Annotated in this window: 45 protein-coding genes (1 of these 45 running past the window's edge); 16 read left to right on the top strand and 29 right to left on the bottom strand. The window is 57.4% G+C overall.

Going from position 1 to position 57,671, the window contains the following annotated elements; genetic code table 11:
* From cpsB to ACOTYH_RS05695, 14 genes are all read right to left on the bottom strand, one after another.
* A protein-coding gene (cpsB, locus tag ACOTYH_RS05760; protein ID WP_045338361.1) for a mannose-1-phosphate guanyltransferase crosses the window boundary here: on the bottom strand, positions 1 to 1,199 show its 5' portion. 238 nt of this gene lie to the left of the window's left edge; the window shows 1,199 of its 1,437 coding nt (coding positions 1–1,199); its start codon is at positions 1,197 to 1,199; its stop codon lies off the left edge, out of view.
* A gap of 3 nt (positions 1,200 to 1,202) precedes the next feature.
* A complete protein-coding gene (gene wcaI, locus ACOTYH_RS05755) occupies positions 1,203 to 2,426 on the bottom strand; it encodes a colanic acid biosynthesis fucosyltransferase WcaI (RefSeq protein WP_022651482.1) in 1,224 nt (407 codons plus the stop codon).
* Positions 2,423 to 2,902 (bottom strand): GDP-mannose mannosyl hydrolase, encoded by a 480-nt coding sequence (locus ACOTYH_RS05750; protein WP_065186924.1) that lies wholly within the window; start codon positions 2,900 to 2,902, stop codon positions 2,423 to 2,425. The genes wcaI and ACOTYH_RS05750 overlap by 4 nt, the downstream gene beginning before the upstream one ends.
* A 2-nt stretch (positions 2,903 to 2,904) precedes the next feature.
* Positions 2,905 to 3,870, bottom strand: coding sequence for a GDP-L-fucose synthase (gene fcl, locus ACOTYH_RS05745; protein ID WP_421637606.1), 966 nt, complete (start codon positions 3,868 to 3,870; stop codon positions 2,905 to 2,907).
* A gap of 2 nt (positions 3,871 to 3,872) precedes the next feature.
* Complete coding sequence (gmd, locus tag ACOTYH_RS05740) at positions 3,873 to 4,994, bottom strand: GDP-mannose 4,6-dehydratase (protein WP_003863514.1); 1,122 nt, start codon at positions 4,992 to 4,994, stop codon at positions 3,873 to 3,875.
* Positions 4,995 to 5,015: 21 nt separating this feature from the next.
* Positions 5,016 to 5,570, bottom strand: coding sequence for a colanic acid biosynthesis acetyltransferase WcaF (gene wcaF, locus ACOTYH_RS05735; RefSeq protein WP_015572376.1), 555 nt, complete (start codon positions 5,568 to 5,570; stop codon positions 5,016 to 5,018).
* A gap of 16 nt (positions 5,571 to 5,586) precedes the next feature.
* Positions 5,587 to 6,333, bottom strand: a complete 747-nt coding sequence (gene wcaE / locus ACOTYH_RS05730; RefSeq protein WP_003863510.1) for a colanic acid biosynthesis glycosyltransferase WcaE — start codon at positions 6,331 to 6,333, stop codon at positions 5,587 to 5,589.
* Between the two features lie 16 nt (positions 6,334 to 6,349).
* Entirely contained in the window at positions 6,350 to 7,570 is a 1,221-nt protein-coding gene (wcaD, locus tag ACOTYH_RS05725; protein ID WP_015572375.1) for a colanic acid polymerase WcaD, read from the bottom strand.
* A complete protein-coding gene (wcaC, locus tag ACOTYH_RS05720) occupies positions 7,545 to 8,762 on the bottom strand; it encodes a colanic acid biosynthesis glycosyltransferase WcaC (RefSeq protein WP_017383273.1) in 1,218 nt (405 codons plus the stop codon). The genes wcaD and wcaC overlap by 26 nt, the downstream gene beginning before the upstream one ends.
* The gene (gene wcaB / locus ACOTYH_RS05715; RefSeq protein ID WP_003863505.1) at positions 8,759 to 9,250 is read right to left on the bottom strand and encodes a colanic acid biosynthesis acetyltransferase WcaB; all 492 of its coding nucleotides are present in this window, start codon (positions 9,248 to 9,250) and stop codon (positions 8,759 to 8,761) included. The genes wcaC and wcaB overlap by 4 nt, the downstream gene beginning before the upstream one ends.
* Complete coding sequence (gene wcaA, locus ACOTYH_RS05710) at positions 9,250 to 10,092, bottom strand: colanic acid biosynthesis glycosyltransferase WcaA (protein ID WP_017383272.1); 843 nt, start codon at positions 10,090 to 10,092, stop codon at positions 9,250 to 9,252. The genes wcaB and wcaA overlap by 1 nt, the downstream gene beginning before the upstream one ends.
* Before the next feature lie 110 nt (positions 10,093 to 10,202).
* Positions 10,203 to 12,365 carry a tyrosine-protein kinase Wzc gene (gene wzc, locus ACOTYH_RS05705; protein ID WP_015572374.1) on the bottom strand — a complete coding sequence of 721 codons (2,163 nt, stop codon included), beginning with the start codon at positions 12,363 to 12,365 and terminating at the stop codon, positions 10,203 to 10,205.
* Between the two features lie 2 nt (positions 12,366 to 12,367).
* Complete coding sequence (wzb, locus tag ACOTYH_RS05700; RefSeq protein ID WP_003862078.1) at positions 12,368 to 12,811, bottom strand: low molecular weight protein-tyrosine-phosphatase Wzb; 444 nt, start codon at positions 12,809 to 12,811, stop codon at positions 12,368 to 12,370.
* Positions 12,812 to 12,817: 6 nt separating this feature from the next.
* On the bottom strand, positions 12,818 to 13,954 hold the full coding sequence (locus ACOTYH_RS05695; protein ID WP_003862079.1) for a polysaccharide export protein: 1,137 nt from the start codon (positions 13,952 to 13,954) through the stop codon (positions 12,818 to 12,820).
* Positions 13,955 to 14,647: 693 nt separating this feature from the next.
* On the opposite strand from ACOTYH_RS05695, the gene ACOTYH_RS05690 reads away from it, so the two are divergent.
* Complete coding sequence (locus ACOTYH_RS05690; RefSeq protein WP_015572372.1) at positions 14,648 to 16,231, top strand: TerC family protein; 1,584 nt, start codon at positions 14,648 to 14,650, stop codon at positions 16,229 to 16,231.
* Between the two features lie 89 nt (positions 16,232 to 16,320).
* Here ACOTYH_RS05690 and asmA read toward each other — a convergent pair whose 3' ends face one another.
* From asmA to udk, 3 genes are all read right to left on the bottom strand, one after another.
* Positions 16,321 to 18,171, bottom strand: a complete 1,851-nt coding sequence (asmA, locus tag ACOTYH_RS05685) for an outer membrane assembly protein AsmA (protein ID WP_032669513.1) — start codon at positions 18,169 to 18,171, stop codon at positions 16,321 to 16,323.
* A gap of 23 nt (positions 18,172 to 18,194) precedes the next feature.
* Complete coding sequence (gene dcd / locus ACOTYH_RS05680) at positions 18,195 to 18,776, bottom strand: dCTP deaminase (protein ID WP_017383269.1); 582 nt, start codon at positions 18,774 to 18,776, stop codon at positions 18,195 to 18,197.
* Positions 18,777 to 18,867: 91 nt separating this feature from the next.
* Positions 18,868 to 19,509: a uridine kinase gene (gene udk, locus ACOTYH_RS05675; RefSeq protein ID WP_000130320.1), complete on the bottom strand. Its 642-nt coding sequence runs from the start codon at positions 19,507 to 19,509 to the stop codon at positions 18,868 to 18,870.
* A 342-nt stretch (positions 19,510 to 19,851) separates the two neighbouring features.
* On the opposite strand from udk, the gene ACOTYH_RS05670 reads away from it, so the two are divergent.
* A complete protein-coding gene (locus ACOTYH_RS05670; RefSeq protein ID WP_032669512.1) occupies positions 19,852 to 23,181 on the top strand; it encodes a diguanylate cyclase in 3,330 nt (1,109 codons plus the stop codon).
* Here the strand turns inward: ACOTYH_RS05670 and alkA are convergent.
* Positions 23,146 to 24,018 carry a DNA-3-methyladenine glycosylase 2 gene (alkA, locus tag ACOTYH_RS05665; protein WP_063136652.1) on the bottom strand — a complete coding sequence of 291 codons (873 nt, stop codon included), beginning with the start codon at positions 24,016 to 24,018 and terminating at the stop codon, positions 23,146 to 23,148. The two genes, ACOTYH_RS05670 and alkA, sit on opposite strands and share 36 nt — an antisense overlap.
* A gap of 130 nt (positions 24,019 to 24,148) precedes the next feature.
* Between alkA and yegD the strand changes: the two genes are divergently transcribed.
* From yegD to yegS, 10 genes are all read left to right on the top strand, one after another.
* Positions 24,149 to 25,501 carry a molecular chaperone gene (gene yegD / locus ACOTYH_RS05660; RefSeq protein WP_017383266.1) on the top strand — a complete coding sequence of 451 codons (1,353 nt, stop codon included), beginning with the start codon at positions 24,149 to 24,151 and terminating at the stop codon, positions 25,499 to 25,501.
* Positions 25,502 to 25,716: 215 nt separating this feature from the next.
* Positions 25,717 to 26,919 carry an MdtA/MuxA family multidrug efflux RND transporter periplasmic adaptor subunit gene (locus ACOTYH_RS05655; RefSeq protein ID WP_017693081.1) on the top strand — a complete coding sequence of 401 codons (1,203 nt, stop codon included), beginning with the start codon at positions 25,717 to 25,719 and terminating at the stop codon, positions 26,917 to 26,919.
* Positions 26,919 to 30,041: an MdtB/MuxB family multidrug efflux RND transporter permease subunit gene (locus ACOTYH_RS05650; RefSeq protein WP_421637605.1), complete on the top strand. Its 3,123-nt coding sequence runs from the start codon at positions 26,919 to 26,921 to the stop codon at positions 30,039 to 30,041. The genes ACOTYH_RS05655 and ACOTYH_RS05650 overlap by 1 nt, the downstream gene beginning before the upstream one ends.
* Positions 30,042 to 33,119 carry a multidrug efflux RND transporter permease subunit MdtC gene (gene mdtC / locus ACOTYH_RS05645; protein ID WP_017693079.1) on the top strand — a complete coding sequence of 1,026 codons (3,078 nt, stop codon included), beginning with the start codon at positions 30,042 to 30,044 and terminating at the stop codon, positions 33,117 to 33,119.
* Positions 33,120 to 34,535, top strand: a complete 1,416-nt coding sequence (locus tag ACOTYH_RS05640) for an MFS transporter (protein WP_047745373.1) — start codon at positions 33,120 to 33,122, stop codon at positions 34,533 to 34,535.
* Positions 34,532 to 35,935, top strand: coding sequence for a two-component system sensor histidine kinase BaeS (gene baeS / locus ACOTYH_RS05635; protein ID WP_058689073.1), 1,404 nt, complete (start codon positions 34,532 to 34,534; stop codon positions 35,933 to 35,935). Before ACOTYH_RS05640 ends, baeS begins: the two co-directional genes overlap by 4 nt.
* Positions 35,932 to 36,654: a two-component system response regulator BaeR gene (gene baeR, locus ACOTYH_RS05630; protein WP_015572364.1), complete on the top strand. Its 723-nt coding sequence runs from the start codon at positions 35,932 to 35,934 to the stop codon at positions 36,652 to 36,654. Before baeS ends, baeR begins: the two co-directional genes overlap by 4 nt.
* A gap of 149 nt (positions 36,655 to 36,803) precedes the next feature.
* Entirely contained in the window at positions 36,804 to 37,742 is a 939-nt protein-coding gene (locus ACOTYH_RS05625) for a hypothetical protein (RefSeq protein ID WP_015572363.1), read from the top strand.
* A 151-nt stretch (positions 37,743 to 37,893) separates the two neighbouring features.
* Positions 37,894 to 39,255: a tRNA 5-hydroxyuridine modification protein YegQ gene (gene yegQ / locus ACOTYH_RS05620; protein ID WP_017383261.1), complete on the top strand. Its 1,362-nt coding sequence runs from the start codon at positions 37,894 to 37,896 to the stop codon at positions 39,253 to 39,255.
* A 248-nt stretch (positions 39,256 to 39,503) separates the two neighbouring features.
* The gene (yegS, locus tag ACOTYH_RS05615; protein WP_015572360.1) at positions 39,504 to 40,403 is read left to right on the top strand and encodes a lipid kinase YegS; all 900 of its coding nucleotides are present in this window, start codon (positions 39,504 to 39,506) and stop codon (positions 40,401 to 40,403) included.
* A gap of 69 nt (positions 40,404 to 40,472) precedes the next feature.
* Here the strand turns inward: yegS and ACOTYH_RS05610 are convergent, their stop codons facing one another.
* The 10 genes from ACOTYH_RS05610 to dalD form a co-directional block, all read right to left on the bottom strand.
* Positions 40,473 to 41,246 (bottom strand): ABC transporter ATP-binding protein, encoded by a 774-nt coding sequence (locus tag ACOTYH_RS05610; protein ID WP_023295028.1) that lies wholly within the window; start codon positions 41,244 to 41,246, stop codon positions 40,473 to 40,475.
* 9 nt (positions 41,247 to 41,255) lie between these two features.
* Positions 41,256 to 42,116 (bottom strand): ABC transporter ATP-binding protein, encoded by an 861-nt coding sequence (locus ACOTYH_RS05605; protein ID WP_032104614.1) that lies wholly within the window; start codon positions 42,114 to 42,116, stop codon positions 41,256 to 41,258.
* The gene (locus ACOTYH_RS05600; protein ID WP_045142415.1) at positions 42,088 to 42,993 is read right to left on the bottom strand and encodes an ABC transporter permease; all 906 of its coding nucleotides are present in this window, start codon (positions 42,991 to 42,993) and stop codon (positions 42,088 to 42,090) included. The genes ACOTYH_RS05605 and ACOTYH_RS05600 overlap by 29 nt, the downstream gene beginning before the upstream one ends.
* Positions 42,990 to 44,027 carry an ABC transporter permease gene (locus ACOTYH_RS05595; protein ID WP_017693076.1) on the bottom strand — a complete coding sequence of 346 codons (1,038 nt, stop codon included), beginning with the start codon at positions 44,025 to 44,027 and terminating at the stop codon, positions 42,990 to 42,992. Before ACOTYH_RS05595 ends, ACOTYH_RS05600 begins: the two co-directional genes overlap by 4 nt.
* Positions 44,024 to 45,640 (bottom strand): ABC transporter substrate-binding protein, encoded by a 1,617-nt coding sequence (locus ACOTYH_RS05590; protein ID WP_203453000.1) that lies wholly within the window; start codon positions 45,638 to 45,640, stop codon positions 44,024 to 44,026. Before ACOTYH_RS05590 ends, ACOTYH_RS05595 begins: the two co-directional genes overlap by 4 nt.
* A gap of 33 nt (positions 45,641 to 45,673) precedes the next feature.
* Positions 45,674 to 46,828 carry a mandelate racemase family protein gene (locus tag ACOTYH_RS05585; protein ID WP_015572356.1) on the bottom strand — a complete coding sequence of 385 codons (1,155 nt, stop codon included), beginning with the start codon at positions 46,826 to 46,828 and terminating at the stop codon, positions 45,674 to 45,676.
* A gap of 297 nt (positions 46,829 to 47,125) precedes the next feature.
* Positions 47,126 to 47,791: an HAD family hydrolase gene (locus ACOTYH_RS05580; protein ID WP_080296615.1), complete on the bottom strand. Its 666-nt coding sequence runs from the start codon at positions 47,789 to 47,791 to the stop codon at positions 47,126 to 47,128.
* 44 nt (positions 47,792 to 47,835) lie between these two features.
* On the bottom strand, positions 47,836 to 49,113 hold the full coding sequence (locus tag ACOTYH_RS05575; protein ID WP_017693074.1) for an RbtT/DalT/CsbX family MFS transporter: 1,278 nt from the start codon (positions 49,111 to 49,113) through the stop codon (positions 47,836 to 47,838).
* A 67-nt stretch (positions 49,114 to 49,180) separates the two neighbouring features.
* Positions 49,181 to 50,644 carry a xylulokinase gene (xylB, locus tag ACOTYH_RS05570; RefSeq protein ID WP_015572354.1) on the bottom strand — a complete coding sequence of 488 codons (1,464 nt, stop codon included), beginning with the start codon at positions 50,642 to 50,644 and terminating at the stop codon, positions 49,181 to 49,183.
* A 9-nt stretch (positions 50,645 to 50,653) separates the two neighbouring features.
* On the bottom strand, positions 50,654 to 52,021 hold the full coding sequence (gene dalD / locus ACOTYH_RS05565; RefSeq protein WP_032104897.1) for a D-arabinitol 4-dehydrogenase: 1,368 nt from the start codon (positions 52,019 to 52,021) through the stop codon (positions 50,654 to 50,656).
* A 211-nt stretch (positions 52,022 to 52,232) separates the two neighbouring features.
* Here dalD and ACOTYH_RS05560 point away from each other — a divergent pair, with 211 nt between their 5' ends.
* Entirely contained in the window at positions 52,233 to 53,180 is a 948-nt protein-coding gene (locus tag ACOTYH_RS05560) for a sugar-binding transcriptional regulator (protein ID WP_023295033.1), read from the top strand.
* Here ACOTYH_RS05560 and ACOTYH_RS05555 read toward each other — a convergent pair.
* The gene (locus tag ACOTYH_RS05555) at positions 53,177 to 54,208 is read right to left on the bottom strand and encodes a substrate-binding domain-containing protein (RefSeq protein WP_017383562.1); all 1,032 of its coding nucleotides are present in this window, start codon (positions 54,206 to 54,208) and stop codon (positions 53,177 to 53,179) included. The genes ACOTYH_RS05560 and ACOTYH_RS05555 overlap by 4 nt on opposite strands.
* A 162-nt stretch (positions 54,209 to 54,370) precedes the next feature.
* Between ACOTYH_RS05555 and ACOTYH_RS05550 the strand changes: the two genes are divergently transcribed.
* From ACOTYH_RS05550 to ACOTYH_RS05540, 3 genes are all read left to right on the top strand, one after another.
* Positions 54,371 to 55,120 (top strand): SDR family oxidoreductase, encoded by a 750-nt coding sequence (locus tag ACOTYH_RS05550; RefSeq protein WP_162230620.1) that lies wholly within the window; start codon positions 54,371 to 54,373, stop codon positions 55,118 to 55,120.
* Positions 55,121 to 55,131: 11 nt separating this feature from the next.
* Complete coding sequence (locus tag ACOTYH_RS05545; protein ID WP_058689075.1) at positions 55,132 to 56,739, top strand: FGGY-family carbohydrate kinase; 1,608 nt, start codon at positions 55,132 to 55,134, stop codon at positions 56,737 to 56,739.
* Between the two features lie 96 nt (positions 56,740 to 56,835).
* The coding region (locus ACOTYH_RS05540) for an MFS transporter (protein WP_154815619.1) at positions 56,836 to 57,671 on the top strand (836 nt) is incomplete at its 3' end.

Raw genomic sequence — 57,671 nt, 5'->3', positions numbered from 1 at the left:
ACCGACAGCCCTTCTCCCGGCTTCACGGTGATGCGTTTCACCTGGTAACGCTCGCCGGCGTCGATGGAGTCATATTTGCCCCACGGGCGGTAGACTTCGCGGTGAATATGGTGTTCGTGGCGGCCATCGGCCTTGATCTGCTCCACCACTTTTTTAACGTCCTGCACGGCATTACGGTCGGCAATCAGCACCGCGTCTTTGGTCTGCACGACCACCAGATCCTTCACCCCTACCGTGGTGACGAGGCCAGATTCGGCGTAGACGTAACTGTTTTCCGTTTTGTGGCTGATCACATCCCCGTGATGGACGTTACCCTCCGGGGTATGCGCGCTGATCTCCCACAGTGACGACCAGGAGCCGACGTCGCTCCAGCCCGCATCCATCGGTACCACTACCGCATCTGCCGTACGTTCCATTACCGCATAGTCAATGGACTCTTCCGGACAGGCGAGGAAGGCTTCTTCGTCCACGCGGATAAAATCGAGATCCGGATCCACCACCGCCATCGCTTTTTCGCAGGCGCGTAAGATATCCGGGCGATATTTTTCCAGCTCTTCCAGGTAGCGACCGGCGCGGAACAGGAACATACCGCTGTTCCAGTAGTATTCCCCGCTGGCCACGTACGCCTGCGCGGTTTCCAGATTCGGTTTTTCGACAAACTGCGCCACGTCAAAGGCCACGCTGTCGCCTTCACCAGGCGTAACGCTGCCGCGGCGAATGTAGCCATAGCCGGTTTCCGGGAGATCCGGCACGATGCCGAAGGTCACCAGCTTGCCGTTCTCAGCGTAAGGAATCGCGGCGCGTACCGCGGCGCGGAAGGCCTCTTCCTGCTGGATGACGTGGTCAGCCGCCAGCACCAGCATCAGCGGGTCGCAGTCCGGGCTGCTGCGTTTTGCCGCCAGCGCCGCGAGGGCAATGGCAGGCGCCGTGTTGCGTCCGGCAGGTTCCAGAATGATATTTTCGGTCAGTTTGTTCAGCTGGCGCAGCTGCTCGGCAACGATAAAGCGGTGCTGTTCGTTACAGATCACCACCGGGCTTTCACACTCCACGCCGTGCAGACGGTTAACCGTCGTTTGCAGCATGGTGAGGTCGCCTTTCAGGCACAGAAATTGTTTTGGATAAAGCACGCGGGACAGTGGCCACAACCGGCTCCCGGATCCACCCGCCATTACGACCGGATACAAAGTGGTTTGACTCATGATTTATCCCCGTATATCTGCAATAAATTGGCTCAGCACGTTCTCTTTCTCGAGCGTGCGTTCGGCATATTCACGTGCCACCGTGTTCTCTTTTGGCATGGCGAGTGCCTGCTCAATTCCGGTCACCAGCGCAGGAACCGATTCCGGCTCCACGCAAACGGCAATGCCCGGGTAGCTGTTGCACAGCTGGCCTAATTCTGTTGCGGCTTCTGCCGTAATCACCGCGTTTCCGCCCACTGCCAGAATGTTGGTCAGCTTGGACGGCAGCACCGCATCCGCCGCGCCGCGTTTTTGCACCACCAGATGGCAATCAGCCATTTTCAGCAGCGCGGGCAGCGCGTCATAAGACTGAAGCGGGAAGAAGCGGATGTTGGTCAGTCCGCGCTCGCTGGCCATTTTTTCCAGCCGCGCTTTACCGCCGCCCTGCCCGACTATCACGAACATCCACGGGTGTTCGCTCAGCTGAAGCGCGGCGTCAATCACGCTCTCCAGCCCCTGTTTTTCGCCGATGTTGCCTGAGTAAAGAATGATTTTTTGCTCAGCAGGCAACCCGAGCTGCGCGCGTAACGCCTGCGCATCCTGGTCTGTCACATCGCGGAAGCGCGCCACTTCGGACCAGTTCGGAAAGAAGATCACTTTTTCCGCCGGGACGCCCTTCTCCTGCGCCTTGTTCATCATCGAGCGCGAAATGGTCGAGACGTAATCCACGTTGTGCAGGCCGCTGCGCTCAAAGGCGCTGGCGAGCTTCGCCACCTTGCCGCCCTTGCCTTTCCCGGCCATCCCCAGCCCGAGCATGGCGTCCACTTCATAATCCTGAATGTGCAGCAGGGTGCGCGCGCCGGAGAGTTTGCCCAGCAGGCGCATGCCTGGCGTGCAGAACAGCGTCGGCACCACGCCGATGATGCGATCCGGCTTCCAGCGACGCTGCGCCATCAGCGGGAAGAAACTGCTCAGGGCAAAGCTGCCCAGATGAATTAAACGTTTCAGCGTCGAGGGCTGTTTCGGCACGTAGAGCGGGCAGCGCCAGACGGTCGCGGCACCCTCTTCGCGGCGGTAGCGCCAGCTGGAATAGCGTTCGCCTACCTTCCACTCCGGGTAATACGGCGGGGCAGTAATCACCCGCACGTCATGTCCCTGGCTCGCCATCCACTCGACCATCTCGCCGGTGTATTTCCCGATACCGGTAAGCTCCGGCGAGTAGTTAATTCCGTAGACGAGGATTTTCATAGACCTGGCACCTCGGCCTGACGTTCCGCAAGGAAGTACGCCCGACTGTTGTCATGGACGTTGTCGCTTGCCAGCAGCGCCTCTGGCGTTAACCAGCGGTAATCGTCATGCTGAGAATCAGGCAGACGCAGGTCTGCCTCACTCACCTTCAGGCGGAACCCCAGCACGATGTAGTGCGTGGTGAACCCGGTGCCTGAAAAGTTATCGTCATAGAAGTGCTGCCAGACCCCGTAAAACTGGCCCGCTGCCATCGGCAGTTGCAGGCCCAGTTCCGCCAGAGTGAGACGCTCAAACGCATCGGTAAGCGTCTCATCCTTCTGCACGCGCCCGCCGGGCACGAACCAGAAGCCCTGTGCAGGACGATTGGTTCGTTTCCCCAGCAAGAACTCGCCGCGTTCATTCTCCACGATCAAATCGATTGAGATCAGCGGAGTGGAACGCACTACCGTGGCAAAATCTTCCTGACTTAAAAACATCATTACCCCCGGAAGCGGTGCTGGTTTTCCAGGAACCACTGGTAGGTGCTGGCCAGCCCCTGCTCCAGTGAGACCTCGTGATACCAGCCCAGCTGATGCAGACGGGTCACGTCCAGCAGCTTGCGCGGCGTGCCGTCCGGTTTGGTGGCGTCAAACACCACGCGTCCTTTGTAGCCCACCACCTGCGCGATGGTCTGTGCCAGCTCGCGAATGGTGCAGTCCACGCCGGTCCCGACGTTAATGTGCGACAGCATCGGCTCGGTGTTTTCCTGCCACACCTCGCGATCCAGCTCCATGACGTGAATGCTGGCCGCCGCCATGTCGTCCACGTGCAGGAACTCGCGCATTGGCGTACCGCTACCCCACACCACCACATCCGGGGCGTTTTCGGCAGTCGCCTCGTGGAAACGACGCAGCAGCGCCGGGATCACGTGCGAATTGCTCGGGTGGAAGTTGTCGTGCGGTCCGTACAGGTTGGTCGGCATCACCGAGCGATAGTCGCGGTTATACTGACGGTTGTAGGATTCACACAGCTTGATCCCGGCAATTTTGGCAATCGCATACGGCTCGTTGGTGGCTTCAAGCGTGCCCTGCAACAGTTCGCTCTCGGCGATCGGCTGCTTCGCCATTTTCGGGTAGATACAGGATGAGCCGAGGAACAGCAGTTTATTCACGTTTTGCAGATGCGCCGCGTGAATGATGTTGCTCTCAATCATCATGTTCTCGTAGATGAAATCCGCCGGGTAGGTGTTGTTAGCGACAATGCCGCCCACCTTCGCCGCCGCCAGATACACCTGGTCGATACGTTCGCTGGCGAAGAAGTCCTGCACCGCTTTGCTGTCAAGCAGGTTCAGCTCGTCGCGGGTGCGAACAATCACCTCAACGTCGCCGCGCTGTTCCAGCTGGCGAATAATCGCGGAACCCACCATTCCGCGATGACCGGCGACAAAAATACGTTGTTTTGTCATTCTCAGGACTCCAGCGCGATGGCAACCTCGTAGCCATGAGACTTGAGCAGGGAGTGTTTTTTCGCTGCTTCAAGATCTTTGGCCACCATCTCGGATACCATTTCTTGCAGGGTGGTTTCTGGTTTCCAGCCCAGCTTCTCGTGCGCTTTGGTTGGGTCGCCCAGCAGGGTTTCCACTTCAGCAGGACGGAAGTAACGCGGATCAACCTGGACAATCACGTCGCCTGGCTTCACGCCCGGTGCGTCGTGGCCGGTCACGGAAACAACGATACCCTTCTCTTCCACGCCGGTGCCTTCGAAGCGCAGCTTGATGCCCAGCTGTGCCGCAGCCATCTCAACGAACTGACGCACGGAGTACTGCACGCCGGTCGCGATCACAAAGTCTTCTGGCTGTTCCTGCTGCAACATCATCCACTGCATTTTCACGTAGTCTTTCGCATGGCCCCAGTCACGCAGGGAATCCATGTTGCCGAGGTGCAGGCAAGACTCCAGGCCCTGAGCGATGTTGGCGATCGCGCGGGTGATTTTGCGGGTCACGAAGGTTTCGCCGCGACGCGGAGATTCGTGGTTGAACAGAATGCCGTTACAGGCGTACATGCCGTAGGATTCACGGTAGTTCACGGTGATCCAGTAAGCGTACAGTTTCGCCACAGCGTACGGAGAACGTGGGTAGAACGGCGTGGTCTCTTTCTGCGGAATTTCCTGCACCAGACCGTACAGCTCAGAGGTAGATGCCTGGTAGAAGCGGGTTTTCTTCTCAAGACCAAGGAAGCGAATCGCTTCCAGCAGACGCAGCGTACCCATCGCATCCACGTCAGCGGTGTACTCCGGGGACTCGAAGGAAACCGCAACGTGGCTCATTGCCCCCAGGTTGTACACTTCATCCGGCTGTACTTCTTGCAGGATGCGGGTCAGGTTGGAGGTATCGGTCAGGTCGCCGTAGTGCAGATGGAATTTCGGGTTTGCCGCATGCGGATCCTGGTAAATGTGATCGACACGCTCGGTGTTGAATGAAGAGGCACGACGCTTAATACCGTGAACTTCATACCCTTTTTCCAGTAACAATTCTGCCAGGTAAGAACCATCTTGTCCGGTAACGCCGGTGATGAGAGCGACTTTAGACATGTTTATATTCCTCTGTACTTATCAAAGTTTTTCAGTTTCAACGCGTTCGCGTATCACCACTGCGGGGTTGCCACGGCAAATTTTATTTGCCGGAAGCGATTTAAAAACGCTGCTGCGGGCACCGACTACCGTGCCATCGCCAACAGAAACACCGGGTGCAACAAAGACGTCTGTTGCCAGCCAGCATTTTTCACCGATCACAACAGGCGAAGCGGTAATATCAAAATGCGGGCTCATAAAATCGTGGCTGCCGGTGCACAAATAACACTTCTGTGAAACCACCGAATTTGCGCCAATCGTAATCTCGCCAAGGGTATATAACACCGCGTCATCCCCAACCCAGGCGTAATCCCCAAGCGTTAATTTCCAGGGATAAGTAATTTTCACCGAAGGTCGAATGACTACGTTTTTTCCTATTTTTGCGCCAAACAGACGCAGTAAAAATGCGCGCCAGCGGTACAGTATTTGCGGCGACCAGGCAAATAACGTTGCCTGTACAGCCCACCACAGTTGAACTTTAATACCGCTCCCGCCCCGAAAACCTTTCGGCACGGAGAATCCATTTAATTCCTGCATTACGTTTCCTTATATCTCAGGCTTTGTTATATAAGGCTTTCGCTTTACCCGTCGTTTTCAGACGTAAGAAATAAGATAATTCCGCCCAGAACCCCGGCACGCGTAATATTTTACGCTGCACGTTTTTGGCATCCTGGCACAGTTCCAGATTATTCGAGGTTGACACGCCACCCATTGAAAATTCAGATACCAGTCCTTTAATTCGACGGAACGGGTAGCCAGATTTGTACAGGCTGGCCGCCAGGGCATAATCTGATGACACTTTATAGCGCAAATCGTAAGGCTGTTTTTTCAGGCCGCTCATTGGGAAGAAAATAGCCTGATGGCTGGCCGGCAGGCTGTGGTAGATATACCAGCCTGGTTTCGCGCCGCGCAGCACTTTTTTCCCCTCGCCGAAATCAAGCAGCGCATCACCGATAAACATGGCATCTTCTTTCTGGCGCGCCAGCTGACGGGCAAACAGCGCCACATCTTCATGGAACACATCGCCGGAATTGAGGAAGATCGCGTAACGCCCCTGCGCCATGTTGATGCCTTTATTCATGGCATCGTAAATACCTTTATCTTTCTCGCTGATGTAACGTAAGTTGAACTCACCGTTGAGTTTTTCCAGGAACTCCGCCGTGCCGTCGTTCGAGCCGCCATCGACCACGATCCACTCAAAAGTGAGGCTCGGATCGCGCGCCAGGTTGCGCAGCGAGCGCCAGGTTTTTACCACCCCTTCGTAGTTACGAAAGGCGACAGTAATGACGCTAAGAAACATAAATCACCTCATTTCGTCATACGCTCGTAATATTCAGCGCTTTGCGCAAAATAAACGGACATACAATTAAGAATGCATATTCCGGGCTAAATATTGACCCGGTAAAAAACAACGACACCGGTGTGAACAGATAAAGTTGCACGCGAAAGTTCTGGTTATCACCAAACGCGTTAATCATCATTTTGAAAACTTTAAACAGATACCACAGTGTCAACAGTACGGCGAACCAGGAAAAATAGATAATTAACAGATACAGACCATTGTCTATGGTTTTACCGACATCCGCACCGTTAAAGATTCCGAATGATGCAACATATTCGTAAAGTGAGCCGAATCTTACTACGCCATCAATATGGGTTAAGGAATAACCCACCATCACCAGTGGACCAATGATGCGATAATAGGACGACGAACCTTCCGTTCCCAAATCACCCAGACGTTCAGAAATGTACGGAAACGCAAATATTACGCCCACTAAAAATACCGTCAGAGAGATTATCGCCAGCGGCAGTTTTTTCTTAATCGCCTCTTTGTTCAGGTACTGGAACGCCCACTCCAGCAGGTAAAACAGAATAAACGTCATTACCCCGGAGAACGACCCTGACAGAACGATTCCTGCAAGAATCATAGCATCGGTCTTGGGGGTTTTGATACCGAACTGTTTGATGCTGAGCCAAATTGAGATTAATGCCAGAGCAAAAAACGCCGGTTCAAAATAGAGCGCGGTTGTACGCTTGCCACCAAACTTAATGAAGTTCAGTACATAGCTGTTACTGTATATAAGATATTTCGAAATTATTTCCATCAGGCTACTGCCGCCTGTGAGAATAATTTGCGCCATCTCCATTGCCGCAAGCACAACAATCAGCCCGACGACAATATAAAAGAACCTGAGGATTTTCCTATAATTGTGCGGAGAAATAGTTTTAAAGCGAATACTCCACACCATGCCAATAATGATAACGATATAAACAAACAGCATGGTGGAGGTGACATATTTGCTGGCGTCCAGCGACTGACCAAAGATGTAGTTAAACGCCGTCAGACCAAACCCGATGCCCAGTGAAATCATCAGCTTTTTGAGGTTAAGCTTGTCAACGTAAAGCAACAGCAGAACCGGCAGGAAGGTGACGATAGTGATCGGGAAGCTTTCACCGAGCTGGGCAATCTTAACGTTGACCAGCAGGTAGATCAGCGGCAGCAGCAGATAACTACAGATTCTGATAGAACGAGACATACTCCTCCAGCATCTGTTGTCCACTGTACGCTTTGCGGCTACGGTTGCGGAACGATTCCAGGTCCGTGCCAAAAACAGCCTGCGCGATATCGGCCTTCGACAACTGCACCAGCGGCAGCACCTCATTTTCACTGAAGGTTTTACCGCCGGATTTCTCCAGCACTTCCCGCGCGGCGTCGCTGTGGGTGGCAATCACCGGTACGCCGATGGAGAGCGCTTCGCACAGGATCAGCGGGTAGTTGTCCACGCGGGAGCTGAACACCAGCGCGTCCATACCGTTCAGCGCGCTCATCAGTTTGCGCTTGTCGGTTTCAAACCCGTGGTTCACCACGTTAGCGCCATCAAACGGCGAGAATTTGCCAAAGGTATGCAGCTCAATTTTGTCGCCGAGCGCCATCATGTCGCGCACCAGCTGCTGGTTGGTTTTGCCGTCGTAGCGCAGGTCATGGGCGACGACCGCAATTTTCGGCCTACCGGGGGTAACGGCTACGGGCGTCAGTTCGGCCAGGATCGCTTCCGTTGCCACATCAATACCGTTGTTGATGATCTGGCAGCGCCCTGCTCCGTACAGGCTATTAAAAGCGTCCGCCACGTGCTGGCTTGGGGAGATAAAGGTGCAGCCGAGCGAGAGCATATCGCGGAACAGCTGACGCTTACCCTCAACCAGCTGATGCGCGCGATCGACCTTCACAGGCGGGTAGTTGCTGAGCGTAGGGCATTTCTGGCAGTTATCTTTCCAGCCTTCGCAGCCGTCGGTAAAGGCGCAACGTCCGGTCACGCTCCAGTGGTCGTGCAGCGTCCAGACAAATCGGGTATCCGGCTTGTGCGCCTTCACCTTGCCACAAAACGCCACTACCTCTTCCAGATTCAGCCAGTAGCTGTGCAGCACGTGGAAGTGCAGCACAACCGGGCCGCGAGTGCGGGTGACGGTGCGGTAGAGATTATTCAGGTTGCCGAACAGGTCGCGGTTAAACAGGCGGAACAGCGCAATATTGGCGATGGAGGTCAGACGTGGCGTCTGCTTCAGCACCTGCGGATAGTTATCATGGCTAACGCTTTTCTTGCCGCCTTTACCGTAACCGTAAACAAAGCGCGACTGGAGTCCTTTTTGCAGCGCGCGCTGGTGCAGATCCAGCGCTACGCCTGCCGCCCCGCCCTCTGCGAGGCGTACGTTAAATTGCAGAATGTTCATTTAATCACCTTCACGCGGGCTTTCTCGCCCACCACCAGCGCGTTGTCCGGAATGCTGTCCAGCACCACGCTGCCTGCGCCAATCGTCACGTTATTACCCACGGTAATGTCCCCGATCATCACCACGTTGGCGCCCAACTCGACGTTATTGCCAATCACCGGGCAAGCCAGGCTGTCTGGCCCGCGGTTGCCGATTGTCACCCCGTGACGAATGGTGAAATCATCACCCGCGACGACGAACTTGTTGATGACCACCGCATAGCCGTGATGAATGGTAAAGCGGCGGCCAATGGTGGCAGCGGCCTGAATTTCATAGCCAAAAAAGCATTCGGTGATGATGCGGTACAGCACCAGCACTGGCGCGGCCCAGATATTGTTCAGCACATTTTTTTTGCGCCACACCGAGCAAAAGTGCGCAATACGGTAGGCCAGAACCATGCAGCACGGGCGCAGGCTCCAGCTGTTAGCGCGGCAATCTTCCAGAAACATTATTTCCCCCGAAGCCCGTCAGCCAGACGCTTGCCGTTACGTACCGACAGCAGCGTCAGCAGCGTGCGCCAGTTCATGCGCTTATTACGGATCTGATACAGGGTGAAGAGCTGATACTTCCGGCTGGCACGGTCAAACTTGTCCTTGTGCTTGCGGTAAAAATGGAAGTAGCCCGAGAATTTCTTCGGTGACGAGGTGATTTGCATCTCCCCGTGATTGATGTGCAGGATCTGCGTGGCCTCTTCCACCTTCCACGGCTCGCCGTACTCCACAACCATCCGCAGGAAGATGTCGTAATCCTGCGCGGCCTTCAGCTCGGTATCGAACAGGCACTCCTTAAAGCGCCATGCCCAGGTAAACACCTGATTGCCGATAATGTTGCGCTTGTAGAACAGGCGGCGGGAATACGGTGATTTCGGATACAACGGCAGGCTGGCTGGCTGCGAATAGACCTCGCCCTGGCAAACATAGTCATTGGCATACAGAAACGCGTGGGTCACCAGCTGCGCTTTGTGCGACAGGAAGATGGACAGACGGTTTGGCGTCCATTCGTCATCGTCGTCGATACCGGTCAGATACTGCCCTTTCGCCTGCATAATCGCCTGGTTGCGCACCGCACACGCCCCGGAGTTGATGGCGTTGTGAGTGTACACCACGCGCGGGTCGTTCAGGTCTTCAACAAACTTTTGCAGTTGTTCGTAAGAGGAGGAACAGTCATCCACGATAATCAGTTCCCAGTTATCGTAATCCTGACGCAGGACCGATTTAATCGCGCGGATCGCCAGCTGCTGACGATTCCATGTCGGCATATAGATAGAAATCAAAGGGCGTTGTGTGGTCATGGTCTTCCCCTTATCCCTCACCCCGACCCTCTCCCGGAGGGAGAGGGAGAAAAGCTGCACCATGCAGTCCTCTCTCCCCCCTGGGGAGAGGGTTAGGATGAGGGGGATTATTATTTACTGTCAGACTTGTATTCGTACTCGTAGTAGCCGTAATCCTGATACCCGGTCGCGCGGCGGAAGATGGAGTTCAGAATGACCCCCTTCACCTCAATACCGTTCTGCTCAAAGCGGCTCAGGCTGGTTTCCACTTCCTTCAGGGTGTTCACCGCATAGCGTGCGACCATCAGCGTGGTGCCCGCATGACGCCCTACCACGGCAGCGTCGGTGACCGCCAGAATTGGTGGGGTATCGATCAGCACCAGGTCATAGTTTTTGCTCGCCCACTCAATCAGCTGCGTGAAGCGCTCGCTCATCAGCAGTTCAGACGGGTTCGGCGGCACCTGGCCACGCGGGATCAGGTCAAATTTCGGAATCGACGTCGGCTTGGCGCTCTCGCTGATTTCCCCTTTACCGAGCAGGATTTCCGACAGACCGTTAACGTTGTTGGTCCCCAGCAGCTCATGGGTGTAGCCCTTACGCATATCGCAGTCGATCAACAGCACGCGCTTGTTGGTCTGGCTCACCACCGCCGCCAGGTTGGCGCAGACGAAGGTTTTACCGATTGACGGGCTGACACCGGTCATCATCAGGACGTTGTTTTTGGCCTGCATCATGGCGAAATGGAGGCTGGTACGCAGGCTGCGCACCGCTTCAATCGCCAGGTCGGTCGGGTTACCCACGGCCAGCAGCTGGCTCTGCTTGTAGCGCTTGACGCCCTTAACGGTTTTGACGCTATCCCGGGACTTCTGCCACTCGGAGAGCGGGATGCTGGCATACACGCTGATCCCGTTCTCTTCCAGCACCTGCGGGCTTTCGATACCGCGGTTAAACAGCGAGCGCAGCAGCACGCCGACGATGGAAAGCATCAGGCCGAGAATAATACTGCCGAGAATAATCAGCGCTTTCTTCGGCTTCAGCACGCCCGGCTGGGTAATCGCCGGGTCAACGATACGCACGTCGCCGACGGTGCTGGCTTCGGTGATTTTCAGCTCCTGCTGTTTGTTCAGCAGTTGCATGTAAACCTGCTGGCCGGATTCCACATCACGCGTCAGGCGTACAATTTCCTGCTGCGTCTTCGGCATCGCGGTCACGCGGTCATTCAGCTTCGCCTTCTCTTCTTCCAGGGTACGACGTTTCTCCAGCAGCGTGCGGTACGCCGGGTGACGTTTGGTATAGAGCTTGGAAATCTCCGCCTCTTTGAAGGTCAGCTCGTTCAGCTGCGCATCAATATTCACCATGGAGTCGAGAACCGATTTCGCCTCCAGCGGCAGATCGACGGAATCCTTGTCCTGACGGTACGCGTTCAGCTTGTTCTCAGCGTCATCCAGACGGGCGCGCACCTCCGGCAGCTGTTTACTGAGAAACGCCAGGCTTTTTGCAGCTTCCGCTGACTTACGCTCAACGTTCTGCTCCAGATAGTTGCGGGTGATGCTATTGAGGATGTCGCGGATTTGATCCTTGTCTTCACCGGTGAAGGTCATGCTCAGGACGCCGGTGTCCTTGCCGTTTTCGGTGACGGTCAGGTTGTTTTGCAGGTTGTTGATCATCCCGAGCGTCGAGAATTTGGTGACCGTAAACTCCCCGCCCTCATGCGCCTGAATTGCGCTGACCTTGATGCTGACGCCCTCTTTGGTCAGCATCTGCCCCACCTCGCCGCGTGCGCTGAAGCCCGCGTCGCTGGTCAGTTGATACTGTTTTGGTCCCAGCACTGTCAGGGTAAAGGTTTGGTCCCCTGCCCCTTTTGGGATCACGAAGTCGGTCACTTTTACCGTATCGTTACTGCGCCCCATCAGGCGATCCCAGCCTGCGCCAAATACCGGGAAGGTGTTTTTGGTGACCGCGATATCCAGCCCCAGATCGTGAACCGTTTTGCCCAGTACCAGGCGCGACTGGATCAGCTGAATTTCGGCTTCCGATGCCGGCGGCTTGTTGGCCAGCGCCGAGCCGATATCCTGAACCAGCGAGTTTCCGGTATTTTGTTCGATCTGCACCAGCGCGTCGGCGCTGTAAATAGGCGTCGCGAACAGCGTATAAACGATCGCCGCCACGGCAAAGATGGCGGTAATACCCAGCACCCACCATTTCGCTTCAATAACGGTCCCGACCAGGCGACCGATATCGATTTCATCACTGCCCGACGTCGGGGCGGCAGAAGGTCTTGTTTTTTCTGTCATTGTTATCCCTGCTGAGCTTTCAGTGCCTGCGCCCACTGACGGGCAGACTGGTCTAGTAAGGTGTATACCGCCTCAAAGGCCTCGCGGCTCTTGCGATACGGATCGGGAATTTCGCGCTCACCATCCCAGTGACCAAACAGCATCACCTTGCCGCGCATCTCCGGTGCGATATCGCACAGCGCGTGAATGTGGCGTTTTTCCATCGCGAGGATCAGGTCATATTCCCGGCACATCCGGCCAGAGACCTGACGGGCAACGTGCCCGTCGAGTGAGAGGTTATGCTCAAGGGCAACGCTTGCGGCACGTTCGTCGGCACCTTTTCCGACCAGCGCGCCCAGCCCTGCGGAGTCGACCGTTAACGCAGGCTGGTAATTTTTCAACAGCCTTTCAGCCGTGGGGGAACGGCAAATGTTCCCCACGCACACCACCAGAATTTTGTTAAACATCGCGGCTTACCAGTTATGAACGTCGCTCGCCGTATCCGTCATGTAGCGAACGCCACTGATGGTAGGCAGCAACTGGTTGATCAGACGGTTCCAGCGGGCAACCGGCGCGGTGGTGACATAGACCACATCGTACGGCTGGAGACGGAACGACGTTGCCATGACCAGGGACGTCGCGTCGGACATATCCAGCTGGTAGATGTTGGCAATCTTGCCCTTCGCGTTCTCGCCTTTGATAGGACGGATCACGAAGATACCGCTGGCGTTGGAGGCGGTCAGATCGATGCCTTCCGCATTGCCCAGCGCTTCGGTCAGGGTCATACCGCTGAAGTCCATCTTGAGGGTGCTCTGTTTCTTCACTTCACCCATCACGAACACTTTCAGATCGTCGTTGCGCGGCACGTACAGAATATCGCCCGGATAAAGGAGGCGGTTCTGGGTCAGGTCACCGTTTTGCATCAGCGCCTGAAGCGAAATGCGCTGCTCTTTGCCGTTGTGGGTCAGCACCACGTTGCGCCAGTCAGCGCCGTCGGTTAAGCCGCCTGCGGCATTGATCGCATCGAGAACGGTGAGCGGGACGTTGGTGATCGCCTGCTGGCCGGATTTATTGACCTGGCCAGAGATATAGGCTTTCTGGGATCGGAACGCGGCGATATTAACGTCCACCTGCGGGTCAGCAATGTACTGCGCCAGGCGGCCGGTAATATCACTACGGATCTCAGCAAGCGTTTTGCCCGCGACGTGCACTTTGCCAATGTAGGGATAGAACATGGTGCCATCGGACTGTACCCAGTTACCGGTGTCGCTTGAGCTGCGGTACTGGCCCGCAGGCGTGGTCAGTTCAGGGTGATCCCAGACTGTCACATTAATGACGTCACCCGGACCCACGCGATACTGGTAAGAGGCAATTTCCTGGTCCAGAGACATATTTGGCTGAGCAACATTTGGACGTGGGCGTAATTGTTCCACCAGACGTGGGGTTAATGGATACACATTCACCATTTTGTCGAGATCAAAATCAGCATCCTGCTGTTTAATCACATCCTTGCCCATTGTCGACATATTGCTGCCGGGAAAGACCGTGCAACCACTCATCAAGGTCACAGACACCAATAATGGCATCAATTTCATTTTGGATTTCATCATTGATTATTTATCACTTTGGCAGAGTAATTATCCTGTGCAATTAAAATAAGCGCGGGTCGTGGTGACAATCAGAATGCAGTTAATCATTTAGCAATATAACTGGCATCAGTCCTAAAAAAAGCTTATTCATCCATTGGCTATTGACAGAATAATTGAGGCTGATTCACACGCTTTCAGGCACGCTACCGCCCTTGGCTTTCAGTTACCAATCCACTGACTAAACAATGCGTTATGGTTAGACACCCTCTTGGATAAGGCCTTTTGCGAAATATATCAAACGCCTCACAGGGGCGATTGATAATGTATAACCTTCACCAAAGACCGAAACAAAAATAGCAACAAGGAGATTTAACATTTGATGCTGGAAGAATTGTTGCAGCTAACCTAATAGCAGGCAAGGAGACAACCGTCCTAATATTCGTTTTTAAGATTAATATTAAGAGCAAAGTTTTAAGGTTTTCGGATTTTCTTTATATTGACAAAATAGATCGCCGGACCATTTATTGCGATATATCCTAAATATCGTCTTATGTAATTAAATCTTCGCAATTAACTTATTTACACCGCCCGGCAAATGGGGTTTACCTGAGTGTAGCATTAAGAGAAATCTCACCCCGGCATTGCAATTTCCGTCGGCTTTATCCATGATCGAAGTGTGACATTAGTCATATAACAGAAGGTATTGCATTTACTATGGAATGGATTGCCGATCCATCAATCTGGGCCGGGCTGGTGACGCTGGTCGTCATCGAATTAGTGCTCGGCATTGATAACCTGGTGTTTATCGCTATCCTTGCCGATAAATTACCCCCTTCACAACGCGACCGCGCCCGCGTGACGGGTCTTCTGCTCGCCATGGTGATGCGTCTGCTGTTACTGGCCTCAATCTCCTGGCTGGTGACGCTGACCAAACCCTTATTCAGCGTGCAGGGTCTGAGCTTTAGCGCCCGCGACCTGATCATGCTTTTCGGCGGATTGTTCCTGCTGTTCAAAGCCACGGTTGAGCTTAATGAGCGGCTGGAAGGAAAAGACAGTGAAAACCCCACCCAGCGACGCGGTGCAAAATTCTGGCCGGTGGTCGCGCAGATAGTGGTGCTGGATGCCGTCTTTTCTCTCGACTCCGTGATCACGGCCGTCGGCATGGTTGACCATCTGGCGGTGATGATGGCCGCGGTGATCATCGCCATCACCCTGATGGTGCTCGCCAGTAAAGCCCTGACGCGCTTCGTGAACAGTCACCCGACTATCGTCATCCTCTGTCTGAGCTTCCTGCTGATGATTGGCTTTAGCCTGGTCGCGGATGGTTTTGGCTTCCATATCCCGAAAGGGTATCTGTACGCCGCCATTGGTTTCTCGGTGCTGATTGAGTTTCTCAACCAGCTGGCCATTTTCAACCGTCGCCGTTTTCTCTCCGCGAACCAGACATTACGACAGCGCACCGCAGATACGGTGATGCGCCTGCTGAGCGGCAAAAAAGAGGATGCCGAGCTGGATGCTGAATCCGCGGCGATGCTTGCCGACCACAGCGACGGGCAGATCTTCAACCCGCAGGAACGCCGGATGATAGAGCGCGTGCTTAACCTCAACCAGCGCTCGGTGAGCAGTATCATGACCTCCCGCCATGACATTGAGCATATTGACCTGACGGCGCCGGAAGAGCAGATCCGTGCCCTGCTGGATAAAAACCAGCACACCCGGGTGGTTGTCACCGGCGGTGAAGAGGAAGAAGAGCTGCTGGGCGTGGTACACGTGATTGACCTCCTGCAACAGCAGCTCCACGGCGAGCCGCTCAACCTGCGGGCGCTGGTGCGCCAGCCGCTGGTCTTCCCGGAAGCGCTACCGCTGCTCTCCGCGCTGGAGCAGTTCCGCAACGCGCGTACCCACTTCGCGTTTGTCGTTGATGAGTTTGGTTCTGTGGAAGGGCTGGTAACGCTCAGCGACGTGATGGAAACCATCGCCGGTAATCTGCCTAATGAGGTGGATGAGATCGATGCGCGTCACGATATTCAGAAAAACGCCGACGGCAGCTGGACCGCCAACGGCCATATGCCGCTCGAAGATCTGGTGCAGTTCGTTCCGCTTCCGCTGGATGAGAAGCGCGAATACCACACCATCGCCGGTTTGCTGATGGAATATCTGCAACGTATTCCGCAGCCGGGCGAAGAGGTCCAGGTGGGGGATTACATGATCAAAACCTTGCAGGTAGAGAGCCATCGCGTGCAGAAGGTGCAGCTGATACCGCTGCGCGGTGAAGATGAGATGGATTTTGAGGTGTAAAAAGCCGGGTGGCGCTTCGCTTACCCGGCCTACGGTGTCTGGCTTTTGTAGGCCGGGTAAGGCAAAGCCGCCACCCGGCACAACAGGCATCACAGCTTATCGAGCAGCTTTTTCACATCCTTACCTGACTGAGACTCTTTATTGCGGTCCGCCCAGTCATTCAGCCGACGTTTCGCTTCATCCTGAAGGTGCTTACGCAGGATCTGATCGACCTGCAAACTGTAATTCAACTCCTGCCATTTTCCGTACACGCGCAGCGGTATCGGCGTCTCTTTCAGGAACTCCACAAGCTGGCCTTCGCCTTCCCAGCCAGCCTTCACGCGGACGTTGAAGCGGGTGTCTGCCGTCTCTTTCACCAGATCCAGCGCGCCGGTTCCGGTCAGCGCCAGCAGTGACGAAGTCCCCTGCATGTCGTCCAACGAGAGCTGACCGTTGTCGAGGGCAAGCTCGCTGGTAAAGCTGTCCAGACGGGTTGCGCTGTCGTAGTTTTCATTCGCTTTCACGCTGCTGCTGCGCTCTACCGCCTGCTGCACCAGCTGCTGGAAGTTCAGCCCTTCCATGCGCGAATCTTTCAGCTCAACGTGCGCCTGCCCCTGCCAGCTACGACGGAAGGCGTCCGCATCAATCTTCGTACCAGAGAAATCCCCTGCCAGCGACAGCTGCCCCGTGAGGGCAATCGGGTAATTAAAGGCTTTCAGGATGGTGCCAATCTCAACGTTTTCCAGACGCGGCTGGAACGCGGCGCTGGCAACGTCTTTGCGCACATCCAGCGAGCCCGGCAGGGAGAGGTTCCCTGCTCCCATTTTTCCGCTGAGCTCGGAGATGACCAGCAGGCCGTTGTGGTTGAACATCTGGCTGCTGACGTCAGTAAAATCAATCCCACGCCAGCGCACGCTGTTTGCTTTCAGCAGAATGTCGGCGGTAAATCCGCGCAGGCCGTTGTAGTCAGGCTGATCGAGATTTGAGGAGATCACCGGACGCGACTGCATGACCTGGCTTTGCCCCACCTGCGTGGCTCCCTCATCGGTCGCGTTCACCGGTTGGGGCGGAAGCAGGTTCTCGAGGTTCAGCTTGTCGAATTGCAGATCCAGCACCCACTTAGGTTTCTCATCAAGCGTGACGCTCGCCTGCCCCTTCAGGGCGCTGTCGTTGGCCTGGAGGTTGAGCGCGTTCAGTTCGAGCTGTTTGCGCTCTTCATGCCACACCGCCTGCATCGTGCCCTGGCCGGCAATCCCCTTCGCGGGCAAATCCGCGCCGGTCAGCTGCCAGTTAAGCTGCTGAACGTCCGCCGTCAGCTGGTGCGGATAATCAGAGGCGTTCACGTTCGCGTTCATCGACAGGTTGAGATCGCGCTGATTGCGGTTGATCCGCCCGGAGAACTCCATGGTGGCGTGATGGTTGGCATCCTGCTCCATCCTGAGGTTGATATTGCGTACGGTGATCTGTTCGTCATCTTCATGCTGGAAAACCAGCACGCTGTCGGCAACTTTCAGATTACCAATATCGAACGACCAGCCGGTGTCAGACGGGACGTCAGGTAAGGTGTTTTCACGCGGTGCGACCGGAGCATCCGCCTGACGAACGGCTTCGGTTTGCGGCGTAAGCTGAATCACCGCCCCTTTCAGCATCACCTGTTCAACCTGGAGCTGATGGGATAAGAGCGGGATGAGCGCGACATCAAGACGCATGTTATCCGCCGTGACCAGCGGCTGCGCGGCACCCGGCGCGGTGAGGGACATACGTCCGGAGAGAATGCTGAGCTGAGGCCAGACGTGCCAGCGCAGCGGCCCGTCCAGCTTGAGTTCATACCCGCTGCGCGCTTCCACCTGCCGCACCATGTAGGCCCGGAAGTCATTCGGGTTAACCAGCAGCACCAACGCTGAAAGGCCAGCCACCAGCACCACCAGCAAAATCATCAGCGTTGTCAGAACTCTTCTCATGGCTTCCTCAGTGAACTCACAGATCAGTCTTTATCGATACGACTGGCAACCGCACCCTGCTGGTTGCGATATTTTGCGTCCTGACGGCGGTTATAAGGACGGTCTGCCGGGCCGGTCAGCGGTTCAAAGCTCAACGCACCAATCATCATTCCCGGACGAAGCGCCAGCGGCAGTTTACCGGCGTTAAAGAACTCCAGCACGATACGGCCAGACCAGCCCGGATCGATACGGTGCGCGGTGACGTGCACCATCAGGCCCAGACGCGCCAGGGAAGAGCGTCCGTCAAGCCAGCCGACCAAGTCCGCAGGCAGCGTGACCGATTCAAAGGTCACCGCCAGCGCCAGTTCGCCAGGATGGAGATAAAACGCCTCTCCTTCTTCGATGACGATTTCGTCGCTCATGACGCGATCCAGCGCCGCACTGACTTCGTCTTTCGGCCCGCTGAGGTCGATAAACGGTGCCGTGTGGCCGCTGAAGGTGCGGAATTTATTCCCCAGACGCACATCGACGGTCACGCCGTTAATACGCTCAACCGGCGGACGCGGGGTGATAGACAGGCGGCCTTCATCCAGCCAGGCTTCTATATCGCGGTCACAAAGACGCATGGCACTTTCTCCTTTCGTGCATCGCGCCCTGAAGCCTTACGGCGTCAGGGCAAAACCAGGTTATCTCTGAACGGTACACAATTCACACGGCTTATTCAAAAAACTGACTGATTTTCGCTTTTAAGATATCAATGGCAATACGGTTTTTACCGCCGCGAGGCACGATAATATCGGCGTATTGTTTCGAAGGCTCAATAAATTGCAGGAACATCGGGCGAACGGTTTTCTGATATTGCGCCATCACGGAGTCCATGGAGCGGCCGCGTTCGTTAACGTCGCGTTTAATACGCCGCATCAGGCAGATATCCAGCGGAGTGTCGACGAAAATCGAGAAGTTCATAGATTCGCGCAAACGGGCGTCGGTGAGCAGCAAAATCCCTTCAAGGATAATCACCTTCTTGGGCTCGATACGGATCGTTTCCTGGGTGCGGGTATGTTCCACGTAGCTGTAGACGGGCAGCTCAATCGCCTCGCCGCGCTTCAGCGCTTCCAGATGCTGGAACAGCAGGCTGTGATCCATCGCACTGGGGTGGTCGTAGTTGGTTTTTACGCGCTCTTCCATCGAAAGATGGGATTGATCTTTGTAATAGCTATCTTCGGGAATCACACCGATATGCTCATCACCCACTTGTTCACGCAGTTCGCGATAAAGCGTACTGGCAATAAGACTTTTACCTGAAGCCGATGCGCCGGCGATGCCTATGATGACGCACTGATGAGACTTATCAGTCATAAATTTAGCGACCTGATTAACCTGGATGTAAGGAAGGACGACGCCGGAGCGTCAAACGCGGCAATTATAGGGATTTCGGGGGCGTGATACCAGTCGAATGCGCAGGTTATGCGAGGCGGGCTGAAAAGCGCCGTTTCACGCCTTTAGCGAAATTTTTACGCGCGGTTTTTCGCCATTTCATCACCCTTCTTCGCAGAGTAACTATTTTATAAGTCTATGAAGTCAAAATCTGACCACTCAGCATATGAATTGTAAAATGTTTGTACTAGCATAAACCAAATTATTAATTTCACGCGTCCGGACCTAGCTCCTGACAACATGGCGTCCCTGGATAGAGCGGTAATGAATAAACAATACCAGCGGGTTTTGGTTACTACCCCACATCCTTTACTGCGGCTTGTCTGTCTGGGTCTGGTCACGTTCATCTTCACCTTATTTTCCCTCGAGCTGACTCGCTTCGGTACGCTGCTGGCGCCACTATGGTTCCCGACTTCAATTATGATGGTGGCGTTTTACCGCCATGCGGGAAAAATGTGGCCCGGCATTGCGCTCGCCTGCTCCTTTGGCAATATTTTTGCCTCGTGGATGCTCTTCTCATGGGCATCGATCAATATCACCTACACGGCGATCAATATCATTGAGGCCACGGTTGGCGCGCTGTTACTGCGTAAGCTGCTCCCCTGGTATAATCCGCTGCAAAACCTCAACGACTGGGTCCGGCTTGCCCTCGGCAGTGCCCTGGTGCCGCCGCTGGTGGGGGGCGTTCTGGTTCATTTTCTGGTGCCGAGCGCGGAGCCGCTGCGTAATTTCCTTGTCTGGGTACTTTCAGAAGCCATTGGCGCACTGGCGCTGGTGCCGTTAGGTCTGCTGTTTAAGCCGCATTACCTGCTGCGCCACCGCAACCCGAAACTGCTGCTGGAAACGCTGGTGACCCTGGTCGTCACGCTGGTTCTTAGCTGGACGGCAATCACCTGGCTGCCGTGGCCATTCACCTGCATTATCGTTCTACTGATGTGGAGCGCGGTCCGTCTGCCGCGTATGGAAGCGTTCCTGATATTTTTATTCACCATCATGATGGTGTCCCTGATGATGGCGCGAAATCCGCTCTCCATGACGCCCTCCACCATGATCGTCACCTTCAACGCGCCGTGGCTCCCCTTCCTGATGATGCTGCTCCCCGCCAACATTATGACGATGGTGATGTATGCCTTCCGGGCCGAGCGTAAACATATTACGGAAAGCGAAGAACGTTTTCGCAATGCGATGGAGTATTCCGCGATTGGTATGGCGCTGGTGGGCATTGAGGGCCAGTGGCTCCAGGCCAACAAGGCTCTGTGCAATTTCCTCGGTTACAGCCAGTCCGAGCTTCAGTCGCTCACGTTCCAGCAGTTAACCTGGCCGGAAGATTTAAATACCGACCTGGAGCAGCTGCAACAGCTGATTCACGGCGAGATCAACACCTACACCCTCGAAAAACGCTACTACACCCGCAGCGGCGAGGTGGTGTGGGCGCTGCTGGCCGTCTCCGTTGTGCGCCATGCCGACGGCACCCCGCTCTACTTTATTGCCCAGATTGAAGACATCAACGATCTGAAACAGACCGAGTGGGTGAATAAGCGTCTGATGGAGCGTATCACTCTCGCTAACGAAGCCGGCGGAATCGGGATTTGGGAGTGGGATCTCGAGCCGGACGTAATCAGCTGGGATAAACGGATGTTTGAGCTGTACGAGATCCCCTCGCACATTAAACCCACCTGGCAGCTCTGGCATGCGGCCATGGTGCCTGAAGATCGTACGCACGCCGAACAGGTCCTGCGTGAGTCACTCCAGGCCAGGGTACCTTTCAAGCTGGAATTTCGCATTCGCGTCAAGGATGGCATTCGCCACATTCGTTCGCTGGCGAACCGGGTGCTGAACAAACAGGGCGAAGTGGAGCGGCTGTTAGGGATCAACATGGATATGACCGAGGTGAAGCAGCTGAACGAGGCGCTGTTCCAGGAAAAAGAGCGCCTGCATATCACCCTCGACTCTATCGGCGAAGCGGTGCTGTGTACCGACATCGACATGAACATCACCTTTATGAACCCGGTCGCCGAGAAGATGAGCGGCTGGTCGCAAAGCGAAGCGCTGGGTCAGCCCATTCTGAAGGTGCTACACATTACCTTCGGCGAGAACGGTCCGTTAATGGAAAACATCCACAGCGGCGATATGTCCCGTACCGATATCGAACAGGATGTGGTGCTTAACTGCCGCAATGGCGGCAGTTTCGACATTCATTACAGCATAACCCCCCTCAGCACTCTGGAAGGACACACCATCGGCTCGGTGCTGGTGATTCAGGACGTCACCGAGTCGCGCAAAATGCTGCGCCAGCTGAGCTACAGCGCTTCCCATGACGCCCTTACCCACCTGGCGAACCGCGTCAGCTTTGAAAACCATCTTAAGCGCCTGTTGCAGACGGTACAGGAGACCCATCAGCGTCACGCGCTGGTCTTTATCGATCTTGACCGTTTTAAGGCGGTGAACGATACGGCAGGCCACGCGGCGGGCGACGCTCTCCTGCGCGAACTCTCTTCGCTGATGCTGACCATGCTGCGCTCCAGCGACGTGCTGGCGCGTCTGGGCGGCGACGAGTTTGGCCTGCTGCTGCCGGACTGCAACGTCGAAAGCGCACGCTATATTGCGGGCCGGTTGATCGACGCCATCAACAACTATCATTTTTCCTGGGAAGGACGCCTGCACCGCATTGGCGCCAGCGCGGGGATTACGCTGATTGACGACACCAATTACCAGGCTGCGGAAGTGATGTCTCAGGCCGATATCGCCTGCTACGCCTCGAAAAACAGCGGGCGCGGCGTGGTCACCGTCTACGAACCCCAGCAGGAGCGGATCCACAGCGCGCGCAGCATGATGTCGCTGGATGAGCAGTGGCACATGATTAAAGATAACCATCTGCTGATGATCGCCCGCAGCGTCGCCTCGCCGCGCATTCCCGAGAGCAGTAGCTTCTGGCTGATTTCCTTGCGGCTGTGGACCAGCCAGGGAGAAGTGCTGGAAGAGCATGCCTTCCGCGCCGGGCTGGCGGAGCCGGAGCTGCTGCACGCCCTGGACCGACGGATATTCAGCGAATTTTTCCGTACCTATGCCGCACAGGTGGCGGCCAAAGGAATGGGCGTCGCGCTGCCGCTCTCAGAAGCGGGTTTAGCCAGCGTCACGCTGGTGGATGAGCTGCTCGACCTGATCACCAGAGGTCCGCTGCCGGCGCGGCTGCTGCATCTGGCGATCGCCGTTGATGTGCTGAGCAATACGGATGAAAACGTGCAGCAGGGTCTGCAAAAGCTTCGTCAGGCCGGCTGTCGCGTGGTGCTGACCCGGGTCGGACGCGATATGAACGTCTTCAGCCAGCTCAGCGCCAACACCGCCGATTATCTGCTGCTGGATACAGACATGGTGACCAACGTCCACGGCAATCTGATGGATGAGATGATGGTGACAATCATTCAGGGCCACGCCCAGCGTCTGGGCATAAAAACCATTGCCGGGCCATGCCATCAGTCGATCATGATGGATACGCTGTCGGGCATCGGCGTTGATTTTATTTACGGCGACACCATCGGGGAAGCGCAGCCGCTTGATCTACTGCTGAATACCAGCTATTTCGCCATCAACTGACGGCGACCAGCCGTCGGTGTACCAGATATGTAACAGCGCATACGAGCGCCACGGCTGCCAGCGCTCGGCATAGCGACGGATCTGCGCGGGCGTCATGCCGGCAAAGCGCTGTTTAATCAGATAGTCATCCGGCAGGAAAACATCCTTCGCCTGCCAGCCGCGCAGGGCCAGATAATTCGCGGTCCAGCGCCCGATGCCGGGGCGCTGCTGTAGCGCCTTCATCCCGGCCTCAACGTTCGCAGGCGGGAATAGCGGGAATTCACCGTCCACCACCGACTGCGCCAGATGAATCAACGACTCCGCACGCCTGAGCGGCATCCCGAGGGCTTTCAATGCCAGCGGTTCTGCCGCGGCCAGCACCTCTGGCGGAGGAAAGCAGAGATAGCCCGGCGCATCCTCAATGGGTTCACCGCACAGCGCCACCACCCGTGACGCCAGTTTTGCCGCCATCGCCACGCTCACCAGTTGCCCGAGAATGGCGCGCACGCCCTGCTCGTATGCATCCATCGCGCCCGGCAAACGTAACCCCGGCCGCGCCGCGCCGAGCTCGCCCAGGGTCTGCGCAATGCGCAGCGGGTCGCAATCGAGGTCAAACAGGCGGGCGATGCGGTCGAGGCAGATATCCGCCACCGGGATCAGGCCAGGGCTGAGCGACACCGCCAGCGTAGGGGTTGCGCTGTCTGGCGTAACCCGGAAAACGCCCTGGTGCCCGGCATAGCCAAAACTGCGCTCGTAGTAATCCTCCGTAACGGTCTCTACCCCGGTGACCGCACGCGCGGCAAGAAAGCCAAACATCCACGACCAGTCGTAGGGCGGTTGCCAGTTCAGGGTGTACATCGTCTCTCCTTTTGTATTTACCTCAGCATAAACCGAAAGATCGCGTTGCGCCTTGCTTTCATATTCCTGTTGTCGCCTGGCAGACATTTCGCTAAAGTCTCGCCCCTTCTCACCGGCATGGGGATTTATTGTGTTTATTGGATTCGACTACGGCACCGCAAACTGCTCGGTTGCGATAATGCAAAACGGACAACCGCAGCTCCTGAAAATGGAAAACGGCAGTACGCTGTTGCCGTCAATGCTTTGTGCGCCCACGCGTGAAGCGGTGAGCGAGTGGCTGTTCCGCCACCATCAGGTTCCGGCCACGGCGGCGGAGACCCAGGCGCTGCTGCGCCGTGCGGTCAGCTTTAACCGCGAGGAAGATATCGACGTTACCCCGTCCAGCGTGCAGTTTGGCCTCTCTTCCCTCGGGCAGTACATTGAAGACCCGGAAGAGGTCTACTTCGTTAAATCGCCGAAATCCTTCCTCGGCGCCAGCGGCCTGAAGCCGCAGCAGGTGGCGATGTTTGAAGATCTGGTCTGCGCGATGATGCTGCACATCCGCAATCAGGCGCAGTCCCAGGTGCCGGATGCCATCACCCAGGCGGTGATTGGCCGTCCGATTAACTTTCAGGGGCTGGGCGGCGACGAAGCCAACCAGCAGGCGCAGGGGATCCTTGAGCGTGCAGCGCACCGGGCAGGCTTCCGTGACGTGGTGTTCCAGTATGAGCCGGTTGCGGCGGGGCTGGATTTTGAAGCCACGCTGACGGAAGAGAAACGGGTGCTGGTGGTGGACATCGGCGGCGGTACGACGGACTGTTCATTACTGCTGATGGGTCCCCAGTGGCATCACCGTCGCGATCGTGAAAATAGTCTGCTGGGGCACAGCGGCTGCCGCGTGGGCGGTAACGATCTGGATATTGCCCTGGCCTTCAAGAGCCTGATGCCGCTGCTCGGTATGGGCGGTCAAACCGAGAAAGGCATCGCCCTGCCGATCCTGCCGTGGTGGAACGCGATTGCCATCAACGACGTCCCTGCCCAGAGTGATTTTTACAGCACCGCGAATGGCCGTTTCCTCAACGATCTGGTGCGTGATGCGCAGGATGCAGAGAAGGTCGCACTTCTGTATAAGGTGTGGCGTCAGCGCCTGAGCTACCGCGTGGTGCGCACCGCCGAAGAGAGCAAAATTGCCCTTTCCGATCGTCCAGAGCATGCGGTTTCGCTGCCGTTTATCAGTGACGATCTGGCTACGGCAATCACCCAGGAAGGGCTGGAAATGGCGCTCACTCAGCCGCTTCAGCGTATTCTGGAGCAGGTGCAGTTAGCGCTTGAGAACGGCAACGTGAAGCCGGACGTAATTTACCTGACTGGCGGTAGCGCCCGTTCGCCGCTGATCAAGAAAGCGCTGGCGGAACAGCTACCGGGGATCCCGATTGCCGGCGGCGATGACTTTGGCTCCGTTACGGCAGGGCTGGCGCGCTGGGCGCAGGTGGTGTTTAGCTAATGGGGTTGTGCCGGGTGGCGGCTTCGCCTTACCCGGCCTACAAGATCCTCCAACCGTAGGCCGGGTAAGCGCAGCGCCACCCGGCGAAGGCGAAACAGCGCGCCACACTCAGACAATTCCCGACAGTCTTCCATATTTCCTCCATTTTTTCGCTGTGTTAGCTGACTAAACTAGTATCATTCCCCGAAAGAGTTTCAGGATGAGAACGTATAACGATGAAAGGCAGTAACAAATCCCGCTGGGCAATCGCCGTTGGTCTGATTGTGGTGGTCCTGGCCGCCGCCTGGTATTGGCACAGCCAGTCCGCGAACTCCACGGCACCTGCTGGCGCTAATAGCCCCTCACAACGCTCAACGGGCGGCGGGCGCCACGCTATGCGCGGCGGTGCGCTGGCACCGGTGCAGGCGGCAACGGCGGTGAATAAAGCGGTGCCTCGTTATCTCTCCGGGCTGGGAACCATCACCGCCGCCAACACCGTGACGGTACGTAGCCGCGTGGACGGTCAGTTGATGGCCATCCATTTCCAGGAAGGTCAGCAGGTAAAAGCCGGCGATCTGCTGGCGGAAATCGATCCAAGCCAGTTTAAGGTTGCCCTGGCGCAGGCGCAGGGGCAGCTCGCGAAAGACAAAGCCACCCTCGCCAATGCCCGCCGCGATTTAGCCCGCTATCAGCAGCTGGTAAAAACCAACCTCGTGTCGCGCCAGGAGCTGGACACCCAGCAGTCTCTGGTCAGTGAATCTCAGGGCACCATCAAGGCCGACGAAGCCGCGGTCGCCAGCGCCCAGCTCCAGCTCGACTGGAGCCGGATCACCGCGCCGATTGACGGCCGCGTAGGCCTGAAACAGGTTGATATCGGCAACCAAATCTCCAGCGGCGATACCACGGGCATCGTGGTGATCACCCAGACGCACCCTATCGATCTCGTTTTTACCCTGCCGGAAAGCGACATTGCGACGGTGATACAGGCGCAGAAGGCCGGAAAAGCGCTGGTGGTTGAAGCCTGGGATCGCACCAACAAGCAGAAGCTGAGCGAAGGTTCGCTGTTGAGCCTGGATAACCAGATCGACACCACCACCGGCACCATCAAGCTAAAAGCACGCTTCAACAATCAGGACGATGCCCTGTTCCCGAATCAGTTCGTCAACGCGCGAATGCTGGTCGCGACCGAAGAAAACGCGGTGGTGATCCCGACGGCGGCCCTGCAAATGGGCAGTGAAGGCAATTTTGTCTGGGTGCTGAACAGCGAAAACAAGGTCAGCAAACACCTGGTGAAAACCGGCATCCAGGACAGCCAGACGGTGGTGATCAGCGCCGGGCTGTCCGCTGGCGACCGCGTCGTGACCGACGGTATTGACCGTCTGACCGAAGGGGCGCAGGTCGAGGTGGTGGAAGCGCAGGATACAGGAGCAAAAGCCTGATGCAGGTCTTGCCGCCGAGCTCTACAGGTGGGCCATCACGCCTGTTTATCTTACGTCCGGTTGCGACGACCCTGTTGATGGTGGCGATCCTGCTGGCCGGGATCATTGGCTACCGTTTTCTGCCCGTGTCGGCGCTGCCGGAAGTGGACTACCCGACCATTCAGGTTGTCACCCTCTATCCGGGCGCCAGTCCGGATGTGGTGACGTCCGCCATCACCGCCCCGCTGGAGCGTCAGTTTGGCCAGATGTCTGGCCTGAAGCAAATGTCCTCCCAGAGCTCCGGTGGCGCTTCGGTCGTCACGCTTCAGTTCCAGCTCACGCTGTCGCTGGACGTCGCTGAGCAGGAGGTGCAGGCCGCGATTAATGCCGCCACTAACCTGCTGCCGTCTGACCTGCCGAATCCACCTGTTTACAGCAAGGTCAACCCGGCGGATCCGCCGATCATGACCCTTGCCGTCACCTCCTCCGCCATGCCGATGACCCAGGTGGAAGACATGGTTGAAACCCGCGTGGCGCAGAAGATTTCGCAGGTGACCGGCGTAGGGCTGGTGACGCTGGCGGGCGGTCAACGCCCCGCCGTGCGCGTCAAACTGAATGCCCAGGCCATTGCCGCGCTGGGGTTAACCAGCGAAACCATTCGCACCGCCATCAGCAACGCCAACGTCAACTCAGCGAAGGGTTCGCTGGACGGCCCGACCCGCGCGGTCACGCTCTCCGCCAACGACCAGATGCAGTCCGCCGATGAGTACCGTCAGCTGATCATTGCCTACCAGAACGGCGCGCCGATCCGTTTGGGCGACGTGGCAACCGTTGAACAAGGCGCGGAAAACAGCTGGCTCGGGGCGTGGGCCAATAAGCAGCAGGCGATTGTCATGAACGTTCAGCGCCAGCCGGGCGCGAACATTATTGATACCGCCGACAGCATTCGCACCATGCTGCCGCAGCTGGTGGAAAGCCTGCCAAAATCGGTCAGCGTGAAAGTGCTCTCTGACCGCACCACGAATATTCGCGCGTCAGTGACCGACACCCAGTTCGAGCTGATGCTGGCGATTGCGCTGGTGGTGATGATCATCTACCTGTTCCTGCGCAACGTCCCGGCAACCATCATTCCCGCCGTCGCCGTGCCGCTCTCGCTGGTCGGAACGTTCGCGGTGATGGTGTTCCTCGACTTCTCGATTAACAACCTGACGCTGATGGCGCTCACCATCGCTACCGGGTTTGTGGTGGACGACGCCATCGTGGTAATCGAGAACATCTCGCGCTATATCGAAAAAGGTGAAAAGCCGTTAGCCGCCGCGCTGAAGGGCGCGGGGGAGATCGGCTTTACCATTATCTCGCTCACCTTCTCGCTGATTGCGGTGCTGATCCCGCTGCTGTTTATGGGCGATATCGTCGGGCGGCTGTTCCGCGAGTTTGCCGTGACGCTGGCGGTCGCCATTCTGATCTCTGCCGTGGTGTCGCTGACGCTGACGCCGATGATGTGCGCCCGCATGCTGAGCCACGAGTCCTTGCGCAAGCAAAACCGCTTCTCGCGCGCCTCCGAGCGGATGTTCGAGCGCATTATCGCCGCCTACGGCCGCGTGCTGGCGAAAGTGCTGAACCATCCGTGGGCAACGCTCGGCGTGGCGCTCGGCACCCTGGCGCTCAGCGTCATGCTGTGGATTTTCATTCCGAAAGGCTTCTTCCCGATTCAGGACAACGGCATTATTCAGGGCACGCTTCAGGCGCCGCAGACGGTCTCATTCGCCAACATGGCGCAGCGCCAGCAGCAGGTGTCTGAGATCATCATGAAAGATCCGGCGGTGGAAAGCCTGACTGCCTACGTGGGCGTGGACGGCACCAACCCGTCGCTCAACAGCGCGCGCCTGCAAATTAACCTTAAACCGCTCGATGACCGCGACGATCGCGTTAACGCGGTGATTGAACGCCTGCAAAGCGCGGTGGCGCGCGTGCCGGGCATTGAGCTGTATCTGCAACCGATCCAGGATTTAACCATTGATACGCAGGTGAGCCGCACGCAGTACCAGTTTACGCTCCAGGCCACCTCGCTTGAGGCACTGAGCACCTGGGTGCCGCAGCTGGTGGACAAGCTGAAAGCACTGCCGCAGGTTTCTGACGTCAGCAGCGACTGGCAGGATAAAGGGCTGGCGGCGTACGTGAACGTCAACCGCGACACCGCCAGCCGTCTGGGCATTACCATGTCCGACGTGGATAACGCCCTGTATAACGCCTTTGGCCAGCGCCTGATCTCCACCATCTATACCCAGGCCAACCAGTATCGCGTGGTGCTGGAACATAACACCGAAAACACGCCCGGGCTGGCCGCGCTGGACACGGTGCGCCTGACCAGCAAAGACGGCGGGATTGTGCCGCTCAGCGCCATTGCCAGCGTGGAAGAGCGCCACACCCCACTGTCGATTAACCATCTCGATCAGTTCCCGTCCACCACCATTTCCTTCAACGTGCCGGACGGGTATTCCCTGGGCGAAGCGGTGGAGGCCATTCTGGGCGCGGAGAAAGAACTCAGCTTCCCGTCCGATATTCAGACCCAGTTCCAGGGCAGTACGCTGGCGTTCCAGGCCGCGCTGGGCAGCACCGTCTGGCTGATTGTCGCGGCGGTGGTGGCGATGTATATCGTGCTTGGCGTGCTGTATGAAAGCTTTATCCATCCGATCACCATCCTCTCCACCCTGCCGACGGCGGGCGTGGGGGCGCTGCTGGCGCTGATGCTGGCGGGGAGCGAGCTGGACGTCATTGCGATCATCGGCATCATCCTGCTTATCGGCATTGTGAAGAAAAACGCCATCATGATGATCGACTTTGCGCTGGCCGCCGAGCGCGAGCAGGGTATGGCGCCGCGCGAGGCCATTTACCAGGCCTGTCTGCTGCGTTTTCGTCCGATCCTGATGACCACCCTCGCCGCCCTGCTGGGCGCGCTGCCGCTGATGCTGAGCACCGGCGTGGGGGCCGAACTGCGCCGTCCGCTGGGCATCGGGATGGTGGGCGGCCTGCTGGTGAGCCAGGTGCTGACGCTGTTTACCACGCCGGTTATCTACCTGCTGTTTGACCGTCTGGCCCTGTGGACGAAAAGCCGCTTCCCGAAACGTGAAGAGGAGGCGTAAGTGAAGTTTTTCGCCCTCTTCATTTACCGTCCGGTGGCGACGATTTTACTCTCCGTCGCTATTACCCTGTGCGGCGTGCTGGGCTTCCGGCTGCTGCCGGTGGCCCCGCTGCCGCAGGTCGATTTCCCGGTGATCATGGTCAGCGCCTCGCTGCCGGGTGCCTCGCCGGAGACCATGGCGTCATCAGTGGCGACGCCGCTTGAGCGCTCGCTTGGGCGAATTGCCGGGGTTAACGAGATGACCTCCAGCAGTTCGCTGGGCAGCACGCGCATCATTCTGGAATTTAACTTCGACCGGGACATCAACGGCGCGGCGCGTGACGTGCAGGCCGCGATAAACGCCGCCCAAAGCCTGCTGCCAAGCGGCATGCCGAGCCGTCCAACCTACCGCAAGGCTAACCCGTCCGACGCGCCGATCATGATCCTGACGCTCACGTCAGAGACCTACTCCCAGGGCGAGCTGTACGATTTTGCCTCCACCCAGCTGGCGCAAACCATCGCCCAGATTGACGGCGTGGGCGACGTGGACGTCGGCGGCAGCTCTCTGCCCGCTGTGCGCGTGGGGCTGAATCCGCAGGCGCTGTTTAACCAGGGCGTGTCGCTGGACGACGTGCGTTCCGCCATCAGCAACGCCAACGTGCGTAAGCCGCAGGGCGCGATTGAGGACAACAGCCACCGCTGGCAGATCCAGACCAACGATGAGCTGAAAACCGCCGCCGAGTATCAGCCGTTGATTATTCACTACAACAACGGTGCGGCGGTGCGCCTGAGCGACGTCGCCAGCGTCACCGATTCGGTGCAGGACGTGCGTAACGCCGGGATGACCAACGCCAAACCGGCGATTTTGCTGATGATCCGCAAACTGCCGGAAGCCAACATCATCCAGACGGTGAACAGCATCCGCGCGCGCCTGCCGGAGCTTCAGGAAACGATTCCGGCGGCCATCGACCTCCAGATTGCGCAGGACCGCTCCCCTACCATCCGCGCCTCGCTTGAGGAGGTAGAGCAAACGCTGATCATCTCCGTCGCGCTGGTGATCCTGGTGGTGTTCCTGTTCCTGCGCTCGGGGCGCGCCACGCTGATCCCGGCGGTGGCGGTTCCGGTATCGCTGATAGGCACCTTTGCCGCCATGTACCTGTGTGGGTTTAGTCTTAACAACCTGTCGCTGATGGCGCTGACGATTGCCACCGGGTTTGTAGTGGATGACGCCATCGTGGTGCTGGAGAATATCTCGCGCCATCTGGAAGCGGGCATGAAGCCGCTCCAGGCGGCGCTTCAGGGGACGCGCGAAGTGGGCTTCACGGTCCTGTCCATGAGCCTGTCGCTGGTGGCGGTATTCCTGCCGCTGCTGCTGATGGGCGGCCTGCCGGGGCGACTGCTGCGCGAATTTGCCGTCACGCTTTCCGTCGCCATCGGTATCTCCCTGGTGATTTCGCTGACGCTGACGCCGATGATGTGCGGCTGGATGCTAAAGCGCAGCCAACCGCACTCGCAGCCGCGCAGGAAAGGCTTTGGCCGCGTCCTGATGGCGATGCAGTCAGGCTATGGCAAATCGCTGAAATGGGTGCTGAACCACACGCGTCTTGTCGGGCTGGTGCTGATCGGCACCATCGTGCTCAACGTCTGGATGTATATCACCATCCCGAAAACCTTCTTCCCGGAGCAGGATACCGGCGTGCTGATGGGCGGTATTCAGGCGGACCAGAGTATTTCGTTCCAGGCGATGCGGGGCAAACTGCAAGACTTTATGAAAATCATCCGGGAAGATCCGGCCGTGGATAACGTCACCGGCTTTACCGGCGGCTCGCGCGTTAACAGCGGGATGATGTTTATTACCCTTAAGCCACGCGGTGAACGTCACGAAACGGCGCAGCAGATCATTGACCGCCTGCGGCTGAAGCTTGCCAAAGAGCCGGGGGCAAATCTGTTTTTGATGGCCGTTCAGGATATCCGCGTCGGCGGACGACAGGCTAACGCCAGCTATCAGTATACCCTGCTCTCAGATGACTTAGCTGCCCTGCGCGAGTGGGAGCCTAAGATCCGTAAAGCGCTGGCCGCGCTGCCGCAGCTGGCGGACGTGAACTCCGACAGCCAGAATAACGGCGCCGAGATGGCGCTCACCTACGATCGCGAAACCATGTCCCGCCTGGGCATTAACGTTGAAGCGGCCAACAGCCTGCTTAACAACGCCTTCGGGCAGCGTGAGGTCTCCACCATCTATCAGCCGATGAACCAGTACAAGGTGGTGATGGAAGTTGATCCGCGCTACACCCAGGACATCAGCGCGCTGGACAAGATGTTTGTGATCAATAATGACGGCAAGGCGATCCCGCTGTCGTACTTCGCCAGCTGGCAGCCGTCGAACGCGCCGCTGTCGGTGAACCACCAGGGGCTTTCCGCCGCCTCGACCGTGTCGTTTAACCTGCCAACCGGCTCGTCGCTGTCTGAGGCCAGCGACGCCATCAACCGCGCCATGACCCAGCTCGGGGTGCCCTCCTCCGTGCGCGGCAGCTTTGCCGGTACGGCGCAGGTGTTCCAGGACACCATGAACTCGCAGGTCATTTTGATTCTGGCGGCTATTGCCACGGTTTATATCGTGCTGGGCGTGCTGTACGAAAGCTATGTGCACCCGTTGACCATTCTCTCCACGCTGCCTTCTGCGGGCGTGGGGGCGCTGCTGGCGCTGGAGCTGTTCGGTGCCCCGTTCAGCCTAATCGCGCTCATCGGGATCATGCTATTAATAGGTATTGTGAAGAAAAACGCGATTATGATGGTCGACTTTGCCCTGGACGCCCAGCGTAACGGCAACCTGACGCCGGACGAGGCGATATTCCAGGCCTGTCTGCTGCGTTTTCGCCCGATCATGATGACCACGCTGGCCGCGCTGTTCGGTGCGCTACCGCTGGTTATATCCGGCGGTGACGGCTCTGAACTGCGCCAGCCGCTGGGGATCACGATTGTCGGCGGCCTGGTGATGAGCCAGCTGCTGACGCTCTACACCACGCCGGTAGTCTATCTGTTCTTTGACCGACTGCGGCTGCGTTTTTCGCGTAAAAAGAGAACCACGGTGACCGAGTAAATGACCGACCTACCCAGTAACGTTCGCTGGCAATTGTGGATCGTCGCGTTCGGCTTCTTTATGCAGTCGCTGGACACGACCATCGTGAACACCGCCCTTCCCTCGATGGCGAAAAGCCTGGGGGAGAGCCCGCTGCACATGCATATGGTGATTGTCGCCTACGTGCTGACGGTCGCCGTGATGCTGCCCGCCAGCGGCTGGCTGGCGGATAAAGTCGGTGTGAGAAACATCTTCTTCACCGCCATTGTGCTGTTTACCACCGGGTCGCTGTTTTGCGCCCAGGCCAATACCCTCGACCAGTTGGTGATGGCGCGCGTGCTACAGGGCGTCGGCGGCGCGATGATGGTGCCCGTCGGGCGGTTAACGGTGATGAAAATTGTTCCGCGCGCGCAGTATATGGCGGCGATGACCTTCGTCACCTTGCCCGGTCAGGTCGGCCCGCTGCTTGGCCCGGCGCTGGGCGGTATTCTGGTGGAGTATGCCTCCTGGCACTGGATCTTCCTGATCAACCTGCCGGTCGGTATTATCGGCGCGATTGCCACCCTGACGCTGATGCCGAACTATAAAATGCAGACCCGGCGCTTTGATTTCGTTGGCTTTATCCTGCTGGCGGCTGGCATGGCGACGCTCACCCTGGCCCTCGACGGGCAAAAAGGGCTGGGGATATCCGCCCTGTCGCTCGCCCTGCTGGTGGCGCTGGGGATCACCGCGATTCTCTGGTATCTGTGGCATGCCAGAGGCAACGCTAACGCGCTGTTCAGCCTGAATCTGTTCAGGAATCCCACCTACCGTCTTGGTCTGTTCGGCAGCTTTGCCGGACGCATCGGCAGCGGCATGTTGCCGTTTATGACGCCGGTGTTTTTACAGATTGGGATGGGCTTCTCGCCGTTCCACGCCGGGCTGATGATGATCCCGATGGTGCTCGGCAGCATGGGGATGAAGCGTATTGTGGTGCAGGTGGTGAACCGCTTTGGCTATCGCCGGGTGCTGGTGGCCGCCACGATCGGGCTGGCGTTGGTTTGTCTGCTGTTTATGGCCGTGGCGCTGCTGGGCTGGTACTACATCCTGCCGCTGGTGCTGTTCTGCCAGGGTATCATCAACTCCATGCGCTTCTCGTCGATGAACACCCTGACGCTGAAAGATCTGCCGGACGAGCTGGCGAGCAGTGGTAACAGCCTGCTGTCGATGATCATGCAGCTCTCCATGAGCGTGGGGGTCACGGTCGCCGGATTGCTGCTCGGCATGTACGGTCAGCACCATCTCAGCGCCGACACCCCCGTCGCGCATCAGGTCTTTTTATACACTTACCTCAGCATGGCGGTAATTATCGCCCTGCCCGCTTTTATCTTTGCCAGAGTACCGAATGACACGACCAAAAACGTCGTGATCCGACGCGGCAAAAGGAGTGCACCATGAAATTCTGGCGTCCGGGGATCACCGGTAAGCTTTTTGTGGCGATTTTCGCCACCTGTATCGTTCTGCTGATTACCATGCACTGGGCGGTGCGGGTCAGCTTTGAGCGCGGCTTTATTGACTACATTAAGCACGGTAACGAACAGCGACTACAGGGCTTAAGCGACGCGCTGGGCGAACAGTATAGCCTGCACGGTAACTGGCGTTTTCTGCGCAATAACGATCGCTTTGTGTTTCAAATCCTGCGCTCGCTGGAGCACGATAATGACGACGACCGCCCGGGGCCGGGCATGCCGCCGCACGGCTGGCGCACCCAGTTCTGGGTGATAGATCAGGAGATGCGCGTGCTCGTTGGCCCACGCTCTCCGGTACCGCCGGACGGTACAAAGCGCGCCATCACCTCGAACGGCGCCACGGTGGGCTGGGTTATCGCCTCGCCGGTCGAGCGGCTGACGCGCAACACCGACATCAACTTTGACCGCCAGCAGCGTCAGACCAGCTGGCTGATTGTCGCGCTTTCTACCCTGCTTGCGGCGCTCGCCACCTTCCCGCTGGCGCGCGGCCTGCTGGCGCCGGTTAAGCGCCTGGTGGAAGGCACGCACAAGCTGGCGGCGGGTGATTTCTCGACCCGCGTTGACACCCGCAGCCAGGATGAACTGGGCAAGCTGGCGCAGGACTTCAACCAGCTCGCCAGCACGCTGGAAAAAAACCAGCAGATGCGCCGCGATTTTATGGCCGACATTTCGCACGAGCTGCGCACCCCGCTGGCGGTGCTGCGCGGCGAGCTGGAGGCGATTCAGGACGGCGTGCGGCAGTTCACCCCCGAGTCCGTGGCCTCGCTTCAGGCGGAAGTCGGCACGCTGACCAAGCTGGTGGACGATCTGCATCAGCTTTCCATGTCCGACGAAGGCGCCCTGGCCTACCAGAAAGCCCCAGTCGACGTGATCAATATCCTTGAAGTCGTGACCGGCGCATTCCGCGAACGCTTCGCCAGCCGTGACCTGAAAATCAACCTTTCGCTGCCGGACAGCGCGGTGGTATTTGGCGACAGAGATCGCCTGATGCAGCTGTTCAATAATCTGCTGGAGAACAGCCTCCGCTACACCGACGGCGGCGGCGCGCTGCATATCTCCGGCAGGCAGGAAAACGGGCGCTTTGCCCTGACCTTTGCGGACTCCGCCCCTGGCGTGAAAGATGCGCAGCTGGAAAAACTGTTCGAGCGCTTCTATCGCACCGAAGGTTCACGCAACCGCGCCAGCGGCGGTTCCGGCCTTGGGCTGGCGATTTGCCTTAACATTGTTGAGGCCCACGGCGGCACCATCCGCGCCGCCCATTCGCCTTTTGGCGGGGTTAGCATTACAGTAGAGTTACCTCTGGAACGGGATTTATCGAGGGAAGCATGACCGAGTTACCGATTGACGACAACACACCGCGTATTTTGATCGTGGAAGACGAGCCTAAACTTGGACAACTGCTGATCGACTATTTGCGTGCCGCAAGTTACGCGCCAACGCTTATCAGCCACGGCGACCAGGTGCTGCCCTACGTGCGCCAGACGCCGCCGGATCTGATCCTGCTGGATCTGATGCTGCCGGGTACCGACGGCCTGACCCTGTGCCGGGAAATTCGTCGTTTCTCCGATGTGCCCATCGTGATGGTGACGGCCAAAATCGAAGAGATCGACCGTCTGCTGGGGCTCGAAATCGGCGCCGACGATTACATCTGCAAGCCTTACAGCCCGCGGGAGGTGGTCGCTCGGGTGAAAACCATCCTCCGCCGCTGTAAGCCACAGCGTGAATTGCAGGTGCTGGATGCGCAAAGCCCGCTGATTGTCGACGAAAGCCGCTTCCAGGCGAGCTGGCGCAGCAAACTATTGGATCTTACCCCAGCGGAGTTCCGCCTGCTGAAAACGCTCTCCCACGAGCCGGGAAAAGTGTTTTCCCGCGAACAGCTGCTCAACCATCTGTATGACGATTACCGCGTAGTGACCGACCGCACCATCGACAGTCACATCAAAAACCTGCGCCGCAAGCTGGAGGCACTGGACGCCGACCAGTCGTTTATTCGCGCGGTGTACGGCGTGGGTTATCGCTGGGAAGCGGATGCGTGCAGGATTGCTTAATATTTGCTTTAACGATGATTACCTGCCCAGGTAATCATCGTTCTTCATAACATTCACTTTCTAACAACACCCCTACCTGATTTGACAATTGCAAATTGTAATGTTTGATGTTAAAAACGAAATAAATCACAATATTACGGCTTCAAGAAATGCAAAATGTTATTGGTAATTTATTCATTATCATCACCACAGCTATAAGCGTTGCCAGCCTTTTCTTGGGGTTATTTGCTTATAATAAAAAAATGAAAACAAAAGCAATACAAAAAATAGAACTCCTCATACCTAAAAAAAACAGAATAACCAAGTTTTCCGAGCAATGGGTAAGCGCTTTTTTCCTGGCATTCGGTAATCATGCATTCTCAAAAAGGCAATTAATTACCATACCGTTTTTATTGATTTTATATTCCAGTATCTTATTTGTAGTTTGGTATCTCTGGGTGCTGACTTTTAGAAATCCTGAGCACATCATTCCTCAACATCTGCCATTGACCATTAAAGTTGCATTACATGACTTTATTCATTTTGGCTTTTGGTACTCTTTACTGCTTGATGTGATGTCAATTTATCTTATCAGAGCTTACATTAACGCAGGTCTATCGAAAGGGTTTTCGTCTGTAAAATCGATCGTTTATTTTTCTTCAATTGTTCTGGGCGTTATGCTCTCATTTACACTTATCGTCACCCATCTTAAAAATGCTTCGATTGAGGACCTCTATATCCAGCAAGGCCTGTATTTTGAAGACAGACCTGTAATGACATGGAACCCGCTGGAAGTGATACGGTCTTCACTGGATTTCATCGATAACGAAACCATGATTATCTTTACCTCAAAAGGGGCAATATCTAACTACTTCATTCCGCAGGCTATCATGTTTTACCTTTCCATGTTTACGCAATTGACGCTGCTTATTGTTTTCATCAGCTATATGATCACAAAAATACTGCATAACATTCGAACAGTTGCCATCTGGACAGTCAAGTATTCTGGAACGGCTACGATGAATGCCATTGGTTTCATTCTTATCGCCGGTATTATTCTACTTGCTTTAATATATTTGTGTTTGTATGTCATATCGCTAATGGTTTAAAGATACGAAGTATTATGTCATCTGAAAGGGGTGAGGCGCTTTACCTCCCCGCCCCGCAGCGCTACAATGCCCGCCCTTAAAGTGGGGGATCTCCCCTTACCGCTGCACCAGGTGCACGCGGATCTGACCTGTCATCAGAACGAGAACAAACATGTTTAAACCGGAACTCCTTTCCCCGGCGGGAACGCTGCAAAATATGCGTTACGCTTTCGCCTATGGTGCCGACGCCGTTTACGCGGGCCAGCCGCGCTACTCGCTGCGCGTGCGTAACAACGAATTCAACCACGAGAATCTTCAGCTCGGCATCAATGAAGCGCATGCCCTGGGCAAAAAATTCTACGTGGTGGTGAACATCGCGCCGCACAACGCCAAGCTGAAAACGTTCATTCGCGACCTGAAGCCGGTCGTGGAGATGGGGCCGGACGCGCTGATCATGTCGGACCCGGGTTTAATCATGCTGGTTCGGGAGAACTTCCCGGAGATGGACATTCACCTCTCGGTGCAGGCTAACGCCGTCAACTGGGCAACGGTGAAATTCTGGAAACAGATGGGGCTGACCCGCGTCATTCTGTCCCGCGAGCTGTCCCTCGAAGAGATCGAAGAGATCCGCACCCAGGTGCCGGATATGGAGATCGAAATCTTCGTTCACGGCGCGCTGTGCATGGCCTACTCCGGCCGCTGCCTGCTCTCTGGCTACATCAACAAGCGTGACCCGAACCAGGGCACCTGCACCAACGCCTGCCGCTGGGAATATAATGTTCAGGAAGGCAAAGAAGATGACATCGGCAATATCGTGCACAAACACGAGCCGATCCCGGTCACCAACGTTGAGCCAACGCTGGGTATCGGCGCGCCTACCGACAGCGTGTTTATGATCGAAGAAGCCAAACGTCCGGGCGAATACATGACCGCCTTCGAAGACGAGCATGGCACCTACATCATGAACTCCAAAGATCTGCGCGCCATCGCACACGTCGAGCGTTTAACCCAGATGGGCGTACACTCCCTGAAAATCGAAGGCCGCACCAAGTCTTACTACTACTGCGCCCGTACCGCACAGGTGTATCGCAAAGCCATCGACGATGCCGCCGCCGGCAAACCGTTCGACACCAGCCTGCTGGAAACGCTGGAAGGTCTGGCGCATCGCGGCTATACCGAAGGTTTCCTGCGCCGTCACACCCACGACGACTACCAGAACTACGAGCATGGCTACTCGATTTCCGAACGCCAGCAGTTTGTAGGCGACTTCACCGGCGAACGTAAAGGTCCGCTGGCCGCCGTCGCCGTAAAAAACAAATTCACTAAAGGCGACAGCCTGGAGCTGATGACGCCTCAGGGCAACATGAACTTCCGCCTGGAGCACCTGGAAAACAAAAAAGGTGAGGCGATAGAGGTCGCTCCTGGCGACGGCCATGTGGTCTGGCTGCCGGTTCCTGAAGAGGTAGAGCTGGAGTTTGCGCTGCTGATGCGTAATTTTGAAGGTGAAAATACCCGAAATCCACACGGCAAATAGTCAATCAACGGGATTTTTTCACGCTGGGATAATTCTTAGAATCGGATCACATACCGCTTCGTTCAATACGGGTATTATCCCCCCGCTGAAAAACATAACCCATAAATGCTAGCTGTACAAGGAACCACCTCCTTAGCCTGCGTAATCTCCCTTACGCGGGCTTATTTTTTGCCTTTCATCCTGTTCTTACCCGCTTTTTCCTTCTCTGGGATACACTCTTTCTATAGTTAAAAAAGGGAGCAACCCGGATGGCATCCTATCCAGACAGTTTATTAATTCTCAATGGCAAAAGTGCAGGCAACGATCTGTTGCGCCAGGCGATCACCGAATTGCGTGAAGATGGCGCGCGCATTCACGTGCGGGTGACCTTTGAAAAAGGCGATGCGGCACGCTATATCGACGAAGGCATCAGGTTAGGCGCTGAGACCATCATTTCAGGCGGCGGCGACGGAACAATCAACGAGATCGCTGGTGCGCTTATTGACCTCAACACAGCACATCGCCCGGTGATGGGCATTTTACCGCTCGGTACCGCCAATGATTTTGCCACCAGCGCCGGCATACCTGAGGATTTAGGCAAAGCGCTGCAACTGGCTATCCTCGGGAAAGCGACCGCCGTCGACATTGCGCAGGTGAATGAAAGAACTTGTTTTATCAACATGGCAACGGGCGGTTTCGGCACGCGGATCACCAGCGAAACGCCGGAGAAGCTGAAAGCCGCGCTGGGCGGCGTCTCGTACCTCATTCACGGCCTGATGCGCATGGACACCCTCAAGCCCGACAGCTGTGAAATCCACGGTGAGAACTTCCACTGGCAGGGCGACGCGCTGGTGATTGGTATCGGCAACGGACGTCAGGCAGGCGGCGGACAGCAGCTTTGCCCGGAAGCCCTGATTAATGATGGTCAGCTACAGTTGCGCATTTTTACTGGCGACGGGCTGCTGCCCGCGCTGTTTACGACGCTGACGCAGCCAGAGGAGAGCCCCAATATCATCGCCGGGAAATCCGCGTGGTTTGAAGTGATCGCCCCACACGGCATGACCTTTAACCTTGATGGCGAACCGCTGAGCGGAGAGAAATTCCGCATCGAAGTTGTTCCGGGCGCGTTGCAGTGCCGATTACCGCCGGATTGTCAGCTCTTGCGCTGATGGTTTGCCGGGTGGCGGCTACGCCTTACCCGGCCTACAGGACCGATCGCGTAGCCGCCACCCGGCTACCTAATACACCGCCACCTCCCGCGCCATCTCGCGGGAATACTGCTGTGAGGCATTGACCAGCATCCGCGTATAGTCGGTTTTGGCCTGCCCGGCGACCAGTTCGTCCACCGTCAGGCTTTCAAGGATTTTGCCATACTGCATTACCGCCACCTTCTGACACAGATGGGCAATCACGCCCAGATCGTGGGTGACCATCAGGTAGGTCAGGTTCGACTCACGCTGAAGTTCCGCCAGCAGGTTGAGGATTTCCGCCTGAACCGAGACGTCCAGCGCCGAGGTAGGTTCATCCAGCAGCAGCACCTGCGGCTCCAGAATCAGCGCCCTGGCAATCGCCACGCGCTGGCGCTGCCCGCCGGAAAGCTGGTGCGGATAGCGATCGCGAAACGCCCGGTTAAGCCCAACTTTATCCAGCAGGGCGTGAACGCGCCGCTCCCGATTTTTTATGCGGTGAATGTGCAGCGGCTCTTCCAGAATATCGCCGATGGTGTGACGCGGATGCAAAGAGCCGTACGGATCCTGAAATACCATCTGCACCCGGCGGCAGCGTTCCTGGCTGATACGTTTTTCCAGCCGCTTGCCGTTAATCGCCAGCTCGCCCTCCCAGTGGGTAAACAGCCCGGCAAGGCATTTCAGCACCGTGGTTTTGCCCGAACCGGACTCCCCCACCAGGCCGTAAATCTCGCCGTCCCTCACACTGATATTCACATCGTCCAGCACCTGATTACGCTTCTCGCCCTCGCCAAACGTCAGGTTAAGGTGTTGTATCTCGATCATCTCTGCTCCTTACTCGGTGAGCCAGCTGGCCTGACGCTGTAATACCGGCAGCGTCGGTCGGCGATGGTTGATTTCCGGTAGCGCGCTGATGAGCCCCTGGGTGTAGGGATGCCTGGCGTTGTGCAGATCCTTCGCGGCAATCGACTCCACCACCCGTCCGGCGTACATCACCAGCACCCGGTCGCAGAAGCTGCGCACCAGGTTGATGTCGTGGCTGATAAAGATCAGCCCCAGACCGCGGGACTGCACCAGGTCATCCAGTAACCCCAGCACCTGCAAGCGCACCGACACGTCCAGCGCCGAAGTCGGCTCGTCGGCAATGACCAGCTCGGGATCGGCGATCAGCATCATGGCGATCATGATGCGTTGCCCCTGCCCGCCGGAAATCTCGTGCGGACAGAGGTGATACACCCGCTCCGGCTGGCGAATGCGCACCACGTCGAGCATCTCCAGCACTCTGGCTTTGGCTTCCGCCTTGCGCCCCGGATGATGGGTCAGCCAGGCTTCGGCAATTTGGTCGCCCACGCACACCACCGGGTTAAGGGAGTATTTCGGGTCCTGCATGATCATCGAGATGCGCTTGCCGCGAATGCCGCGCATCTGCGCCTCGCTGACGGCCTGTAAATCGACATCGCCAAACTGCATCCGCGCCGCGCGGATCTGCGCTTTGGCCGGATGCAGGCGTAGCAGCGCCCGCCCGACGGTGGATTTACCGGAACCGGATTCACCGACAATCGCCAGCTTTTCGCGTCCGAGCTGGAAAGAGACGCCGCGCACCGCGTGGGTGACCGCGTCGCCGTTGATAAAATCGACGTGGAGATCGCGCACGTCGAGCATCGGGTTATTCGCTACGAGGATCGAGGATGTCACGCAGGCCATCTCCTAAGAAGTTGAACGCCAGACTGTTGATCAGGATCGCCAGCCCCGGAATAGTCACCACCCACCAGCACTCCATCATGTAGGTACGACCGCTGGAGATCATCGCTCCCCACTCCGGCTCCGGCGGCTGTGCGCCAAGGCCAAGAAAGCCCAGCCCGGCGGCGGTGAGAATGATCCCCGCCATGTTCATGGTGATGCGGATAATCACTGACGGCAGGCACAGCGGGACAATGTGACGCCACAGTACGCGCACCGGGGAAGCACCCTGAAGCCGCACGGCCGAGACAAAATCGGCCTGGCGCAGAGAGAGGGTTTCGGCGCGCGCCAGACGGGCAATCGGCGGCCAGGCGGTGAGCGTAATCGCAATCACCACGTGCTCCAGCCCCGGCCCGAGCGCCGCGACAAACGCCAGCGCCAGCACCAGGCTCGGGAAGGAGATAAAGATATCGGTGACGCGCATCAGCACCGCGTCCACCCTGCCGCCGAAGTAGCCTGCGGTGACGCCCAGCAGCAGCCCCAGCGGGCCAACGGTCACGGAGACCAGCAGCACGATGTAGAGCGTGATGCGCGCGCCGTACACCAGCCGGCTGAAGATGTCCCGGCCAAACTCGTCGGTGCCGAACCAGTGCAGTGCGTTCGGGGCGACCAGCGCGTTATTGAGGTCCTGCACCAGCGGGTTGTACGGCGCGATCAGCGGGGCAAACGCCGCCACAATCAGCAGCAGCAGGATAATCCCGCCGCCGATGGCGGTGAGCGGATTGCGCGCCATCTTGCCGACGAAGCCCGCGGCGCGGCCCAGCGTGCGTCTGATACGCTGGCGGCGTTCGGATGGCCCGGTCCCCAGCGGCGAATCCAGAGAAACGGTCATGATTTCGTCCTCGGGTCAAAGAGTTGATACAGCATGTCGGAGAGCAGGTTCAGCATCACGAAGATGACCCCCACCAGCAGCACGCAGCCCATGACCGCGTTCATATCCCCGAGCAGCAGGCTGCCGGTGAGATACGAACCGAAGCCCGGCCAGGAGAAGACGGTTTCAATCAGCACCGCCCCCTCCAGCAGCGAGCCGTAGGCCAGCGCCACTACCGTCAGGAGCTGCACGAGAATGTTGCGAAACGCGTGATTCCAGATCACCTGACGTTCAGTTAAGCCCTTCACCCGGGCAGTGATAATGAACTCCTGCGACAGCTGCGCCAGCATAAAGCTGCGGGTCATGCGGCTGATGTAGGCCAGCGAGTGGAAGCCGAGCAACGACGCGGGCAAAACCAGATGGTTAATGGCGTTCCAGAACACCGCGCCGTTTCCGGCCAGCAATGCATCCACCGTCATCAGCCCGGTACGGCGCGGGACTACCCCCTCCAGTCCGAGATCCAGACGCCCCGCGCCCCCCACCCAGCCAAGCCAGGCGTAGAACAGCAGCAGCCCCATCATCCCGACCCAGAAAATCGGCGTGGAATAACCCGCCAGACTGATGATGCGCACCACGTAGTCGGAAACGCTGTTGCGCCGCGCCGCCGCCAGTACGCCCAGCGGAATGCCCAGACCCGCACCGACGATAATCGCCATCGTCGCCAGCTCGAGCGTCGCCGGGAAGACGCGCAGAATATCGGCAGTCACCGGTTTACCCGTCAGCAGGGCATTGCCCAGATCGCCGTGCAGCAGGTTATTGAGGTAAATACCGAACTGAGCCAGCAGCGACCGGTCGAATCCCAGCTGGTGATAGACCTGCTGATAGGTGCTGTGGTCGGCATCCGGTCCGACAATCGCCAGCACCGGATCGACGGGCATTACGCGACCGATGAAAAAGGTCAGCAGCAGCAGACCGAACAGCGTCACCACCACCTGCGTTAACCGCTTTGAGAAGCGCCGGGTCCGTGAGCCGGGCGCGAGAATTGCCACACTCATTTGTCACCTCCGGTTTTGTAGACCTCACGCAGGAAGGTGGTGGCCGACGGGTGCGACTGGAAGTTCTTCACCTCGTTACGCACCACCACCGAATCGACCATCTGTGACAGGGGGATCATCGCCGGGATCAGCGCGTCGTAGCGGACCTGGATCTGCTGGTAGTCGGCGATCTGTTTTTCCGGATCGCGCTCCAGCAGGGCCTTGTCGATCATTTCGTTGAGCGGCTTGTCGTAGAAGCTGGTACGCCAGCCCTGGAAGTTGGTCAGACGGGCTTCATCGCTGTTGTCCGGGTTATAGACCAACGCCCGCAGGCTGGAGTGCGGATGGGGTTCGACGCCGCTACCGCCGCGCCCCACCAGCATGTCGAACTTGCGCTCGCGCATTGCGCCGTAAATCTGGTTCCCGGTGCCGGTGATGATTTTGGCGTTGATGCCCGCCTGCATCAGCGTCGACTGCACGGCGATGGCGATATTGAGGAACGGCTGATCCGCCAGCACCCGCAGGGTGGTGTCAAACCCGTCCGGGTAGCCCGCCTCCGCCAGCAGCTTTCTGGCGCGCGGGATATCGAGCCTATAGCCCGGGTCCGGCAGCGTGGACGGCATACCCGCCTTGATCGGGCGCTGGTGCAGCACGCCGTAGCCCGGCATCAGCGCTTTATTGATGCCCTGATAGTCAATCAAGTAGCGCACCGCTTCGCGCACCTTCGGGTTAGCGAAATGGGCCTCTTTCATGCTCATCGCCACGTAGTAGACCGTGCCTTTCTGCACGGCTTCGACGGTGAGCTGCGGGTCTTTGCGCAGGGCGTTAATGTCCGCCACCGCCATGTTGTTGGCAACGTCGAGGTCGCCTTTCTCAATCATCAGGCGCAGGGTTTGTGACTCCTGGAAATGACGCAGCACCACCCGGCTCATTTTGGGTTCTTCCCGCCAGTATTGCGGGTTGCGCTGCATGCGCAGCACATCCTTCGCCTGCCAGGTTTCCAGCATAAACGGGCCGGAACCCGCTTCGTTGGTGGTAAGCCAGCGGTTGCCCCAGTCGTTATTCACCGCGTGCTGCTGCACCGTTTTGCTGTCGAGCACGCCGAGGTTGCCGAGCGCGCCGAGGGAGTAGATCACCAGCTGCGGATCGTTAGGCTTAGGCAGAACAATTTGCACCGTGTAGGCATCGGGGGCGCTGATTTGGCTGTCGATGTTTTGCTTAGAAAATCCATACGACTTCCACACCGAGGCCTGGGCAAGGTTGAGGTGCAGCAGACGGCGCATCGACCAGACCACATCCTCCGCCGTAAGCGGGTTGCCAGAGTGGAATTTAACGTCGTCACGCAGGTGAAAGGTCAGGGTTTTACGGTCCGTCGAAATATCCCAGGACGTCGCCAGCGCGGGCCTGACGTTGGTGAGCGCGTTCGGGTCCAGCTCCACCAGCGAGTCGTAGAGATTGACCACAATGCCGACCACTTCGTTACCGGTCATTGCCGCCGGATCGAGGGTCAGCAGGTTATTCATGTTCATGCCGATGATGAGCTGGTCGGGCGGCGTTTTCGCGTACGCCGCACCGCTCCCCATCATCAGCGAGAGCGCGAGCAAGCACGCCCCGGCTAAGGGAGATCGTTTCATGTATATATCGCCTGTAGGGTACGTTTTTATCTGTCAGTCGTGGCTGACGGTATTGGCTTCGATATATGCAAAATTAATGTCTTCGCCCAGTCCCGGGCGGGTCGGCAGACTGACCATGCCGTTTTCGTCCATCGGGTCCACCAGGCTGTTGAGGTACGCCGCCGGTTGGTCGTAGTCGAGGAACGGGTGCAGCAGGCCGCGCTCGTACCAGCGGCAGTTTTTGATGGCGCCAATCACCGCCAGGCTGGCCGCGCCGTTGCCGTGTATTTCGCAGTCCATGCCAAAAGATTCCGCCAGGTTCGCCACCTTCAGCGTTGGGGAAATGCCGCCCACGCCGTTCGACCCCGCGCGCAGGATGTCGCACGCCCCGGCTTTGATCCAGTCCGCGCGGCTGTGGTGCTTTCCGCCCAGGCTTTCCGGGCCGATAACCGGAATTGAGAGGTTCTCCGCCAGCCACGCGTAGGAGGCCATGCTCTCCTCTTCCATCGGCTCTTCAAACCAGGCGAAGTCAAGCTTTTCCAGCGCTTTGCCGATGTACAGCGCCTCGGTACGGCTGTACCAGTGGTAGCCGTCAATCATCAGGTCAATGTCCGGGCCAACCGCTTCACGCACGGCGGCACAGGCTTTGACGTCCATCTTTGGATTGGGGGCGAAAGAGACCGGCGGCATCCAGGTGTGCAGCTTGATGGCCTTGTAACCGCGCGCCACCAGCTTTTCGGCAAAGCTGGCGTACTCCTCCGGCGTGGATAATCCGCCCGGCAGATCGTCGCCGCACATGGTGCTGCCATAGGCCGGCACCTTATCGCGATAGCCGCCAAGCAGTTTCCAGACCGGCAGGTTGAGCTTACGGCCAATCAGATCCCACAGCGCCTGTTCAACGAAGCCCAGCGCACGCTCGGTCAGCTGATGCGCGCTTCCCCGCTGCCAGTGCGCCAGATCCTGCCAGATGCGTTCCCGGTTGAATGCGTCCTGCCCCACCAGCACTTTGCGAAAGAAGGTATTGACCACAAAGGGGCGCACCACTTCCGGCGGCGCGAACGAATATCCGCGGGTGCCCTCTTCTGCCGTGATGGTCAGCATCGCCATTTTGGCCATGCTCTCCGGCCCCGGATGCGAATGCCCCGCGGCGTCAGAGACCCGACGCGTCGGGTACTGAAAAACAGTGACGTTTACAGATTCAATTTTCATTATCGGTCCTTAAGTCCGGCGAAAAGCCCAGAAGCAGAAAATGACAAAGGGGTTTTATGATTTTAAAAATGCGTTTCAGTATGTAATTTAAGCATAAAAAATCAGCACGTCCTCGGACAAAACGCGTTAAGGAGAGGCTATTTTTTGGGCATATGCACGGTCGGACGTGACAATTTTCACAAAAGCGCGGGGAAATGTGAGGTTGATCGGGAGACGTTATTTGAAGGTAAGCGCAGAAGCAGGAATATGCTGACCGGCAACAACCCGCGGAAACTTCTGCGCTTACAAATCAGTCAACTAACCCGCTTCCGGGGCTGGAACGGCAAGCTTTTCCAGCAGCGCATGCATAGACGCATACCGGCCACTGGCATTGTTAAAGCTGGCATGATGGCACGCTGGCGAGACGATGAGGGTTTTGAGCCCCGCACTAAGGGCGGCACGGTAGCCGCTCTGGCTGTCCTCAATCACTATGCACTGCGAGGCCGTCAGGCCTAATTTTCGCAGCGCCGAGAGATAGACGGCAGGGTGCGGTTTTCCGTAGCGTTCATCGTCGGCGCTGCAAATGACCTCAAAATAGTGACCCATCCTGAGTTTCTTAAGCACCGCATGCACGATTTCATGCGACGAAGAGGTGGCAAGTGCAATCCGGTAACCTGCCTCACGAAAATACGACATCACGTCGTAGATGCCCTCTATCGCTTTGCCTTCCCGGCCAATCAGTTCGATGATGCGCAGACGAATGGCCGCTTCAATCATTTCAGGATCGGCCTCAAGTTTGCAGTATTCGCACCAGGTCCGGGCAATCTCATCCAGCCGCTTGCCTTTCGTCAGTGACTCACACTCTTCGTCGCTGACCTCAGCACGCCAGCCTGCCAGAGCTGCTTTCTGCGCCTGACGCCACAGGCCTTCGGAGTCAATGATGACGCCATCCATGTCAAAAATTACCGCCTTAACATCCATCATACGTCTCCGTGAATGGCCCGACGCTGCCGTCAGGCCTGAATAAATTACGAAATTCCGACCGTTTCACCCTTACAGGTTTCCTGACGAACAAACCCAGGCTGTTCAACCCGAATAAACGGACACAGGATGAAGGCCACGACATACAGCGCCGTGTAGGCAATGACCACGCCGAGCGTGCTGAACCAGGGCAGCAGCACCACGGCAATCGCCGGCGCAAGGAAGTTAGACAGACCGGCTGACAGGTTATACACCGAAATCGCCGCCCCCTTGTGCCGCGGCTCCAGCGCCGGGAACACCGCCGCCATCGGTACGAAGGCCGCCACAAAAATCCCCAGCGCGATGGCCGGGACCAGCGCCATGGCAAAGTTATGCCCGAAGTGCTGCGGAATGTAGTAAAACGCCAGGCTCGAGAGCGCCATCCCGATGCAGCCAAACCAGCGCACCACCCGCATCCAGCCCATTTTTTCCGCCACCACGCCCCAGAAGACGTTCGAGAAGATGGTGGTGAAGAAGAATACCGCCCAGACCTGAAGCCACTCGGAGGTGGTGAAGCCCAGTTCGTCAACAAACATCATCGGCATGATGACGGCAAACCCGAACAGGGAGAGGGTATTGATGATACGCACCATGCTGGAGAGCAGAATACTGCGGTTGGTGTAGAGCAGCGTCGCCGCACGGCCCAGCTCGGCGAATTTTTCCCGGGTGGAGAGAGTCTGCATATGCCGTGGCGTTTCCACCTTACGCATAGAGACCAGCGCAATGATCCCGCCGGTTACGCAGAATGCCAGCGCCAGCCACAGGGTGCCCATCTCCCCGATGTGCGGAATGGTAAAGCTCGGAATGTAGCTGCCGAACACGCCGATGCCGATAGAGTAAACCGCCCAGAACCAGCCCAGCGCCGCGCTGGTACTGTCGCTGCGAACGTTATGCACAATGGCGACGATAAAGGCATAGAGGAACAGCGGATAGGCCAGGCCGCGGATCCCGTAGAACAGCAGAATTAATGCGTAATTTGCCTGACCCAGACCAAAAACGAGAAACAGGACGTGGAAAACGCACCACAGGACGAAGCCAATCAGCATGGTTTTTTGCGGGGTGATGATTTCAGCCACCACGCCGGAAATCCATGCGGAGAGCGCCGCCGCGAGACCGTAGAGCGTGAAGGCGAAAGAGGCTTCAGCAGGCGTGAAGCCCAGCGCCTTAATATAGTGCGACAGGAATGCCAGCTCGAAACCATCGCCCGTCATAAAGACCGCGATAGCGATATACCCCCAGACCAGACTCAGGGGTAATCCCAGCCATTGTTTGTTATTTAACGACATATTGACCTCGTTTTTAGGGTACAGGGAACCGCTCCGGCAGCATCGCCGGAGGGTCTTTGCCACAGAATTATGGGTTTCGGTAGTTCAGGTCGTTTTGGTAAAGCGCGTTAAACTGCTGGTAACGCGTCATCAGCGCACGGTGGCGCGCCGGATCGCTGCGCCAGGTTTTATAGACTTCAGGTTTTTCGCACACGGAAGCCAGCGGCTTACCGGCTGCGAGACAGGCCAGCCGTGCAGCCCCCAGCGCACCGCCGGTTTCGCCGCCCTTATGCGTCACCACCGGCATCGCCAGAATATCGGCCAGCAGCTGGGCCCAGAAGGGGCTCCGCGCCCCGCCGCCGACGAGGGAGCACTGTTCAATCTGCGTGCCGCTCTCCTGCAACACGCGAAGGCCATCGGCAATACCGAAGCTGACGCCTTCCAGCACCGCATACCCCATCAGCGCACGCTGGCTGGAGTGCGTTAGCCCCCAGAACATGCCCCGTGCACAGGGATCGTTATGCGGCGTACGTTCCCCGGAAAGGTACGGCAGGAACATCGGCGCGCTCGCTTTCTCCGCATCGCTTAGCTGGGCGATCTCCTCAAGCAATGCCAGCTCCGTGACGCCCACCAGACGGCAAAACCACTGTAGACAACTGGCGGCGCTTAACATCACGCTCATCTGATGCCACAGGTTTGGCAGCACGTGACAGAACGCGTGCACGGCAGACTGGGGCGCCGGACGGTAGGCATCTGTGACCACAAACAGCACGCCGGAGGTTCCCAGCGAAATAAACGCATCGCCCGGCGAAACGGCCCCAACCCCTATCGCGCTGACGGCGTTATCTCCCCCGCCGCCGGCAACGATAACCGAGGGGTTCAGACCCCACCGCTGCGCTACCGCAGGTTCGAGTAGCGCCGAGACCTCACACCCTTCCACCAGCGCAGGCATGGCGGCACGCGACAGCCCACATTTTTCCAGCAGTGCATCCGACCAGTCTCGTTTTCCCACATCCAGCCACAGCGTCCCTGCCGAGTCCGACATATCAGAGATTTTTTTTCCGGTCATTTTGAAGCGCAGATAATCCTTCGGCAGCAGCACGGTGGCGAGACGGCTGAAGTTCTGCGGCTCATGACGGCGCACCCAGAGCAGCTTTGGTGCCGTAAACCCCGGCATTGCCAGGTTCCCCGCCACCTGGTGCAACTCGGGCGCCATCTCTTCCAGCTCTGCGCATTCCTGCGCGCAGCGGGTGTCATTCCACAGGATGGCCGGACGCAGGGGTTCACCCGCGGCATCCAGCAGTACCGCACCGTGCATCTGTCCGGAAAGGCCAATGGCTTTTATCGCCTGCCAGTGGTGGCCGCACTTCTCCCGGAGGGTGGCAATCAGGTATTCGGTTGCCTCCCACCAGGCTTCCGGCGATTGTTCAGACCAGTGCGGCTTCGGACGCTGTATCGTCAGCGGCGCGCTATGGGTAGCGACAACGCCGTTGTTTTCGTCAATGACCAGCGCCTTTACTTCTGATGTGCCAAGATCGATGCCCAGATACATACCCACCTCTCACTTAATCAGCGCGTAGACGTCAGCGATTTTTTCACGCAGAAGCGCGGCAAAATCTTCCCGGCCGGTCAGATCGCCAAACAGGGCGGTATCGCTGGCATATCGGGCTATCGGATCGTCCGATTCGAACATCGCATGTACCGCAGAGGCGTTGAGGATACCGTCCTGGTATTCATATGGCAGCTTGCCGTGATGCCACTGCTCCATATAGACGTAGAACAGCGCAGGCAGCATAGCGGTAGCGTCAGGACGTACCCCGCGCTGGTAACATTCACGCAGCGTTGGGGCTATCATCGCCGGGATCTTCGAGAACCCGTCGGCCGCGACGCGCTGGTTGGTGTCCTGAATCCAGGGGTTGGTAAAACGCTTAAGCACCACGTCGCGGTAGGCTGGCAGATCGATGCCATTATCTCCCAGGCAGGGAATGACATCTTCCGTCACGTAGCGGTCGGCAATCTTGTAGATAAACTCTGTCAGCGTGCTTTCATGGATATACTGCTGCCCGACCAGAGTACCCGCCCAGGCGATACAGCTATGGGAGGCATTGAGGATGCGGATCTTCGCCTCTTCATAAGGGATGACGGATCCCACCAGCTCCACGCCCACCGTTTCCAGCGCGGGACGAACGTCGCGGAAATTGTCTTCAACCACCCACTGAATAAAGCGTTCCCCCATAACCGGGGCGTTATCGTCTATGCCCGTCCGGGCCTTAATGCGCGCCGGGAGATCGGCCGCCGGACGCGGTGTGATGCGATCCACCATGGTATTCGGACAGGTCGCATTAGCGCTCAGCCAGTCGATGACCCTCTGTTTGCCGCTGAGGGTTAAGAATTCAATCAACCCGTCGTGGAAGCGCTCGCCGTTATGCCGCACGTTGTCACAGTTAAGCAAGGTTACCGGACCCGCTCCGTTCGCCATACGCGCTTCGAGGATGCGGGCAATTGTCCCGTAGATGGTTTTACAGCCGCCCTTAATATCGCTCGCCAGATCGGCATTGGCCACATCCAGCCTGTGGCTGGTATCCAGATAGTAGCCCCCCTCCGTCACGGTAAACGCGATGACCCGAGTCTGCGGGTTCGCCCCTTCGGCAATCAGCGGCTGCAAATCCGCCTGCCACGGGATCAGCGTCTGAATCGAGGCGATCTCTTCATAGTCTCTCTCGCCTTCCGGGCTGACGGTCTCCAGTACATATCGCCCCTTCTGCGCGGCCAGCGCCTGCACCACATGTTCAGCATCGTTGCGTATGTTGCCCGCAGCGATGTGCCAGCGCGTATCGCCGCCGGCAATCAGGCGGTGCAGATACCACGCCTGATGCGCACGATGAAAAGACCCCAGCCCAATATGTAGCCATGTGTATTTCTCGGTCATTGTTCTGTTCTCCAGTGAGGTTATGGCTGAACTGTAGATGATCATTTGATTAAAATAAGAGCTACAGATCACAAAAGAACAAATGACCATTCAAATAACAAATGACCAATAAAGAGCAAACCGCTTGCCTCAGCGCGGAGCACCCGCCAGAATGACAGACAATTGTTGTGGGTGTTGACCGCCCTCAACCCCACTCTTGAGGCAGGGAAACGTGAGCAAAGAAGATGACATCAGGCTCGATCAAAAAGTGCGGGCGGCATGGATGTATTACATCGCCGGGCTTAATCAAAGCGAAATTGCCAGCCAGCTCGGCACATCAAGACCGGTGGTGCAGCGGCTGATTGCCGCCGCGAAAGAGGAAGGCATTGTCTCGATTGGGCTTCATCACCCTGTCGCTAACTGCCTCGATTATGCGCAACTTCTCGCGGAAAAATATCACCTGACCCACTGCAACATTGTGCCCGTCTACCGCAATGAAAGCGCGCTGGATAGCGTGACGTTTGGCTGTTATCAGCTGATGGCCCGCTACCTGCAAGGTGATAAACCCACGGTTGTCGGAATTGGCTCCGGACTGACGCTAAAAAAAACCATCAAGCGTATCGATTTTGACAGCCACAACACCCGCTGTGTCGCCCTGATCAGCGCCATGAACGAGCACGGGCAATGTAACTATTACGATGATGTGCCGTTGCTGCTGGCGCGTAAAATTCAGGGAAAATATTACCAGTGGCCGGCGCCGCGCTATGCTCAGTCCAGTGAGGAGCATGAGATGTGGTGCTCAAACCGCCTGTTCCGTAACGTCTGCGCCGTGGCGGATGCGGCCGATGTGATTTTTGTCGGCATCGGGGCGCTGGGCAGGCAGAGCCCTATCTTCAAAGACGGGTTCATCGATGAGGCACAGCTGGAAGAGTTGACCCAGCGCGGTGGCGTTGGCGAAATACTCGGACGCTTTATCGATGCCGACGGCAACGTCATCGACAGCCAGATTAATCGCTTTATTACCAGCTACGATATTCGCCAGAGCCAGTGTCCACGTATTGCGGCCGCCTGCGGCGAGGATAAACGCCCGGCGATCCTTGCCGCCCTCAAAGGCGGCTGGGTAAACGGTCTGGTGACGGATGAACAGACCGCGCGCTGGCTGCTGACGCGTCAGGGCTAGGCCGTGACGCTCTGGCTGCCAATCAGTTCCGGTGGGATCTCAATACGCCTGACCGAGGTATCACCGGAATCGAGAATTTCAAATACCTTCTCCAGCATCGCCGGGACGTCCTGGCGCACCATGTCAATATCATGTCCCAGCAGAGAGACAAATGGGTCCCAGTCAAAACAACCCATCGGCGGCTGATTTTGGCCGGTCTGCCCGTATTGGGCCAGCCAACGTACCACCCCCTCCAGCGAAATGGTCGAATTGACAAACAGCCCCTTTAGCGCCGTCGATGGCGACGGGAAGGTGGCTCTGAGCTGCTCCTCCACGCGCGATGACGAGTACCCGGTGACCAGCAGCTGCTGTTCCGGAACGGTCAGCCCATGGGCCTGATGGGCATCAAGGAACCCGCGCAGGCGCTCTGCGGTGTTGTTATCACTCCGGCGTCCGCCCACGAAGGTCAGCGGAGCCAGCGAACCAAACCGTTTAAAGCTGCTGGCGAGGATCCGCTCTGTCAGCATCTTCGCGCCGCCGTAGTTATCCGAAATGATAGAGGGCGCCAGGGTACCCGGCAGATCAAGATTTAGCGTAGGTACGCCCGCCTGATGACAGAGTTCAGCAATTTTGTCCGGGTGTGTCGCCCCCGTGGCAATGACCCAGTCAACCTGCCAGGAGAGCATGGCACGGGCGGCATCCAGCTCGAGTTCCGGCTGTCGGCGTGTGCAGGTAATAATCGGCAACAGCCCTCTGGCACGCGCCATCTCTTCGAATTTTTCCGCTATAGAGCCGAAATAGCGGTTGTCATATTTCGGCACAATCATGCCGATAACGTTCGATTTCTTGCTGCGCAGCAGGCTTGCCTGACGGTTAACCGCGTAGCCCTGCTCTTGTGCAATGCGGGTTACCTTCTCTGCCAGGCTGGCGCTGATGCGGCGTTTCTTCCAGTTGCCATTCAAAATAGCACTCACCGCGCTGGCAGAAACGCCGGTGAGTTCCGCCAGATCGTAAATGGTCGTTTTCTTCGTTTTCTCAACGCGCGTCACAAAATCGCCTCTTCATTTTGAATGTCTCTTGCTGGAGAAATAAGCAAGTGCTAGATCTGCTTCATCGATTGAGCAGTTTGCTTCACGCGTCAGTCAGAACCCCCATTCTTCACGCGAAAGCAGACACACCCTAAAAATCATCTCTGCATAAAGGATTATAAAATGAATCACTCTGTCCCCTCCATGAATAGTTCCCTTCAGGGCAAAGTCGCTGCTATCACTGGAGCCGCCTCGGGTATTGGCCTGGAGTGTGCAAAAACGCTGCTCGGCGCTGGCGCTAAGGTGGTGTTAATCGACCGGGAAGGCGAAAAGCTTCAGCGCCTTGTCGCCGAGCTGGGCGAGAACGCGTTTGCCCTGCAAATCGATCTGTTCAAACCCGAGCAAGTCGACGCGATGCTGAGCGACATTGTCAGCCTCGCCGGCGGCCTGGATATTTTTCACGCCAATGCAGGCGCCTACATCGGCGGGCCGGTTGCTGAAGGCGACCCGGACGTCTGGGATCGCGTACTGAACCTGAATATCAACGCCGCGTTCCGCTGCGTTCGCGCCGTACTGCCGCATATGATTGCGCAGAAGTCAGGCGATATTATCTTCACCAGCTCCATTGCGGGCGTGGTGCCGGTTATCTGGGAGCCGATCTACACCGCGTCCAAATTTGCCGTTCAGGCGTTCGTGCATACCACCCGTCGTCAGGTCGCGGAACATGGCGTGCGCGTCGGAGCCGTTCTGCCTGGGCCGGTAGTGACGGCTCTGCTCGACGACTGGCCGCAGGCCAAAATGGATGAAGCGCTGGCAAACGGCAGCCTGATGCAGCCGATTGAAGTCGCAGAATCGGTGTTGTTCATGGTGACCCGTTCGAAGAACGTTACCGTCCGGGATCTGGTGATTCTGCCTAACAGCGTCGATCTTTAAGGGCCGTAAGGATGAAGAGTACACCAGAAACCGTTATCGGCGTAGACGTCGGCTCCGGCAGCGTTCGCGCGGGCATTTTCGATCTCAGCGGCAGGCTGCTTTCCCACGCGACGCAGAAAATTGCCACCGTGCACCGCAGCGGAAGCCGCGTGGAGCAGTCCAGCGCCGAGATCTGGCAGGCCGTTTGCCGCTGCATCCGCGAGGCGCTGGCGCGCTCCGGGACGACTCCGCAGAGCGTTGCCGGCATCGGGTTTGACGCCACCTGCTCGCTGGTGGTGTTGGACAACAATGGCGAACCGCTGGCGGTCAGCCCTGACGGTGAAGCGGAAAACAATATCATCGTCTGGATGGATCACCGTGCGACAGACCAGGCGGAGCGCATCAACGCCACCCATCATCCGGTGCTGGACTATGTTGGCGGAAAAATATCGCCCGAAATGGAGACGCCCAAGCTGCTGTGGCTGAAAGAAAAGCATCGTGAGGTCTACGATCGCGCCTGGCAATTTTTCGATTTGGCCGATTTCCTGACCTGGCGCGCGACCGGCGATCTCAACCGTTCCATCTGTACCGTAACCTGTAAATGGACGTGGCTGGCCCATGAGAATCGCTGGGACCCGGACTATTTCCGCACCGTTGGCCTGGACGAGCTGGCCGGAGAAGATTTTGTCCGCATAGGGCAGCATATTGCCGCCCCCGGCACCCCTTGCGGCGAGGGCTTAACGGAGCAGGCCGCGCGTGAGATGGGCTTGCTGCCAGGCACGCCGGTGGCGGTAGGGTTAATTGATGCCCACGCTGGCGGCATCGGGACGTTGGGCGTTGGCGGCGGCGCGCTGAACAATCTCGCGTATGTTTTTGGCACCTCATCGTGCACCATGACCAGCGCCGAGAGCGCCGTTTTTGTGCCCGGCGTCTGGGGGCCTTATTTTAGCGCGATGGTACCTGGGCTGTGGCTGATTGAGGGCGGACAAAGCGCCGCGGGTGCCGCTATCGATCGGTTATTAAGTTTCCATCCTGCCGCACCGCAAGCGCGCCAGCTGGCACAGGAGTCAGACCTGCCGCTGCCGGTTTACCTGGCGGACCGGCTTTTACAGACCTTCGCCACCGCCTCAGAGGCGGTGAACCTGGCAGCAGGACTGCACGTGGTACCCGAATTTCTGGGTAACCGCGCGCCCTTTGCCGATCCCCATGCGCGGGCCACGATCTGCGGGCTGGGCATGGAGAACGATATCAATAACCTGATGGCACTGTATGTGGCCGGTCTGTGTGGTATCGGTTACGGTTTGCGACAAATCATTGACGCCCAGCGTGAATGCGGCGTACAGACCGAAAATATCGTTATCAGCGGCGGCGCGGGCCAGCACCCTTTCGTTCGCCAGCTGCTGGCAGATACCTGCGGGCTGCCGGTGTTAGCGACCCAATGCAGCGAACCGGTATTACTGGGTTCGGCCATTCTCGGGGCGGTGGCGGGAAATATAGCGCCTTCAGTGACCGATGCCATGAAACAATTTACCCACGTGGATAAATATTTCTATCCGCAAGCGAACTATCAGTCCCTTCATCTGCGTCGATACGAGGCTTATAAGCAGTTACAACAGACTGCGACAGTAATCAGAGAATAAATACACGTCAGTATATTTAGAGAAAAAGACAATAAGAAAACTCACGCCGGAATATTTCCGGTGTGGGCTTACCTGTACGCTACAAACGAGGTCAATATGTCCGAAATAAATAAACAGTGGCTGGGATTACCGCTGAACCTGCTATGGGGATATCTGGCGATTGCGGTCTTTATGACGGGTGACGGTTTCGAGCTGGCATTCCTGTCGCACTATATTAAATCACTGGGCTTCACGCCTGCTGAAGCCTCTTTCGCCTTCACGCTCTACGGTCTCGCGGCGGCGCTCTCCGCGTGGATCTCCGGCGTGGTGGCTGAAATCATCACCCCGCAAAAAACCATGCTGATTGGCTTCGTGCTGTGGTGCGTTTTCCACGTCCTGTTTCTCGTTTTTGGTCTGGGTCAGGCAAATTACGCATTAATGCTGCTGTTTTACGGGATCCGCGGCCTGGCCTATCCGTTATTTTTGTACGCCTTCATCGTGGTCATTATTCATAATGTGCGTAGCGATAAATCCAGCTCGGCGCTGGGCTGGTACTGGGCGGTTTATTCCGTAGGTATTGGCGTGGCGGGCAGTTATATTCCGAGCTTTACCATTCCGCACATCGGGGAGATGGGCACCCTGTGGCTGGCACTGGCGTTTTGTCTGGCAGGGGGAGTCATCGCCATGGTATCCCTGCGCAGCGTCAAAACCCCAACGCACATGCATAATCTCTCCACCCGGGAAAAATTCGCCGAGCTGGGCCGTGCAGCGACGCTGCTCTACACCAACCGCAGTATTCTGCTCTCCAGCATGGTGCGTATCATCAACACCCTCTCCCTGTTCGGGTTTGCCGTCATCATGCCGATGATGTTTGTTGACGAGCTGGGCTTCACCACCTCCGAGTGGCTTCAGGTCTGGGCGGTATTCTTCTTCACCACCATCTTCTCGAACGT

Source organism: Enterobacter cloacae complex sp. SHL001 (assembly GCF_049236825.1).
GTDB classification, from domain to species: Bacteria; Pseudomonadota; Gammaproteobacteria; order Enterobacterales; family Enterobacteriaceae; genus Enterobacter; species Enterobacter hormaechei_C.
This window is presented reverse-complemented; position numbering and strand designations above follow the sequence as displayed.

Coding starts and splice junctions, on each gene's coding strand:
- dcd (WP_017383269.1), bottom strand. CDS start 18,776: ATGCGTCTTTGTGACCGCGATATAGAAGCCTGGCTGGATGAAGGCCGC.
- ACOTYH_RS05545 (WP_058689075.1), top strand. CDS start 55,132: ATGAAGAGTACACCAGAAACCGTTATCGGCGTAGACGTCGGCTCCGGC.
- ACOTYH_RS05550 (WP_162230620.1), top strand. CDS start 54,371: ATGAATCACTCTGTCCCCTCCATGAATAGTTCCCTTCAGGGCAAAGTC.
- ACOTYH_RS05575 (WP_017693074.1), bottom strand. CDS start 49,113: ATGTCGTTAAATAACAAACAATGGCTGGGATTACCCCTGAGTCTGGTC.
- ACOTYH_RS05750 (WP_065186924.1), bottom strand. CDS start 2,902: ATGTTTTTAAGTCAGGAAGATTTTGCCACGGTAGTGCGTTCCACTCCG.
- alkA (WP_063136652.1), bottom strand. CDS start 24,018: ATGTACACCCTGAACTGGCAACCGCCCTACGACTGGTCGTGGATGTTT.
- wcaB (WP_003863505.1), bottom strand. CDS start 9,250: ATGTTTCTGGAAGATTGCCGCGCTAACAGCTGGAGCCTGCGCCCGTGC.
- wcaA (WP_017383272.1), bottom strand. CDS start 10,092: ATGACCACACAACGCCCTTTGATTTCTATCTATATGCCGACATGGAAT.
- baeR (WP_015572364.1), top strand. CDS start 35,932: ATGACCGAGTTACCGATTGACGACAACACACCGCGTATTTTGATCGTG.
- xylB (WP_015572354.1), bottom strand. CDS start 50,644: ATGTATCTGGGCATCGATCTTGGCACATCAGAAGTAAAGGCGCTGGTC.
- ACOTYH_RS05695 (WP_003862079.1), bottom strand. CDS start 13,954: ATGATGAAATCCAAAATGAAATTGATGCCATTATTGGTGTCTGTGACC.
- ACOTYH_RS05585 (WP_015572356.1), bottom strand. CDS start 46,828: ATGAAAATTGAATCTGTAAACGTCACTGTTTTTCAGTACCCGACGCGT.
- udk (WP_000130320.1), bottom strand. CDS start 19,509: ATGACTGATAAGTCTCATCAGTGCGTCATCATAGGCATCGCCGGCGCA.
- ACOTYH_RS05610 (WP_023295028.1), bottom strand. CDS start 41,246: ATGATCGAGATACAACACCTTAACCTGACGTTTGGCGAGGGCGAGAAG.
- wzc (WP_015572374.1), bottom strand. CDS start 12,365: ATGACAGAAAAAACAAGACCTTCTGCCGCCCCGACGTCGGGCAGTGAT.
- gmd (WP_003863514.1), bottom strand. CDS start 4,994: ATGTCTAAAGTCGCTCTCATCACCGGCGTTACCGGACAAGATGGTTCT.
- ACOTYH_RS05595 (WP_017693076.1), bottom strand. CDS start 44,027: ATGAGTGTGGCAATTCTCGCGCCCGGCTCACGGACCCGGCGCTTCTCA.
- ACOTYH_RS05590 (WP_203453000.1), bottom strand. CDS start 45,640: ATGAAACGATCTCCCTTAGCCGGGGCGTGCTTGCTCGCGCTCTCGCTG.
- wzb (WP_003862078.1), bottom strand. CDS start 12,811: ATGTTTAACAAAATTCTGGTGGTGTGCGTGGGGAACATTTGCCGTTCC.
- ACOTYH_RS05625 (WP_015572363.1), top strand. CDS start 36,804: ATGCAAAATGTTATTGGTAATTTATTCATTATCATCACCACAGCTATA.
- wcaE (WP_003863510.1), bottom strand. CDS start 6,333: ATGTTTCTTAGCGTCATTACTGTCGCCTTTCGTAACTACGAAGGGGTG.
- baeS (WP_058689073.1), top strand. CDS start 34,532: ATGAAATTCTGGCGTCCGGGGATCACCGGTAAGCTTTTTGTGGCGATT.
- ACOTYH_RS05600 (WP_045142415.1), bottom strand. CDS start 42,993: ATGACCGTTTCTCTGGATTCGCCGCTGGGGACCGGGCCATCCGAACGC.
- asmA (WP_032669513.1), bottom strand. CDS start 18,171: ATGAGAAGAGTTCTGACAACGCTGATGATTTTGCTGGTGGTGCTGGTG.
- ACOTYH_RS05580 (WP_080296615.1), bottom strand. CDS start 47,791: ATGATGGATGTTAAGGCGGTAATTTTTGACATGGATGGCGTCATCATT.
- ACOTYH_RS05690 (WP_015572372.1), top strand. CDS start 14,648: ATGGAATGGATTGCCGATCCATCAATCTGGGCCGGGCTGGTGACGCTG.
- dalD (WP_032104897.1), bottom strand. CDS start 52,021: ATGACCGAGAAATACACATGGCTACATATTGGGCTGGGGTCTTTTCAT.
- ACOTYH_RS05640 (WP_047745373.1), top strand. CDS start 33,120: ATGACCGACCTACCCAGTAACGTTCGCTGGCAATTGTGGATCGTCGCG.
- wcaF (WP_015572376.1), bottom strand. CDS start 5,570: ATGCAGGAATTAAATGGATTCTCCGTGCCGAAAGGTTTTCGGGGCGGG.
- fcl (WP_421637606.1), bottom strand. CDS start 3,870: ATGACAAAACAACGTATTTTTGTCGCCGGTCATCGCGGAATGGTGGGT.
- wcaD (WP_015572375.1), bottom strand. CDS start 7,570: ATGTCTCGTTCTATCAGAATCTGTAGTTATCTGCTGCTGCCGCTGATC.
- yegS (WP_015572360.1), top strand. CDS start 39,504: ATGGCATCCTATCCAGACAGTTTATTAATTCTCAATGGCAAAAGTGCA.
- yegQ (WP_017383261.1), top strand. CDS start 37,894: ATGTTTAAACCGGAACTCCTTTCCCCGGCGGGAACGCTGCAAAATATG.
- ACOTYH_RS05655 (WP_017693081.1), top strand. CDS start 25,717: ATGAAAGGCAGTAACAAATCCCGCTGGGCAATCGCCGTTGGTCTGATT.
- wcaC (WP_017383273.1), bottom strand. CDS start 8,762: ATGAACATTCTGCAATTTAACGTACGCCTCGCAGAGGGCGGGGCGGCA.
- ACOTYH_RS05670 (WP_032669512.1), top strand. CDS start 19,852: ATGAATAAACAATACCAGCGGGTTTTGGTTACTACCCCACATCCTTTA.
- wcaI (WP_022651482.1), bottom strand. CDS start 2,426: ATGAAAATCCTCGTCTACGGAATTAACTACTCGCCGGAGCTTACCGGT.
- ACOTYH_RS05650 (WP_421637605.1), top strand. CDS start 26,919: ATGCAGGTCTTGCCGCCGAGCTCTACAGGTGGGCCATCACGCCTGTTT.